The 42,856-nt window shown below is 57.9% G+C and carries 41 protein-coding genes and 2 pseudogenes (1 of these 43 running past the window's edge); 34 read left to right on the top strand and 9 right to left on the bottom strand.

Features of this window, described 5'->3' with window-relative positions; translation table 11 throughout:
* Nucleotides 1–598 precede the first annotated feature (598 nt).
* The 21 genes from rpmH to glmS all read left to right on the top strand — a co-directional run bounded on the left by rpmH (nucleotide 599) and on the right by glmS (nucleotide 20,871).
* On the top strand, nucleotides 599–733 hold the full coding sequence (gene rpmH / locus AC5O5I_RS28050; protein ID WP_003253163.1) for a 50S ribosomal protein L34: 135 nt from the start codon (nucleotides 599–601) through the stop codon (nucleotides 731–733).
* Between the two features lie 13 nt (nucleotides 734–746).
* Nucleotides 747–1,151, top strand: a complete 405-nt coding sequence (gene rnpA, locus AC5O5I_RS28045; protein WP_172225124.1) for a ribonuclease P protein component — start codon at nucleotides 747–749, stop codon at nucleotides 1,149–1,151.
* The gene (yidD, locus tag AC5O5I_RS28040) at nucleotides 1,144–1,389 is read left to right on the top strand and encodes a membrane protein insertion efficiency factor YidD (protein WP_172225094.1); all 246 of its coding nucleotides are present in this window, start codon (nucleotides 1,144–1,146) and stop codon (nucleotides 1,387–1,389) included. Before rnpA ends, yidD begins: the two co-directional genes overlap by 8 nt.
* Nucleotides 1,390–1,391: 2 nt before the next feature.
* Complete coding sequence (gene yidC / locus AC5O5I_RS28035; protein WP_172225097.1) at nucleotides 1,392–3,074, top strand: membrane protein insertase YidC; 1,683 nt, start codon at nucleotides 1,392–1,394, stop codon at nucleotides 3,072–3,074.
* Between the two features lie 88 nt (nucleotides 3,075–3,162).
* On the top strand, nucleotides 3,163–4,533 hold the full coding sequence (gene mnmE / locus AC5O5I_RS28030) for a tRNA uridine-5-carboxymethylaminomethyl(34) synthesis GTPase MnmE (protein WP_172225100.1): 1,371 nt from the start codon (nucleotides 3,163–3,165) through the stop codon (nucleotides 4,531–4,533).
* 566 nt (nucleotides 4,534–5,099) lie between these two features.
* Nucleotides 5,100–6,992 (top strand): tRNA uridine-5-carboxymethylaminomethyl(34) synthesis enzyme MnmG, encoded by a 1,893-nt coding sequence (gene mnmG / locus AC5O5I_RS28025; RefSeq protein WP_494511884.1) that lies wholly within the window; start codon nucleotides 5,100–5,102, stop codon nucleotides 6,990–6,992.
* Complete coding sequence (gene rsmG / locus AC5O5I_RS28020) at nucleotides 6,989–7,639, top strand: 16S rRNA (guanine(527)-N(7))-methyltransferase RsmG (RefSeq protein WP_494511883.1); 651 nt, start codon at nucleotides 6,989–6,991, stop codon at nucleotides 7,637–7,639. The genes mnmG and rsmG overlap by 4 nt, the downstream gene beginning before the upstream one ends.
* Before the next feature lie 18 nt (nucleotides 7,640–7,657).
* The gene (locus AC5O5I_RS28015; protein ID WP_012274913.1) at nucleotides 7,658–8,449 is read left to right on the top strand and encodes a ParA family protein; all 792 of its coding nucleotides are present in this window, start codon (nucleotides 7,658–7,660) and stop codon (nucleotides 8,447–8,449) included.
* 9 nt (nucleotides 8,450–8,458) lie between these two features.
* Nucleotides 8,459–9,331, top strand: coding sequence for a ParB/RepB/Spo0J family partition protein (locus tag AC5O5I_RS28010; protein WP_172225109.1), 873 nt, complete (start codon nucleotides 8,459–8,461; stop codon nucleotides 9,329–9,331).
* A 148-nt stretch (nucleotides 9,332–9,479) separates the two neighbouring features.
* Nucleotides 9,480–9,887, top strand: a complete 408-nt coding sequence (locus AC5O5I_RS28005) for a F0F1 ATP synthase subunit I (protein ID WP_172225112.1) — start codon at nucleotides 9,480–9,482, stop codon at nucleotides 9,885–9,887.
* A 16-nt stretch (nucleotides 9,888–9,903) separates the two neighbouring features.
* On the top strand, nucleotides 9,904–10,773 hold the full coding sequence (gene atpB / locus AC5O5I_RS28000) for a F0F1 ATP synthase subunit A (RefSeq protein ID WP_172225115.1): 870 nt from the start codon (nucleotides 9,904–9,906) through the stop codon (nucleotides 10,771–10,773).
* A 144-nt stretch (nucleotides 10,774–10,917) separates the two neighbouring features.
* Nucleotides 10,918–11,175, top strand: coding sequence for a F0F1 ATP synthase subunit C (gene atpE, locus AC5O5I_RS27995; protein ID WP_003097235.1), 258 nt, complete (start codon nucleotides 10,918–10,920; stop codon nucleotides 11,173–11,175).
* A gap of 57 nt (nucleotides 11,176–11,232) precedes the next feature.
* On the top strand, nucleotides 11,233–11,703 hold the full coding sequence (locus AC5O5I_RS27990) for a F0F1 ATP synthase subunit B (protein WP_172225118.1): 471 nt from the start codon (nucleotides 11,233–11,235) through the stop codon (nucleotides 11,701–11,703).
* A gap of 12 nt (nucleotides 11,704–11,715) precedes the next feature.
* On the top strand, nucleotides 11,716–12,252 hold the full coding sequence (locus AC5O5I_RS27985; protein WP_003253191.1) for a F0F1 ATP synthase subunit delta: 537 nt from the start codon (nucleotides 11,716–11,718) through the stop codon (nucleotides 12,250–12,252).
* 21 nt (nucleotides 12,253–12,273) lie between these two features.
* Nucleotides 12,274–13,818 (top strand): F0F1 ATP synthase subunit alpha, encoded by a 1,545-nt coding sequence (atpA, locus tag AC5O5I_RS27980; RefSeq protein ID WP_012274911.1) that lies wholly within the window; start codon nucleotides 12,274–12,276, stop codon nucleotides 13,816–13,818.
* Nucleotides 13,819–13,866: 48 nt separating this feature from the next.
* A complete protein-coding gene (gene atpG / locus AC5O5I_RS27975) occupies nucleotides 13,867–14,727 on the top strand; it encodes a F0F1 ATP synthase subunit gamma (RefSeq protein WP_172287441.1) in 861 nt (286 codons plus the stop codon).
* A gap of 27 nt (nucleotides 14,728–14,754) precedes the next feature.
* A complete protein-coding gene (gene atpD / locus AC5O5I_RS27970) occupies nucleotides 14,755–16,131 on the top strand; it encodes a F0F1 ATP synthase subunit beta (RefSeq protein ID WP_043199911.1) in 1,377 nt (458 codons plus the stop codon).
* Nucleotides 16,132–16,174: 43 nt separating this feature from the next.
* Nucleotides 16,175–16,594 carry a F0F1 ATP synthase subunit epsilon gene (locus AC5O5I_RS27965; RefSeq protein ID WP_041167946.1) on the top strand — a complete coding sequence of 140 codons (420 nt, stop codon included), beginning with the start codon at nucleotides 16,175–16,177 and terminating at the stop codon, nucleotides 16,592–16,594.
* A gap of 119 nt (nucleotides 16,595–16,713) precedes the next feature.
* Complete coding sequence (glmU, locus tag AC5O5I_RS27960) at nucleotides 16,714–18,081, top strand: bifunctional UDP-N-acetylglucosamine diphosphorylase/glucosamine-1-phosphate N-acetyltransferase GlmU (RefSeq protein WP_494511882.1); 1,368 nt, start codon at nucleotides 16,714–16,716, stop codon at nucleotides 18,079–18,081.
* A 175-nt stretch (nucleotides 18,082–18,256) separates the two neighbouring features.
* Nucleotides 18,257–19,033, top strand: coding sequence for a DeoR/GlpR family DNA-binding transcription regulator (locus AC5O5I_RS27955; protein WP_494511881.1), 777 nt, complete (start codon nucleotides 18,257–18,259; stop codon nucleotides 19,031–19,033).
* Nucleotides 19,034–19,035: 2 nt separating this feature from the next.
* A complete protein-coding gene (gene glmS, locus AC5O5I_RS27950; protein WP_172227318.1) occupies nucleotides 19,036–20,871 on the top strand; it encodes a glutamine--fructose-6-phosphate transaminase (isomerizing) in 1,836 nt (611 codons plus the stop codon).
* A 121-nt stretch (nucleotides 20,872–20,992) separates the two neighbouring features.
* On the opposite strand, the gene AC5O5I_RS27945 is transcribed toward glmS, so the two are convergent.
* Nucleotides 20,993–21,877 (bottom strand): LysR substrate-binding domain-containing protein, encoded by an 885-nt coding sequence (locus AC5O5I_RS27945; RefSeq protein WP_172287443.1) that lies wholly within the window; start codon nucleotides 21,875–21,877, stop codon nucleotides 20,993–20,995.
* 149 nt (nucleotides 21,878–22,026) lie between these two features.
* On the opposite strand from AC5O5I_RS27945, the gene AC5O5I_RS27940 reads away from it, so the two are divergent.
* The 8 genes from AC5O5I_RS27940 (at nucleotide 22,027) to AC5O5I_RS27905 (ending at nucleotide 29,774) form a co-directional block, all read left to right on the top strand.
* A complete protein-coding gene (locus AC5O5I_RS27940; RefSeq protein ID WP_172287444.1) occupies nucleotides 22,027–22,884 on the top strand; it encodes a transketolase in 858 nt (285 codons plus the stop codon).
* Nucleotides 22,881–23,882 (top strand): transketolase family protein, encoded by a 1,002-nt coding sequence (locus AC5O5I_RS27935; RefSeq protein ID WP_494511880.1) that lies wholly within the window; start codon nucleotides 22,881–22,883, stop codon nucleotides 23,880–23,882. The genes AC5O5I_RS27940 and AC5O5I_RS27935 overlap by 4 nt, the downstream gene beginning before the upstream one ends.
* 131 nt (nucleotides 23,883–24,013) lie before the next feature.
* Complete coding sequence (locus AC5O5I_RS27930; protein ID WP_172288316.1) at nucleotides 24,014–25,315, top strand: MFS transporter; 1,302 nt, start codon at nucleotides 24,014–24,016, stop codon at nucleotides 25,313–25,315.
* A gap of 30 nt (nucleotides 25,316–25,345) precedes the next feature.
* A complete protein-coding gene (locus AC5O5I_RS27925; protein WP_172288318.1) occupies nucleotides 25,346–25,744 on the top strand; it encodes a glucose dehydrogenase in 399 nt (132 codons plus the stop codon).
* 11 nt (nucleotides 25,745–25,755) lie between these two features.
* Nucleotides 25,756–27,786 carry a pyrroloquinoline quinone-dependent dehydrogenase gene (locus tag AC5O5I_RS27920; RefSeq protein WP_172288320.1) on the top strand — a complete coding sequence of 677 codons (2,031 nt, stop codon included), beginning with the start codon at nucleotides 25,756–25,758 and terminating at the stop codon, nucleotides 27,784–27,786.
* 59 nt (nucleotides 27,787–27,845) lie between these two features.
* Nucleotides 27,846–28,598, top strand: a complete 753-nt coding sequence (locus AC5O5I_RS27915) for an SDR family NAD(P)-dependent oxidoreductase (RefSeq protein ID WP_172288322.1) — start codon at nucleotides 27,846–27,848, stop codon at nucleotides 28,596–28,598.
* Nucleotides 28,599–28,637: 39 nt separating this feature from the next.
* The gene (gene grxB / locus AC5O5I_RS27910) at nucleotides 28,638–29,270 is read left to right on the top strand and encodes a glutaredoxin 2 (RefSeq protein WP_494511879.1); all 633 of its coding nucleotides are present in this window, start codon (nucleotides 28,638–28,640) and stop codon (nucleotides 29,268–29,270) included.
* Between the two features lie 123 nt (nucleotides 29,271–29,393).
* On the top strand, nucleotides 29,394–29,774 hold the full coding sequence (locus tag AC5O5I_RS27905) for a winged helix-turn-helix domain-containing protein (protein ID WP_172286569.1): 381 nt from the start codon (nucleotides 29,394–29,396) through the stop codon (nucleotides 29,772–29,774).
* 504 nt (nucleotides 29,775–30,278) lie between these two features.
* Here AC5O5I_RS27905 and AC5O5I_RS27900 read toward each other — a convergent pair.
* On the bottom strand, nucleotides 30,279–31,598 hold the full coding sequence (locus tag AC5O5I_RS27900; protein ID WP_494511878.1) for a 2-hydroxycarboxylate transporter family protein: 1,320 nt from the start codon (nucleotides 31,596–31,598) through the stop codon (nucleotides 30,279–30,281).
* Between the two features lie 121 nt (nucleotides 31,599–31,719).
* Here AC5O5I_RS27900 and AC5O5I_RS27895 point away from each other — a divergent pair, with 121 nt between their 5' ends.
* Complete coding sequence (locus AC5O5I_RS27895; protein WP_494512794.1) at nucleotides 31,720–32,637, top strand: LysR substrate-binding domain-containing protein; 918 nt, start codon at nucleotides 31,720–31,722, stop codon at nucleotides 32,635–32,637.
* 15 nt (nucleotides 32,638–32,652) lie between these two features.
* Here the strand turns inward: AC5O5I_RS27895 and AC5O5I_RS27890 are convergent, their stop codons facing one another.
* From AC5O5I_RS27890 to AC5O5I_RS27870, 5 genes and pseudogenes are all read right to left on the bottom strand, one after another.
* Entirely contained in the window at nucleotides 32,653–33,348 is a 696-nt protein-coding gene (locus AC5O5I_RS27890) for an RraA family protein (RefSeq protein ID WP_172286571.1), read from the bottom strand.
* A gap of 49 nt (nucleotides 33,349–33,397) precedes the next feature.
* A complete protein-coding gene (leuD, locus tag AC5O5I_RS27885) occupies nucleotides 33,398–34,006 on the bottom strand; it encodes a 3-isopropylmalate dehydratase small subunit (RefSeq protein ID WP_172286572.1) in 609 nt (202 codons plus the stop codon).
* A 1-nt stretch (nucleotide 34,007) separates the two neighbouring features.
* On the bottom strand, nucleotides 34,008–35,429 hold the full coding sequence (leuC, locus tag AC5O5I_RS27880) for a 3-isopropylmalate dehydratase large subunit (protein ID WP_172286573.1): 1,422 nt from the start codon (nucleotides 35,427–35,429) through the stop codon (nucleotides 34,008–34,010).
* Nucleotides 35,430–35,577: 148 nt separating this feature from the next.
* Nucleotides 35,578–36,006 (bottom strand): annotated as a pseudogene (locus tag AC5O5I_RS27875) (TSUP family transporter).
* Nucleotides 36,007–36,269: 263 nt separating this feature from the next.
* Nucleotides 36,270–37,145 carry a LysR family transcriptional regulator gene (locus tag AC5O5I_RS27870; RefSeq protein WP_172286575.1) on the bottom strand — a complete coding sequence of 292 codons (876 nt, stop codon included), beginning with the start codon at nucleotides 37,143–37,145 and terminating at the stop codon, nucleotides 36,270–36,272.
* A gap of 98 nt (nucleotides 37,146–37,243) precedes the next feature.
* Between AC5O5I_RS27870 and AC5O5I_RS27865 the strand changes: the two genes are divergently transcribed.
* From AC5O5I_RS27865 to AC5O5I_RS27855, 3 genes and pseudogenes are all read left to right on the top strand, one after another.
* On the top strand, nucleotides 37,244–38,413 hold the full coding sequence (locus tag AC5O5I_RS27865) for a mandelate racemase/muconate lactonizing enzyme family protein (protein WP_172286576.1): 1,170 nt from the start codon (nucleotides 37,244–37,246) through the stop codon (nucleotides 38,411–38,413).
* Between the two features lie 103 nt (nucleotides 38,414–38,516).
* Nucleotides 38,517–39,824, top strand: a complete 1,308-nt coding sequence (gene dctA / locus AC5O5I_RS27860; protein WP_172286577.1) for a C4-dicarboxylate transporter DctA — start codon at nucleotides 38,517–38,519, stop codon at nucleotides 39,822–39,824.
* A gap of 118 nt (nucleotides 39,825–39,942) precedes the next feature.
* Nucleotides 39,943–40,816, top strand: a pseudogene (locus AC5O5I_RS27855) (isocitrate lyase/PEP mutase family protein).
* Between the two features lie 191 nt (nucleotides 40,817–41,007).
* Here AC5O5I_RS27855 and AC5O5I_RS27850 read toward each other — a convergent pair.
* Nucleotides 41,008–41,619 carry a LysE family translocator gene (locus tag AC5O5I_RS27850; RefSeq protein ID WP_172286578.1) on the bottom strand — a complete coding sequence of 204 codons (612 nt, stop codon included), beginning with the start codon at nucleotides 41,617–41,619 and terminating at the stop codon, nucleotides 41,008–41,010.
* A 175-nt stretch (nucleotides 41,620–41,794) separates the two neighbouring features.
* Here AC5O5I_RS27850 and AC5O5I_RS27845 point away from each other — a divergent pair, with 175 nt between their 5' ends.
* Nucleotides 41,795–42,691 (top strand): LysR substrate-binding domain-containing protein, encoded by an 897-nt coding sequence (locus tag AC5O5I_RS27845; RefSeq protein ID WP_494511877.1) that lies wholly within the window; start codon nucleotides 41,795–41,797, stop codon nucleotides 42,689–42,691.
* On the opposite strand, the gene AC5O5I_RS27840 is transcribed toward AC5O5I_RS27845, so the two are convergent.
* A protein-coding gene (locus tag AC5O5I_RS27840) for an MBL fold metallo-hydrolase (RefSeq protein ID WP_494511876.1) crosses the window boundary here: on the bottom strand, nucleotides 42,685–42,856 show its end. 737 nt of this gene lie beyond the right edge of the window; only the last 172 of its 909 coding nucleotides appear in the window; the start codon falls outside the window, past its right edge; its stop codon occupies nucleotides 42,685–42,687. The two genes, AC5O5I_RS27845 and AC5O5I_RS27840, sit on opposite strands and share 7 nt — an antisense overlap.

Genomic DNA, 42,856 nt, shown 5'->3' with positions numbered 1-42,856 from the left:
GGATATCCCCTGAGTTTGAAAGCCGGATGAGGCAAAAACAAACCGCCATTGTACCGGTCGAGCCGTCAGTTATCCACATGTGGACACGTTAGCAGTCATGACAAAACAGCCATTTATCGACGAAAACGGCTTATCGGCATTGTGCATAAGCTCTGTGGATAACCACCCATGAGGGCTATGCACAACCCTGAGCTGAGCTCTGTGGATAAAACCGCTGTGGATAAAGCCAGTTTTAATCCACAGGTTGCGCCCATGAACGGAACAGGCGCAGCACCGGATGGCCACACAGTTGTAAAACTCTGTACACCACGTAAACCGTGACCTGAAAGAGGTTATCCACAGAAGGTTATCCACCTAAGATTTATAAGTTATTCAGAAAAGCTTTTTATATCTCTCTTCTTTTTTTCTCATGTTGTCCCTGATTCGCGTGTCCGATCAAGCACCCTGGGCAATGACCGAAAAAAAGCACCGTCCATCACACGCCCTATAGGGAAAGGCTGGTTGGAAATTGACCTACGGGCTTGCTTTCTCTAGAATCGCCGGTCTCTTAAAAAGGGGGCCATCCCGGCCCGTCGTCGACAAACCCAGGTAACACGCCATGAAACGTACTTTCCAACCAAGCACCATCAAGCGCGCTCGCACCCACGGCTTCCGTGCCCGTATGGCTACCAAGAACGGCCGTGCTGTTCTGTCGCGTCGTCGTGCCAAAGGCCGTAAGCGTCTGGCCATTTGATTTTTCGGCACAGGTGGTGAGTCAGGACTTCAGTCGGGAAAAGCGACTGCTTACACCCCGACATTTCAAAGCGGTCTTCGACTCCCCAACCGGCAAGGTTCCAGGGAAAAACCTGCTGATCCTTGCTCGCGAGAACGGCCTCGATCATCCACGCCTCGGCCTGGTAATCGGCAAGAAGAGCGTCAAGCTCGCCGTTCAACGCAATCGCCTCAAGCGCTTGATGCGCGATTCCTTTCGCCTGAACCAGCACCTGCTTGCCGGTTTGGACATTGTGATCGTCGCGCGCAAGGGATTGGGTGAGGTAGAAAACCCGGAATTGCACCAACATTTTGGCAAGCTCTGGAAACGCCTGGCGCGCAGCCGGCCAACACCAGCAGTCACCGCCAATTCCGCAGGGGTAGACAGCCAAGATGCGTAAACTGGCACTCGTTCCGATCCAGTTTTACCGTTATGCCATTAGTCCTCTGATGGCCAGTCACTGTCGTTTCTTCCCCAGTTGCTCCTGTTACGCTTACGAAGCCATCGAAAACCATGGCCTCTGGCGTGGTGGGTGGCTGGCCGTTCGTCGCCTGGGGCGTTGTCATCCGTGGAATCACGGCGGTTTCGACCCCGTTCCACCCGCTCCTTCCTCCCGAACTTCTTCGATAGCCGAGTAATCATGGATATTAAACGCACGATCCTGATCGCCGCGCTGGCAGTCGTGTCCTACGTCATGGTCCTGAAGTGGAACGATGACTACGGCCAGGCTGCCCTGCCGACTCAGAATACTGCTGCCAGCACTGTTGCTCCGGGCTTGCCCGATGGCGTGCCGGCCGGTAACAACGGTGCCAGCGCCGATGTACCGAGCGCCAACGCCGAATCGAGCCCTGCCGAACTGGCACCGGTAGCACTCAGCAAGGACCTGATCCGAGTCAAGACCGACGTTCTGGAACTGGCTATCGATCCAGTCGGTGGTGACATCGTCCAGTTGAACCTGCCGAAATACCCACGTCGTCAAGACCACCCGAACATTCCATTCCAGTTGTTCGACAACGGTGGTGAGCGTGTCTACCTGGCACAAAGCGGCCTGACCGGCGCCAACGGCCCGGATGCCCGCGCCAGCGGCCGCCCGCTGTATGCGGCCGAACAGAAGAGCTACCAGCTGGCCGACGGCCAGGAACAACTGGTGGTCGACCTGAAGTTCAGTGACAACGGCGTAAACTACATCAAGCGCTTCAGCTTCAAGCGCGGTGAATACGACCTGAATGTCAGCTACCTGATCGACAACCAGAGCAACCAGGCCTGGAGCGGCAACATGTTTGCCCAGCTCAAGCGTGACGCCAGCGGCGACCCGTCCTCGAGCACTGCCACCGGTACCGCAACCTACCTGGGCGCAGCCCTGTGGACAGCTTCCGAGCCTTACAAAAAGGTCTCGATGAAGGACATCGACAAAGGTAGTTTGAAAGAAAATGTGTCCGGCGGCTGGGTAGCATGGCTGCAACACTACTTCGTGACCGCCTGGATTCCGGAAAAGTCGGACAACAACGTTGTCCAGACCCGCAAGGACAGCCAGGGTAACTACATCATCGGCTACACCGGCCCCGCCCTCAGCGTGCCTGCAGGTGGCAAGGTCGAGACCAGCGCCATGCTGTATGCCGGTCCGAAGATCCAGTCCAAGCTCAAAGAGTTGTCCCCAGGCCTGGAACTGACCGTCGACTACGGCTTCCTGTGGTTTATTGCCCAGCCGATCTTCTGGTTGCTGCAACATATCCACAGCCTGCTGGGTAACTGGGGCTGGTCGATCATCGTGCTGACCATGCTGATCAAAGGCCTGTTCTTCCCGCTGTCGGCTGCCAGCTACCGTTCGATGGCGCGCATGCGTGCCGTGGCACCTAAGCTTGCCGCGCTGAAAGAACGCTTCGGTGACGATCGCCAGAAGATGTCCCAGGCGATGATGGAGCTGTACAAGAAAGAGAAGATCAACCCGCTGGGCGGCTGCCTGCCGATCCTGGTGCAGATGCCGGTGTTCCTGGCCCTGTACTGGGTACTGCTGGAAAGCGTCGAGATGCGCCAGGCCCCATGGATGCTGTGGATCACCGACCTGTCGATCAAGGATCCGTTCTTCATCCTGCCGATCATCATGGGCGCCACCATGTTCATCCAGCAGCGCCTGAACCCGACGCCGCCGGATCCGATGCAAGCCAAGGTGATGAAAATGATGCCTATCATCTTCACCTTCTTCTTCCTGTGGTTCCCGGCTGGTCTGGTGCTGTACTGGGTTGTGAACAACTGCCTGTCGATTTCGCAGCAGTGGTACATCACTCGCCGTATCGAAGCAGCTACCAAAAAAGCTGCTGCCTGACGGGCTAGTGCGCTAGCCTGTGAATAAAAAACGCCCCCTAGTGGGGCGTTTTTGCTATCTGTCGTTTTTGTCGTAGAGGCTTTCGAGCATGAACACTGTGCGTGAAACCATCGCTGCCATCGCAACCGCTCAGGGCCGCGGCGGGGTGGGTATAGTCAGGTTGTCCGGCCCTCTGGCTGCCAGCGCGGGCCAGTTGATCACCGGCCGTACGCTTACCCCGCGCCATGCCCATTACGGCCCGTTCCGCGACGAGCAAGGGCTTGTGCTGGACGAGGGCATTGCGCTGTTCTTCCCCGGGCCTAACTCGTTCACCGGCGAAGATGTGCTGGAACTGCAGGGCCACGGCGGCCCGGTAGTAATGGATATGCTGCTGCAGCGCTGTGTACAAGTTGGCTGCCGGCTGGCGCGCCCAGGCGAATTCAGCGAACGCGCGTTCCTCAATGACAAGCTCGACCTCGCCCAGGCCGAAGCCATTGCCGACCTGATCGAGGCCAGCTCCAGCCAGGCGGCGCGCAATGCGCTGCGCTCGCTGCAGGGGGAATTCTCGAAACGTGTGCACAGCCTGACCGAGGCGTTGATTGCCCTGCGCATCTACGTCGAGGCTGCGATCGACTTTCCCGAGGAAGAGATCGACTTCCTTGCCGATGGCCATGTGCTGTCGATGCTCGATGCGGTGCGCGGCGAGTTGTCCACCGTCCAGCGCGAGGCCGGGCAGGGCGCCTTGTTGCGCGATGGCATGACTGTGGTTATCGCCGGCCGGCCGAATGCGGGCAAGTCCAGTCTCTTGAACCAGTTGGCCGGGCGCGAAGCGGCCATTGTGACCGATATCGCCGGCACCACCCGGGACATCCTGCGCGAACATATCCACATCGACGGCATGCCGCTGCATGTGGTCGATACTGCCGGTTTGCGCGATACCGATGACCATGTGGAAAAGATCGGCGTGGAACGCGCCTTGAAGGCCATTGGCGAGGCAGACCGCGTGCTGTTGGTGGTCGACTCGACCGCACCGGAGGCCAGCGACCCGTTTGCCCTGTGGCCCGAGTTTCTCGACCTGCGGCCAGACCCGGCCAAGGTCACGCTGATCCGCAACAAGGCTGACCTCAGTGGCGAGCAGGTAGCGCTGGAACTCTGCGATGACGGCCACGTGACGATTACCCTCAGCGCCAAAGGGGACGACGCAGGGCTGCAGCTACTGCGTGATCACCTCAAGGCCTGCATGGGCTACGAACAGACTGCAGAGAGTGGATTCAGCGCCCGCAGGCGCCATCTGGACGCCTTGCGCCAGGCCAGTGGGCACCTGGAGCATGGCCGTGCACAACTGACCCTGGCGGGCGCTGGCGAGCTGCTGGCCGAGGACCTGCGCCAGGCACAACATGCCTTGGGTGAAATTACCGGGGCATTCAGCTCCGACGACCTGCTGGGGCGGATTTTCTCAAGTTTTTGTATCGGTAAGTAATCCACAACCCCGCAAAACCATCAGCCGCTCCCGGAGGAGCGGCTTTTTTTTGCCTGAAATTTATCCATTTTCCGTCCTGGCCGATCGGCGCCGGGTCACTCGAGCTGTCTTCGAGCGTGATTATGACCTTGGACAGGACGCTATACGGGCACGTTTTTTATTCACAAGCCGGAATTTTAGCGCGGGAGCCCTGTGGAAAACCTTACCTCAGCCCCGTTGATAAGCGGGCTTTTTTTCTGAGGGTAAAACGGCCTGTGCATAAATAGCCATTTAATCCACAGGCTAAATCCGCTTATCCAGAGCCCTCAGGGTACTCCAACCACAGGGTTTAATTTCTCTCTACATGGCGAGAATAAAGGGATACAGGACTTTATCCACAGATATGCATGTGTATAAGAATAAACATAAAAACAAAGCTTTTATAAATCTGTTCTGTTGATTTCTGTTGTGCGCCACTCATCCACAGCCTGGTCAAAATTTGCTCAGACGGTTTCTTTAAAGGGGCTGAAGTCCCTATACTTGTCGGCTTACCTTCTCTATTCGCAAAAACAGGCACGAGGTGCGTGGTGGATTTCCCTTCCCGTTTTGAAGTGATCGTCATCGGCGGCGGCCATGCCGGTACCGAGGCTGCGCTTGCGTCTGCACGCATGGGTGTTAAAACCCTGCTGCTGACCCATAACGTGGAAACCCTCGGTCACATGAGCTGCAACCCCGCCATCGGCGGTATTGGCAAAAGCCATCTGGTCAAAGAGATCGATGCCCTCGGTGGTGCCATGGCGTTGGCCACCGACAAGAGCGGCATCCAGTTCCGCGTTCTGAACAACCGCAAGGGCCCGGCGGTACGCGCCACCCGAGCACAGGCCGACCGCGCCATCTACAAGGCAGTGGTGCGCGAGATCCTGGAAAACCAGCCGAACCTGTGGATATTCCAGCAGTCCTGCGACGACCTGATCGTCGAGCAGGACCAGGTCAAGGGCGTGGTCACCCAGATGGGCCTGCGTTTCTTCGCCGACTCGGTGGTCCTCACCACCGGTACTTTCCTCGGCGGCCTTATCCACATTGGTCTGCAAAACCACTCAGGCGGCCGCGCCGGCGATCCGCCTTCGATCGCCCTTGCCCACCGCATGCGTGAACTGCCGCTGCGCGTCGGCCGCCTGAAAACCGGTACCCCGCCACGCATCGATGGCCGTTCGGTGGACTTCTCGGTAATGACCGAGCAGCCCGGCGATACGCCGATCCCGGTGATGTCGTTCATGGGCAATGCCGAAATGCACCCGCGGCAGGTGAGTTGCTGGATTACCCACACCAACGCCCGCACCCACGAGATCATTGCCTCGAACCTCGACCGTTCGCCGATGTACTCCGGTGTGATCGAAGGGGTCGGGCCACGCTATTGCCCGTCGATCGAAGACAAGATCCACCGCTTCGCCGACAAGGAAAGCCACCAGGTGTTCATCGAGCCGGAAGGCCTGACCACCCATGAGCTGTACCCGAACGGTATCTCCACTTCGCTGCCGTTCGACGTGCAGCTGGAGCTGGTGCGTTCGATCCGCGGCATGGAAAACGCCCACATCGTGCGCCCGGGCTATGCGATCGAGTACGACTATTTCGACCCGCGTGACCTCAAGTACAGCCTCGAGACCAAGGTCATCGGCGGCCTGTTCTTCGCCGGCCAGATCAACGGCACTACCGGTTACGAAGAGGCCGGGGCCCAAGGCCTGCTGGCCGGGACCAACGCTGCGTTGCGTGCCCAGGGCCGCGAAAGCTGGTGCCCACGCCGCGACGAGGCGTACATCGGGGTGCTGGTCGACGACCTGATCACACTGGGTACCCAGGAGCCGTACCGCATGTTCACCTCGCGAGCCGAGTACCGGCTGATCCTGCGCGAAGACAACGCCGACCTGCGCCTGACCGAAAAGGGCCGTGAACTGGGCCTGATCGACGACCAGCGCTGGGCTGCCTTCTGCGCCAAGCGCGACGGCATCGAGCGTGAGGAACAGCGCTTGAAAACTACCTGGGTGCGGCCCAACACCGAGCAAGGCCAGGCCATTGTGGATAAGTTCGGCACGCCGCTGAGCCACGAGTACAGCCTGCTCAACCTGCTGGCCCGTCCGGAAATCGACTACGCCGGGTTGATGCAAGCGACCGGCCGGGAACCGATTGATCCACAGGTTGCCGAACAGGTCGAGATCAAGACCAAGTACGCCGGCTACATCGACCGTCAGCAGGACGAGATCGCCCGTCTACGCGCCAGTGAAGACACCCGCTTGCCTGTGGATATCGACTACACGACGATTTCCGGCCTGTCCAAGGAAATCCAGGGCAAGCTCGGCCAGACCCGCCCAGAGACGCTGGGCCAGGCATCGCGTATCCCGGGCGTCACGCCGGCGGCGATTTCCCTGTTGCTGATTCACTTGAAAAAACGCGGCGCTGGCCGCGAATTGGAGCAAAGCGCTTGAGTTCCCTGGTCACCCCGCAACACGCCGAAGAATTGTCCACAGGTGCGAACCAACTCGGTATCGACCTGAGCGAGGCGAATCACCAGCAGCTGCTTGGCTACCTGGCCCTGTTGATCAAATGGAACCAGGCCTACAACCTGACCGCCGTGCGCGACCCGGACGAGATGGTCTCGCGCCATCTGCTCGACAGCCTCAGTGTCATGCCGTTTATCCACAGCGAGCGCGACAACTGGCTGGATGTCGGCAGCGGCGGTGGCATGCCCGGTATTCCGTTGGCTATCCTGCACCCGCACAAGCGCGTGACAGTGCTGGACTCCATCGGCAAGAAAACCCGCTTCCTGACCCAGGTGAAAATGGAGCTCAAGCTGGACAACCTGACGGTTATCCACAGCCGGGTCGAAGCGTTCAAACCGACGCAACCGTTCGACGGAATCATTTCCCGTGCCTTCAGCAGCATGGAGAACTTCACCAACTGGACACGCCATCTGGGCGACACCGGGACGCAATGGCTTGCAATGAAGGGGCTGCATCCTGCCGATGAACTGGTAGCATTGCCCGCAGACTTCACAGTGGAAAGCGAACAGGCCCTGACCGTTCCGGGTTGCCAGGGCCAGCGCCATCTGCTGATACTGCGCCGCAAGGCATGACTGGGAACACGCGCATCAATGGCTAAGGTATTCGCAATCGCGAACCAGAAAGGTGGTGTGGGCAAGACCACCACCTGTATCAATCTCGCTGCTTCGCTGGCCGCGACCAAACGTCGTGTGCTGCTGATCGACCTCGATCCGCAAGGCAACGCCACCATGGGCAGCGGTGTGGACAAGCACGAGCTCGAGCACTCGGTCTACGACCTGCTGATCGGGGAATGCGACCTGGCTCAGGCCATGCATTACTCCGAACACGGTGGTTTCCAGTTGCTGCCGGCCAACCGTGACCTGACCGCCGCCGAAGTGGTGTTGCTGGAAATGCAGGTCAAGGAAAGCCGTCTGCGCAATGCGCTGGCGCCAATCCGCGAGAACTACGACTACATCCTCATCGACTGCCCGCCGTCGCTGTCGATGCTCACCCTCAACGCCCTGGTCGCTTCCGATGGCGTGATCATCCCGATGCAGTGCGAGTACTACGCGCTGGAAGGGCTCAGCGACCTTGTGGATAACATCAAGCGCATCGCCGCCCGGTTGAACCCGGAGCTGAAGATCGAGGGCTTGTTACGGACGATGTACGATCCGCGCCTGAGCCTGAACAACGATGTCTCGGCGCAGCTCAAGGAGCACTTCGGTCCGCAGCTGTACGACACGGTGATCCCGCGCAACATCCGCCTGGCCGAGGCCCCCAGCTTCGGCATGCCGGCCCTGGCCTACGACAAGCAGTCGCGTGGCGCGCTGGCGTATCTGGCCTTGGCTGGGGAACTGGTCCGCCGTCAACGTCGTCAATCCCGCACTGCACAAACAACTTAAGGAATCCGTATGGCCGTCAAGAAACGGGGTCTCGGACGTGGGTTGGATGCACTGCTCAGTGGTCCTTCCGTCAGCGCGCTCGAAGAGCAGGCTGTGAAGATCGACCAGAAAGAACTGCAACACCTGCCGGTCGAGCTGATCCAGCGTGGCAAGTACCAGCCACGACGGGACATGGACCCGCAGGCGCTGGAAGAGCTGGCGCACTCGATTCGCAGCCACGGCGTGATGCAGCCGATTGTGGTGCGCCCCATCGGCGACAACCGCTACGAGATCATCGCCGGTGAGCGCCGCTGGCGCGCTACCCAGCAGGCCGGCCTGGACACGATCCCGGCCATGGTCCGCGAAGTGCCCGACGAGGCTGCCATCGCCATGGCGCTGATCGAGAATATCCAGCGCGAAGACCTCAACCCGCTGGAAGAGGCCATGGCGCTGCAGCGCCTGCAGCAGGAGTTCGAGCTCACCCAGCAGCAGGTGGCCGACGCCGTGGGCAAGTCACGGGTAACCGTGGCCAACTTGCTGCGCCTGATCACCCTGCCGGAAGCGATCAAGACCATGCTCGCCCACGGTGATCTGGAGATGGGCCACGCACGTGCATTGCTCGGCCTGGACGAAAGCCGTCAGGAGGAGGGGGCGCGTCATGTTGTCGCACGTGGCCTCACCGTGCGCCAGACCGAGGCACTGGTGCGCCAGTGGCTCAGCGACAAACCTGATCCGGTCGAACCAAGCAAACCTGATCCGGATATCGCACGCCTTGAACAGCGGCTCGCAGAGCGCCTGGGCTCGGCCGTGCAGATCCGTCATGGCAACAAGGGTAAAGGCCAGTTGGTTATCCGTTACAACTCGCTTGACGAGTTGCAAGGCGTGCTTGCTCACATCCGCTGAAACAATTCCTGTTGTAGCGCGCAGTCGGAAATCACTACCGAAGAGTTGAATAGGGGTTAATCCACCCCTATACTCTGCGCGCATTTTGTCGGCACAAATTATGCCAAGTCATAACTGACTTGTTGGTCGACTTCCGAGGAGCAGGTTGATGGAAATCCGCACGCCAAACCGCCTGCCTTTCCATCGCTGGGCGGTTTTTCCGGTACTGCTGGCTCAATTTGTCGTACTGCTGCTGGCAACATTGGTGTTGTGGCAGTGGAAAGGGGTGGTCAGTGGATATTCAGGCCTTTGCGGAGGTTTGATTGCCTGGCTGCCCAATGTGTATTTCGCCTGGAAGGCTTTTCGCTTCAGCGGGGCACGGGCGGCACAAGCTATCGTCAAGTCGTTTTACGCTGGCGAGGCAGGCAAGATGATTTTGACGGCAGTGCTTTTTGCACTGACCTTCGCAGGAGTGAAGCCACTGGCGCCGCTAGCAGTATTCGGCGTCTTCGTGTTGACCCTTTGGGTCAGCTGGTTCGCGCCCCTGCTGATGAATAAAAGACTTTCGAGACCTTAGGGCGTTTGAGGCAACCATGGCAGAAGAAACCGCTTCGGGTTATATCCAGCACCACTTGCAGAACCTGACCTATGGTCAATTACCAGACGGCAGCTGGGGCTTTGCCCATTCGGCTGCAGAAGCCAAGGCAATGGGCTTCTGGGCGTTCCACGTGGACACCCTGGGTTGGTCCGTCGCGCTGGGTCTGATCTTCCTGTTCATCTTCCGCATGGCGGCCAAGAAGGCGACTTCCGGCCAACCCGGCGGCCTGCAGAACTTCGTTGAAGTGATGGTCGACTTCGTCCATGGCAGCGTGAAGGACTCCTTCCACGGCCGCAGCCCGGTGATTGCACCCCTGGCACTGACGATTTTCGTCTGGGTATTCCTGATGAACGCCGTCGACCTGATACCGGTCGACTGGATTCCTCAGCTGGCCATCCTGATTTCCGGTGACCCGCACATTCCGTTCCGCGCCGTGTCGACCACCGACCCGAACGCGACCCTGGCAATGGCCTTCTGCGTGTTCGCCCTGATCATTTTCTACAGCATCAAGGTCAAGGGCCTGGGCGGTTTCCTCGGTGAGCTGACCCTGCACCCGTTCGGCAGCAAGAACATCTTCCTGCAGATCCTGCTGATTCCGGTCAACTTCCTGCTGGAATTCGTCACCCTGATCGCCAAGCCGATCTCGCTGGCACTGCGTCTGTTCGGCAACATGTACGCCGGCGAGCTGGTGTTCATCCTGATCGCGGTGATGTTCGGCTCCGGCCTGCTCTGGCTCAGCGGCCTGGGCGTGGTGCTGCAGTGGGCGTGGGCTGTGTTCCACATCCTGATCATCACCCTGCAAGCTTTCATCTTCATGATGCTTACCATCGTCTACCTGTCGATGGCTCACGAAGATAACCATTAAGACCGCCTGGCGTGTCTGATAGCCTTCCCCGCCGGTTTGGGGGGAGGGCTTAAAAAGTCCGCAAGGGCATGCTGTACCTAACGATTTGTTTTACCGCTTCAAACTAAAAACCTAACCAATACGACGTAAAAGTCGGGAGGAAAGATGGAAACTGTAGTTGGTCTGACCGCTATCGCTGTTGCTCTGCTGATCGGCCTGGGTGCTCTGGGTACCGCCATTGGTTTCGGCCTGCTGGGCGGCAAATTCCTGGAAGGCGCTGCTCGCCAGCCAGAAATGGTTCCAATGCTGCAGGTCAAAATGTTCATCGTTGCCGGTCTGCTCGACGCCGTAACCATGATCGGTGTTGGTATCGCTCTGTTCTTCACCTTCGCGAATCCGTTCGTTGGTCAGATCGCCGGCTAATCACTCGTAACCACGAGTTGATGGCTGTGATGAATTAAGACCGAGCGAGGTGTTGGCGTGAACATTAATGCAACCCTGATTGGCCAATCCGTTGCCTTCCTGATTTTTGTACTCTTCTGCATGAAGTATGTATGGCCTCCGGTCATCACTGCTCTGCAAGAGCGCCAAAAGAAGATTGCCGACGGTTTGGACGCTGCCAACCGCGCAGCTCGCGACCTGGAGCTGGCCCAAGAGAAAGCGGGCCAGCAACTGCGTGAAGCTAAAGCACAGGCAGCCGAAATCATTGAGCAAAGCAAGAAACGCGCTGCTCAGCTTGTCGAGGAAGCCCGTGAACAGGCCCGCGTCGAAGCTGACCGTGTGAAAGCTCAGGCTCTGGCCGAGATCGAACAGGAACTGAACGGTGCCAAAGACGCCCTGCGTGCCCAAGTGGGTGCTCTGGCTGTTGGCGGTGCTGAAAAGATCCTTGGCGCCACAATCGATCAAAACGCGCATGCGGAGCTGGTTAACAAACTGGCCGCTGAAATTTAAGCGAGGGCGATCATGGCAGAACTGACCACGTTGGCCCGACCTTACGCTAAGGCTGCCTTTGAGCATGCCCAGGCCCATCAGCAACTGGCCAATTGGTCAGCCATGCTCGGCCTGGCTGCTGCGGTGTCGCAAGACGACACCATGCAGCGCCTGCTCAAGGCCCCGCGACTGACGAGCGCAGAAAAGGCCGCCACGTTCATTGACGTGTGCGGTGACAAGTTCAATGCACAGGCACAGAATTTCATTCATGTTGCCGCGGAAAACGACCGTCTCCTGCTTCTGCCGGAGATTGCCGCTCTGTTCGACCTGTACAAGGCCGAGCAAGAGAAGTCCGTGGACGTGGAAGTCACCAGTGCCTTCGCGTTGAACCAAGAACAGCAAGACAAACTCGCCAAGGTTCTCAGTGCACGGCTAGGCCAGGAAGTGCGCCTGCACGCGTCGGAGGATGCCAGCCTGATTGGCGGCGTCGTCATCCGCGCTGGTGACCTGGTAATCGATGGCTCTGTTCGCGGCAAAATCGCGAAACTGGCCGAAGCATTGAAATCTTGAGTTTGAAGGGGCAGCAGAGCAATGCAGCAACTCAATCCTTCCGAAATTAGTGAAATCATCAAGGGCCGCATCGACAACCTCGATGTGAGCTCCCAAGCCCGTAACGAAGGTACCGTTGTTTCGGTATCCGACGGTATCGTGCGGATCCACGGTCTGGCCGACGTCATGTACGGCGAAATGATCGAGTTCCCTGGCGGCGTCTACGGCATGGCCCTGAACCTGGAGCAAGACTCCGTAGGTGCAGTGATCCTGGGTGCCTATGACACCCTCGCCGAAGGCATGAGCGCCAAGTGCACCGGCCGCATCCTGGAAGTTCCGGTTGGTAAGGAACTGCTGGGCCGCGTTGTCGACGCACTGGGTAACCCGATCGACGGCAAAGGTCCTCTGGGCAACACCCAGACCGACGCGGTCGAGAAAGTGGCTCCAGGCGTGATCTGGCGTAAGTCGGTAGACCAGCCTGTACAGACTGGCTACAAATCCGTCGACGCCATGATCCCTGTCGGCCGTGGCCAGCGCGAGCTGATCATTGGCGACCGTCAGATCGGCAAGACCGCCATGGCCATCGACGCCATCATCAACCAGAAAGATTCCGGTATTTTCTGCGTTTATGTTGCTGTCGGCCAGAAGCGTTCCACCGTTGCCAACATCGTTCGCAAGCTGGAAGAAAACGGCGCCCTGGCCAACACCATCGTGGTTGTTGCCAGTGCCTCGGAATCCGCTGCACTGCAATTCCTGGCGCCATACGCCGGTTGCACCATGGGCGAGTTCTTCCGTGACCGCGGTGAAGACGCGCTGATCGTTTACGATGACCTGTCCAAGCAGGCCGTTGCGTACCGTCAGATCTCCCTGCTGCTGCGCCGTCCACCAGGACGTGAAGCGTACCCAGGCGACGTGTTCTATCTCCACTCCCGTCTGCTGGAGCGTGCATCGCGCGTTTCGGAAGAGTACGTCGAGAAGTTCACCAACGGTGCTGTCACTGGCAAAACCGGTTCCCTGACCGCTCTGCCGATCATCGAAACCCAGGCTGGCGACGTTTCCGCGTTCGTTCCGACCAACGTGATTTCCATCACCGACGGTCAGATCTTCCTGGAATCGGCCATGTTCAACTCGGGCATCCGCCCTGCAGTGAACGCCGGTGTTTCGGTATCCCGCGTAGGTGGTGCCGCTCAGACCAAGATCATCAAGAAGCTGTCCGGTGGTATTCGTACCGCTCTGGCTCAGTACCGTGAGCTGGCTGCATTCGCCCAGTTCGCTTCCGATCTGGACGAAGCGACCCGCAAGCAGCTGGAGCATGGTCAGCGCGTTACCGAGCTGATGAAGCAGAAGCAGTACGCGCCGATGTCCATCGCGGACATGGCCCTGTCGCTGTACGCCGCTGAGCGTGGCTTCCTGACTGACGTAGAAGTCTCCAAGATCGGCAGCTTCGAGCAAGCACTGATCGCCTTCTTCAACCGTGATCACGCTGAACTGATGGCGAAGATCAACGTGAAGGGTGACTTCAACGACGAAATCGACGCAGGCCTGAAAGCCGGCATCGAGAAGTTCAAGGCCACCCAGACCTGGTAAGCCGCAGCGGGGGCCCTGGCCCCCGCTTGCTAACCTGATAGGTGATACATGGCAGGCGCAAAAGAGATTCGCAGTAAGATTGCGAGCATCAAAAGCACGCAAAAAATTACCAGCGCCATGGAGAAAGTGGCGGTCAGCAAGATGCGCAGGGCACAAATGCGCATGGCTGCTAGCCGTCCTTACGCGGAGCGTATCCGCCAGGTGATCGGTCATCTGGCCAACGCCAACCCGGAATACCGCCACCCATTCATGATCGAGCGCCCTGTAAAGCGCGCCGGTTATATCGTGGTGAGCAGTGACCGTGGTCTGTGCGGTGGCTTGAATACCAACCTGTTCAAGGCCTTGGTCAAGGACATGAGCGCAAACCGCGAACAGGGCGTTGAAATCGACCTGTGCGTGATCGGCAGCAAGGGTGCGACTTTCTTCCGCATCTTTGGCGGCAACGTCGTAGCCGCGATCAGCCACTTGGGCGAAGAGCCATCGATCAATGATCTGATCGGCTCCGTCAAAGTGATGCTGGACGCCTACCTCGATGGCCGTATCGATCGCCTCTCGGTGGTTTCGAACAAGTTCATCAACACCATGACCCAACAACCGACGGTCGAGCAATTGGTACCGTTGGTGGCAACCCCGGATCAGGAACTCAAGCACCACTGGGACTACCTGTACGAACCCGACGCAAAAGAGCTGCTGGACGGCTTGATGGTGCGTTACGTGGAGTCGCAGGTGTACCAGGCGGTGGTCGAGAACAACGCTGCTGAACAAGCGGCCCGGATGATCGCCATGAAAAACGCCACAGACAACGCCGGTGATTTGATCAAAGAGCTGCAATTGATCTACAACAAGGCGCGTCAGGCTGCGATCACCCAGGAGATCTCGGAAATCGTCGGCGGCGCTGCCGCGGTTTAACGGTTCACATATTCAGAGGATCCAGCTATGAGTAGCGGACGTATCGTTCAAATCATCGGCGCCGTCATCGACGTGGAATTCCCACGTGACGGCGTACCGAGTGTATACAACGCGCTGAAAGTACAAGGCGCGGAAACCACCCTCGAAGTTCAGCAGCAGCTGGGCGACGGCGTGGTTCGTACCATTGCCATGGGCTCGACCGAAGGCCTGAAGCGCGGTCTGGATGTCGTCGACACCGGTGCTGCCATTTCCGTTCCTGTTGGTAAGGCCACCCTGGGCCGTATCATGGACGTACTGGGCAACCCGATCGACGAAGCCGGCCCGATCGGTGAAGAAGAGCGTCGCGGTATCCACCAGCCAGCGCCTTCGTTCGCTGACCAGGCAGGCGGCAACGACCTGCTGGAAACCGGCATCAAGGTTATCGACCTGGTTTGCCCGTTCGCCAAGGGTGGTAAGGTTGGTCTGTTCGGTGGTGCCGGTGTCGGCAAGACCGTAAACATGATGGAACTGATCCGTAACATCGCCATGGAACACAGCGGTTACTCCGTGTTCGCTGGTGTGGGTGAGCGTACTCGTGAGGGTAACGACTTCTACCACGAGATGAAGGACTCCAACGTTCTCGACAAGGTAGCGCTGGTCTACGGTCAGATGAACGAGCCACCAGGAAACCGTCTGCGCGTAGCGCTGACCGGCCTGACCATGGCCGAGAAGTTCCGTGACGAAGGTAACGACGTTCTGCTGTTCGTCGACAACATCTATCGTTACACCCTGGCCGGTACCGAAGTATCCGCACTGCTGGGCCGTATGCCTTCGGCAGTAGGTTACCAGCCGACCCTGGCTGAAGAGATGGGCGTTCTGCAAGAGCGCATCACCTCCACCAAGGAAGGTTCGATCACCTCCGTTCAGGCCGTATACGTTCCTGCGGACGACTTGACCGACCCGTCGCCAGCGACCACCTTCGCCCACTTGGACGCCACCGTCGTTCTGTCTCGTGACATCGCCTCCCTGGGTATCTACCCAGCGGTCGATCCACTGGACTCGACTTCGCGCCAGCTGGACCCGAACGTGATCGGCAATGAGCACTACGACACCGCTCGTGGCGTTCAGTATGTTCTGCAGCGCTATAAAGAGCTGAAGGACATCATTGCGATCCTGGGTATGGACGAACTGTCCGAGACCGACAAGCAACTGGTAGCCCGCGCTCGTAAGATCCAGCGCTTCCTGTCGCAGCCGTTCTTCGTGGCCGAAGTCTTCACCGGTTCGCCAGGCAAGTACGTTTCCCTGAAAGACACCATCGCTGGCTTCAGCGGCATCCTCAAAGGTGACTACGACCACCTGCCAGAACAAGCGTTCTACATGGTCGGCAGCATCGACGAAGCGATCGAGAAAGCCAAGAAACTGTAATTCCTGCGCCCCGCAAGGGGCGCTATCAGGTTGAGGCAAGCAGATGGCTATGACAGTCCATTGCGATATCGTCAGCGCGGAAGGAGAAATTTTCTCCGGTCTGGTCGAGATGGTGGTTGCGCACGGTAACCTGGGTGATCTTGGTATCGCTCCAGGCCACGCGCCGCTGATCACCAATCTGAAGCCAGGTCCGATCACGCTGACCAAGCAGGGTGGCGCCCAAGAGGTGTTCTACATCTCTGGTGGTTTCCTCGAGGTTCAGCCGAACATGGTCAAGGTGCTTGCCGATACCGTGCAACGTGCTGCAGACCTGGATGAAGCGCAGGCTCAGGAAGCCCTCAAGGCTGCCGAGAACGCCCTGAATCTGAAAGGTGCGGACTTCGACTACAGCGCCGCCGCCGCACGTCTGGCCGAGGCCGCAGCCCAGCTGCGTACTGTCCAGCAAATGCGCAAAGGCAAGTAATCGGCCCAGGGCTGATGACTGCTGTTGTGATTGAGTAAAAGGGTAGCCTCGGCTACCCTTTTTCTTTTTCCGTTTTCCCCCCGGTCATTTCACTGACCGCCCAGGATTGGTAGCCAGTAATGTCACTCGATATCGTTATTCTCGCCGCCGGCCAAGGCACTCGCATGCGTTCGGCGCTGCCCAAAGTGCTGCATCCGGTAGCCGGCAACTCGATGCTTGGCCATGTTATCCACAGCGCGCGCCAACTGCAGCCGCAAGGTATTCATGTGGTGATTGGCCACGGTGCCGAGCTGGTTCGCGAGCGCCTGACTGCTGACGACCTGAATTTCGTCATGCAGGACAAGCAGCTGGGCACCGGCCACGCAGTTGCCCAGGCGCTGCCGGCAATCTCCGCGGACACCGTGCTGGTACTGTACGGCGATGTGCCGTTGATTGAAGTGGAAACACTGCAGCGTCTGCTGGCCAAGGCCAACGACAAGCAGCTGGGCCTGCTCACGGTGACCCTCGATGACCCGACCGGTTATGGCCGTATCGTCCGTGACGAGCAAGGCATGGTGACTGCAATCGTCGAGCACAAGGACGCCACCGACGCGCAGAAAGCCATCAAGGAAGGCAACACCGGTATTCTCGCCCTCCCGGCCGCACGCCTTGCCGATTGGATGAGTCGCCTGTCGAACAACAATGCCCAGGGCGAGTATTACCTGACTGACATCATTGCCATGGCTGTAGCCGATGGCCTGGTGGTTGCCACCGAGCAGCCACATGATGCGATGGAAGTGCAGGGCGCCAATGACCGGCGCCAGCTTTCCGAGCTGGAGCGCCATTACCAGCTGCGCGAAGGCCGTCGACTGATGGCGCAAGGTGTCACCCTGCGCGATCCTGCACGCTTCGATGTGCGCGGTGAAGTCATCGTTGGTCGCGATGTGCTGATCGACATCAACGTTATCCTCGAAGGCAAAGTGGTCATCGAGGACGGTGTCCAGATCGGCCCTAACTGCGTGATCAAGAACACCACCCTGCGCAAAGGGGCGGTGGTCAAGGCCAACAGCCACCTCGAAGGCGCGGTGATGGGCGAGGGCAGCGATGCGGGGCCGTTCGCCCGCTTGCGCCCGGGCAGCGTGCTGGACGCCAAGGCCCATGTGGGTAACTTTGTCGAACTGAAGAATGCGCACCTGGGTGAGGGGGCCAAGGCTGGTCACCTGAGCTATCTGGGCGATGCAGAAATCGGTGCGCGCACCAATATCGGTGCCGGCACCATCACCTGCAATTACGATGGTGCCAACAAGTTCAAGACCGTGATGGGCGAAGATGTGTTCATCGGCTCGAATAATTCCCTGGTGGCGCCTGTGGATATCCAGGCGGGGGCGACTACCGCTGCCGGTTCGACCATCACCCAGACAGTGAAAGCCGGGGAGTTGGCTGTAGGTCGTGCGCGCCAGCGCAATATCGAAGGCTGGAAGCGGCCGGAGAAGCTCAAGAAGAGCTGAGTTATACACAGCTGTTTCTACTCAAAGCCGACCTATGAGAATAGGTCGGCTTTTTTGTGGGTAGAGATTCCTGGTGTAATTCCGAGCAGCTGAAAGATTTATCCACAGCTTGACGAAACGCTCATCTTAGGTTTTGATTGCAACCATTATCTTTCGAAACGAAACTTAAGCGCTCATGTCGAAACGAAACACCCCACAACGACGGCACAACATTCTGGCTTTGCTCAGCGAGCAGGGCGAGGTGAGCGTGGACGCGTTGGCCAAGCGTTTCGAAACGTCGGAAGTGACCATCCGCAAAGACCTCGCCGCCCTGGAAACCAACGGCCTGCTGCTGAGGCGCTATGGTGGTGCGGTGCCTGTCCCGCAAGAGCTGCTCGGTGAGCCCGCTCAGCCTGTCTCTTCCTATAAAAAGGCCATCGCCCGGGCAGCTGTCGGGCGCATCCGCGAACATGCACGGATCATCATCGACAGCGGCAGTACCACGGCGGCCATGATCCCGGAGCTGGGGCGCCAGCCCGGCCTGGTGGTGATGACCAATTCGCTTAACGTGGCCCAGGCCATCTGCGACCTGGAACACGAACCGGTGCTGCTGATGACCGGCGGTACCTGGGACCCGCATTCCGAGTCGTTCCAGGGCCAGGTGGCCGAGCAGGTATTACGCTCTTACGATTTCGACCAGCTGTTCATCGGTGCCGATGGCATCGACCTCGGCCGCGGTACCACCACCTTCAACGAGCTGCTTGGGCTCAGTCGGGTCATGGCCGAGGTAGCCCGTGAAGTGATCGTGATGGTGGAGTCCGACAAGGTAGGGCGCAAGATCCCCAACCTCGAGCTGCCATGGAGCAGCGTGCACACTCTGATTACAGACGAACGCCTGCCCGCAGCGGCACGCGAACAAATTCAAGCCCGTGGCGTCAACCTGATCTGCGCCGCGATCAGCCAGGAGCAATAAACATGTGTGGAATCGTTGGCGCCGTCGCCGAGCGTAATATCACAGCCATCCTGATCGAAGGCCTCAAGCGTCTCGAGTACCGCGGGTACGACAGCGCTGGCCTGGCAGTGCTCACCCAGAACGGTGAACTGCAGCGCCGCCGCCGCATCGGCAAGGTCAGCGAGCTGGAAGCAGCTGTTGCAGCAGACCCGTTGGCAGGCCAGCTGGGCATCGCCCACACCCGTTGGGCTACCCACGGTGCGCCAACCGAAGGCAATGCACACCCGCACTTCTCGGCGAGTGAAGTGGCCGTTGTGCACAATGGCATCATCGAGAACCACGAGGAGCTGCGCGAAGAGCTGAAGGCGCTGGGCTACGCCTTCACCTCGCAGACCGATACCGAAGTGATCGTCCACCTGATTCACCACACCCTGAAAACCATCCCTGACCTGACCGATGCCCTGAAGGCTGCGGTCAAGCGCCTGCATGGTGCCTACGGCCTGGCGCTGATCAGCGCCAAGCAGCCTGACCGCCTTGTTGCAGCCCGCAGCGGCAGCCCGCTGGTCATCGGCCTGGGCCTGGGCGAGAACTTCCTGGCCTCCGACCAACTGGCCCTGCGCCAGGTCACCGACCGCTTCATGTACCTGGAAGAAGGCGACATCGCCGAAATCCGCCGTGACCAGGTTTCCATCTGGGACGTGCAGGGCGACAAGGTTCAGCGCGAAACCGTGCAGTACCACGAAGGTGCCGAAGCTGCTGACAAGGGCACTTACCGTCACTTCATGCTCAAGGAAATCCATGAGCAGCCAAGCGTGGTGCAGCGCACCCTGGAAGGCCGTCTGGGCACTGACCACGTCTTGGTCCAGGCCTTCGGACCGCAGGCCGCCGAGCTGTTTGGCAAGGTACGGAATGTACAGATCGTTGCGTGCGGCACCAGCTACCACGCGGGCATGGTAGCTCGCTACTGGCTGGAAAGCCTGGCGGGTATCCCATGCCAGGTCGAGGTAGCCAGCGAGTTCCGCTACCGCAAGGTGGTGGTGCAGCCGGACACCCTGTTCGTCTCCATCTCGCAGTCCGGCGAAACCGCCGACACCCTGGCCGCTTTGCGTAACGCCAAGGAGCTGGGTTTCCTGGGCAGCCTGGCAATCTGCAACGTGGGCATCAGCTCGTTGGTACGTGAGTCGGACCTGACCCTGCTGACCCTGGCCGGCCCGGAAATCGGCGTGGCTTCCACCAAAGCCTTCACCACCCAGCTGGTTTCGCTGATGCTGCTGACGCTGGCCCTTGGCCGGGTGCGCGGTACCCTGGATGCCGGCGTCGAAGCCGAGCTGGTGGAAGAACTGCGCCGCCTGCCGACCCGTCTGGGCGAAGCCCTGGCCATGGACGCCACCGTCGAGAAAATTGCCGAGCTGTTTGCCGACAAGCACCACACCCTGTTCCTTGGCCGTGGTGCGCAGTACCCGGTCGCGATGGAGGGTGCGCTCAAGCTCAAGGAAATCTCCTACATCCACGCCGAAGCCTACCCGGCAGGCGAGCTGAAGCATGGCCCGCTGGCACTGGTGGATAACGACATGCCGGTGGTTACCGTGGCCCCGAACAACGAACTGCTGGAAAAGCTGAAATCCAACCTGCAGGAAGTACGTGCCCGTGGTGGCGAGTTGGTAGTGTTTGCCGACGAGCACGCTGGTATGACCAATGGTGAAGGTACGCACGTGATCAAGGTGCCGCACATCGCCGATGCCCTGGCGCCGATCCTGTACACCATTCCGTTGCAGCTGCTGTCTTACTACGTCGCTGTGCTGAAAGGCACCGACGTGGATCAGCCGCGTAACCTGGCCAAGTCGGTTACTGTCGAGTAAGGCGAGAGCCGGGGGCGTTTTGGTGGTGGATGCTGTACTTTTTGCAGTCACTTTCTGCTCTACAAGCACCAGGTGATTACTGAGGTCGCAGGTGTAGCGCATAGGGGGTATGACCCAGCGATCAGATCACAGCCAGCTCCTTGAACAGCCATTGCTTGAATTGAGTGACGGCGTGAGGCTGCGTGGGCCGACGGGGATGTACCAGGTAATGGCCCACGTACCGGACGCTGTGGCTCACATCCCGCAGTGGACGGACCAAGCGACCGCTCGCCAGCTCTTGCTCGGCTACTAAATCCGATTCAAGGACTACTCCCAGACCACCTGCCGCCGCAGCGATACCCATTGAACTCCGGTCGAACGCCAGACCATAAGATTGCGGCGGTTGCATCGCGTTTGCCGCAAACCAGCCTTTCCATTGCACCGACTGCCCATCGCTCTGTATCAGAAACTGAGAGTACAGATCCTGTGGCGAGCGTAGAGACCTTGCGACTTCAGGGCTGCACAGTGGCGTCAGCTCTTCGATGCGCAACGGCGTCTTTTCATGCGAGGACGGCCGGGGCTCGCCATACACGATATCCAGGTCGAAGTCGTCATTGTCGAACAGTGCGTAATCCGTGCTAGCGGAGATACGCAAGTCGATGCCAGGGTGGTCTCTCAAGAACCCGGCCAGGCGCGGGACCAGCCACTGACTGGCAAAGGTCGGCGCGGTATGCAAGCGCAGGGGGAGCGCCGTCTCGTTGGTCGCGATCGCTAAACCCCGACTCATCTCTTCGAAGCCGCGTTGTACGTGATCGAGCAGCATGGCTCCTTCAGCCGTCAACGCCGTGTGCCTGGTGTTGCGGACGAACAGCGAAATTTCGGCAGCGGCTTCCAGTTTTCGGATTGCATGGCTCACCGCACTGGGCGAGAGATCAAGCTCTTTTGCTGCTTCCACGAACGAGCACGTTCGGCCTGCCGCCTCGAAAACCCTGAGCGCTGGCAGAGGCAACCGTTTCAACACCTTCATTGATGAATCCAGTTCATTGGTTGGCGAATTTAAACCTTTTGTCGGCTCTGTATTTTTACATGAACATCAACTGGTTACTCAATTCGATGCTTACCGATGAATCTTCTACATCAGTGACACCGGATCGCTGGTCACCAATGGAGAACAATATGACCGAGAGTCGCAATGAGCACTTTGCCCGGATGTCGGCGCACGCTTGGCGCATCCGTCGCTTCGCGCTGCGCATGGGTGAGGTCCAAGGCCAGGGCTACGTAGGCCAGGCGTTGGGCTGGGCCGATGTGCTAGCTGTTGCCTACTGCCACGCCATGAATATTCGCCCTGATCAACCCGACTGGGAAGGGCGGGATCGCTTTCTGCTGTCCCATGGACACTATGCCATAGCCTTGTACGCCGCTTTGCTGGAGGCGGGAGTGCTGCCGGAAGAAGAGCTGGAAACCTATGGCTCTGACGATAGTCGGCTGCCGATGTCTGGCATGGCTACCTACACACCCGGCATGGAAATCTCGGGTGGCTCGTTGGGCCAAGGGCTGGCCATCGCGGTGGGTCAGGCGCTGGGGCTGCGCCTCAAGGGCAACGGGGCGTTCGTGTACAACTCCATGTCTGACGGCGAGTTGGATGAAGGCGCGGTATGGGAGGCTGCCATGTCGGCCGCACACCACCGGTTGGGCAACCTCATCAACCTGGTGGACATCAACCGCCAACAGGCCGACGGCCCATCGCACGACATCCTTCAGTTCGAGCCTCTCGTCGATAAGTGGGCCGCGTTTGGGTGGCATGTGCAACGCGTCGACGGCAACAACCTGCAGGCTGTGATCGATGCCTTCGATACCGCGCGGGCGCTCCCTGGCGATAAGCCCCGGGTGATCCTCTTCGATACCTTGATGGGTAAAGGCGTGCCGTTCCTGGAACAGCGTGACAAGAACCACTTCATCCGGGTCGAGCCCCAGGAGTGGCAGCAAGCACTTGCAGACCTCGATGAGATCCACGCGCCAAGGAGCCACCAATGACTGCCGCCTCTCCAGCAAAGCCGAAGCTCACCACGTCGTCCATGATCGCTTCCATTGCCAGTGAAGGGCAACGCACCACCTCTGCACCATTTGGCCACGCTTTGGTTAAGGCTGGTCAGAAGGATCCCCGCATCGTTGGCATGACTGCAGACCTGGCCAAGTACACCGACCTGCACATCTTCGCCCAACGCTACCCGGAGCGATTCCTGCAGATGGGCATGGCGGAACAACTGCTCATGGCGGCAGCCGGGGGTATGGCGAAGGAAGGCTTCGTGGCGTTCGCCACTACCTATGCAGTGTTCGCCACGCGACGCGCCTATGACTTCATTCACCAGGTGATTGCCGAGGAAAACCTCAACGTGAAGATTTGCGCAGCGCTGCCAGGTTTGACCACTGGCTACGGTCCGAGTCACCAGGCGACCGAAGACCTCGCGATGATGCGCGCGATCCCTCAGATGATGGTCATCGACCCCTGCGATGCACTGGAAACCGAGCAGTGTGTGGCTGCAATCGCCGAGCACAACGGCCCCGTGTACATGCGCCTCCCGCGCGGACGGGTTCCGCTAATTCTGGACGAGTACGACTACAAGTTTGAACTGGGCAAGGCCAAGTTGCTGCGCGATGGCAAGGACGTGCTGATCATTGCCTCGGGCCTGATGACCATGCGAGCTCTGGAAGTGGCTGATGAACTGAGTCAGAGCACGATCGACACCGCCGTCTTGCACGTTCCGACTATCAAGCCGCTGGACGTGCAGACCATCGTCGAGCAGTGCCGCCGCGAAGGCCGGCTGGTGGTGATCGCAGAGAACCACACCCAGATTGGCGGTTTGGGTGAAGCCATTGCCATGGCGTTGCTGCAAGCCCGCGTGCAGCCCGAAGTGCGCCACGTGGCACTGCCTGACCAGTTCCTCGACGCAGGCGCACTGCCGACCCTCCACGACCGCTACGGCATCTCCAAGGAAGTCATGGTCTCGAATATCCAGCGTTGGCTGGGTTAACCGAACGCTCAGCAAATGCGCAATGGCTGCTGACGATCAAGTGCCTGCTGCCCGGGCATCGTGAGTAGCCTCTTTGCCGAGACGCCGAGTTCTCGTCCCTGGATCGTCCCAATAAATACAAGGTGATGGCGATGCATAAAGACACCAACCTGTTGAAAAAGAAGCGCGTCTGGATCTACGCGTTTCTCTTCACCCTGACGTTGATCAACTACGTCGACCGAGTATCTCTTTCGGTGGCGTCCAAGGTGCTCCAGGAAGAGTTCGATATCTCACCTGTTGCGATGGGCTACCTATTCTCATCGTTCGTGTGGCTCTACTTCCTGGCCCTAATTCCCATGGGGTACCTGGTGGGGCGTTTTGGCCCGAAAAAGGTCAACGGCTATGGCATCGGCGTCTGGTCGGTAGCAACCGCCTGCACGGCCTTGTCGACAGGGTTCATCTCGTTGCTCAGCTGCCGGCTCATCATGGGCATGGGCGAATCCACCACGTATCCCGCCGGTGCAAGGGTCATTCGGGAATGGATGCCGCTCAAGGAGCGCGGCATGGCCACCGCCGTATTCCATAGCGGCAGTCTTGTCGGCCCCGCCATCGGCGCCATTGGGTTTGGCTGGCTGATCAGCGCGTTTGGCTGGCGAATCGCATTCGTGGTGGCTGGCGCTCTGGGCTTTATCTGGTTGGCCGCCTGGTTGAAGTGGTACAACCACCCCGCTAAGGCACCTTGGCTGGACGATGCCGAGCGCGCAGAGATCGCCCATGGCAGCGTCACTTCCGGCTGCAGCGAAGCGCAGCCTGTTTCCCTCGGGCTCAAAGGCCTGGCCCGCTCCAGCAGCATGTGGGCAATTTCTCTGTCGCACGGCTGCGCGGTGTATGCCACCTATTTTTTCCTCACCTGGCTCCCGAGCTACCTGCAGGCCGAGAAGGGCCTAACGGTGATGTCGAGTGGCTTCTACACCGCCATTCCCTATCTGGGTGCGGCCGTGCTCGCCATCGTCATCGGTCGCCTCAGCGACAAGGCGATGCGCCCCGGTGCAGCTGAAACAGGCCAGCGCCGCATGGTAGTCGCCAGCGTGCTACTGGCGTCCTCGGTGATCTTCTTGGTGCCCGCGATCGACAGCACCTGGGCGATTCTCTTCGTGATTACCCTGTCGCTAGCCACCTGCGCTTCGGCGATCTCCCTGAACCTCTCGCTGGTCAACGACCTGGTGCGCTCTGAGGACGATGTCGGTACCGCGGCAGGTTTCATCACCGCGATCGGCAACCTGTTCGGTCTGTTGGCGCCAATCGTGACCGGCTACGTGGTGGCTGGCTCCGGCAGTTTTGCTTTGGCCTTTGTCGTGGTCGGTGCCCTGTTGGTGATCGGCGCGATGCTCTCGATGTTTTGTACCCGTCGACCGATCGGCTTTGCCGCTCCAGGCAACCAGGCGGTGGCTTGAATTACTTGTGATGAAGGAAGCTGTAGCGTCATGAATCAACGTAGTGGTGTGTCCTGCAACAACGACCAGGCGCAGCCTGGTCTCAGCGGGAAGTGGCGGTTGGCAACAGTCGTCCTGGCCTTGACTCTTAGCCTATTTGGCATGGCTCTGTTCGGCGGTGGCGTGTGGCTGGTGGTCTTGGGCGGTAGCTGGTACTACGGCCTGGCAGGTGCTGGTTGTGTGCTAACCGCCGCCCTGCTTTGGCGGCAGCGACGCAGTGCCATCCACCTGTTTGCAGTGATCTGGGGGCTGACAGTGATCTGGGCCCTGTGGGAAGTCGGCCTCAATTGGTGGGGGCTAGTGCCTCGGCTGGTGGCCATGACTGTGATCCTGCTTTTGATCCTGACTCTGTCGCCGGCGCTGCGCCGCGCCGCCCGCACTGCTGTGTAACGAGGTTCGTCATGTTTACTACCGTCAAACGTGGGGGCGCGCTTGCTCTCGCCATTTCTTGCGCCGTGCAGGTGCAATTCGCTCAGGCTGAAGGTGTGCCGCAAGTTGGCAGTGACTGGCCATTCTACGGTGGCGATCACAACGCCCAGCGCTTCAGCCCCCTTAAGCAGATCACGCCAGCAAACGTCGAGCGCCTTGAGCGTGCTTTCGTCTACCACACCCGAGATCTGCCAAACCCTGGCAGCCGCTATTCACCAGAAACCACGCCAATCAAGGTAGGCAACGATCTACTGATGTGTTCGGCCAAGAACATCATGATCTCGATCGATGCTGCGACCGGTAAAGAAAACTGGCGTCATGACCCGGGAGTAGCGGACCAGGCCATTCCCCATGCCGCCGCTTGCCGTGGAGTGGCGGTCTACACCGCTCCACAAATACCGGAAACTGCCCAGTGCCGCAGCCGTGTGGTGGAAGCCACGCTGGATGCAAGGCTGATCGCCGTCGACCTGCACACCGGGGAACCATGCAAGGACTTCGGTCAGAACGGTTCAGTCGACCTCTGGGAAGGCTTGGGCAAGAAGGTCCCTGGCTGGTATGCCGTCACAGCGCCGCCCGCGATCGTCAATGGCATTGTCGTGACTGGCGCGCAGATCCGCGACGGCCAGGACGAAGATGCCCCATCAGGGGTGATTCGCGGCTACCACGCTGTCACCGGAAAAATGGCGTGGGCTTGGGATCTAGGTAACCAGGACAATGTCCATGGACCTGCCGAGGGCAGCACCTACACTCGCGGCACACCGAACATGTGGACAGCAGCGGTGGGTGACGAAAAGCTCGGCTACGTCTATCTGCCGATCAGCAACTCGTCTATCGACTATTACGGCTCTAACCGCAGCGAAGCGGAGAACAAATACTCCGACTCGTTGGTCGCGGTCGACGTCAAGACGGGCAAGGATGTTTGGCACTTCCAGACCATTCGCCACGACGTCTGGGATTACGACCTGGGCAGCCAGCCGACCATGCTCGACTTCCCAGGGAAGGACGGAAAGCCGGTGCCGGCGGTGCTGTTGCCGACCAAGCAGGGTGACATCTACATCCTCGACCGCGCTACGGGCGAACCTTTGACTCCGATAGGCGAGGTCAAGGCCCCCAAGGGCGGTTCGGTCGAGCCTAAATACCTTGCCGACACCCAGCCTACCTCCGAGTGGCACACCCTGCGCAAGGCGCCCAAGACCGAAGCTGACATGTGGGGCTTCTCGCCTCTGGACCAGCTGATGTGCCGCATCCAGTTTCGTCAGGCTAACTACGAGGGCTACCTGACACCGCCTTCGGTAGATCGTCCTTGGATTCAGTACCCGGGCTACAACGGTGGCTCGGACTGGGGCTCGGTTGCCATTGACCCGGTGCGCCGTCTGATCATCGCCAACTACAACGACATCCCCAATCTCAATCAGCTGATTCCGCGGGATCAGGCCAATCAGATGGGGCTCAAGCCGATCTACGCGCCGAAGGTCGATGAGACAGCGTTGAACAAGGCCGGCAGCAAGTCGGGCAAGGGTGAAGGCGGAGCCTCCGTCTACCCCCAAATCAACGCGCCCTATGCGATCAGCGTGAACGCCGGCTGGCGGAACTGGGGTACTGGCGTGCCGTGCTCGGCCCCTCCCTACGGTGGAATTCGAGCTGTAAGCCTGGATACCGGCAAGACAGTTTGGGATGAGCCGCTGGGTACTGCACGCCGCAATGGCCCGTTCGGCATTCCTTCGCACCTGCCGCTCAACATCGGGCTGCCCAATAACGGCGGCACAGTCGTCACTGCAGGCGGTCTGACCTTCGTCGGCGCGGCCACCGACAACCTGTTCCGTGCGATCGATACCGCCACTGGTGAGGTCCTGTGGGAAGACGTGCTGAACGTCGGTGCACAGGCCAACCCGATCTCCTACGAGGTGAACGGCGAACAGTACGTGCTCGTGTCGGCCTCCGGCCATGCCTTCATGGAAACCGGAACAAGCGACGAAATCATTGCGTACAAGCTGCGCAAGTAATCCGGGCGACGGGGCGCTCCATGCCCCTTCGCAGCAATAATCGCTAGAGGAGATGAACCATGGATCTGGGTTTGAAGGAAAAACGCGTGCTGGTCAGTGGAGCATCGCGAGGCATTGGACGCGCGATTGCTGAGCTTTTTCTTCAGGAAGGTGCGCAAGTCGCATTCTGCGCGCGTGGTACTGCGGGCGTTGAACGTGCTGCCGCTGAATTCGGCTCGCGTGCGTTCGGTACGGCCGTGGATGTCACCCAGCCCGGGCAAGTGGAGGCATGGGTTACCTCGGCTGCCGAGCAGATGGGCGGGCTGGATATCGTGGTGCCCAACGTCAGTGCATTGGCCGGCGGCGATGATCTTGCCACCTGGCGTCGGGCATTCGACACTGACCTGCTCGGCAGTGCCGCAATGGTCAAGGCCGCGCTGCCGGCACTGCGCCAATCGGCGGCTGCCTCGGTGGTGCTGATCTCCAGCGTATCCGGGCGCGAAGTCGATATGTTCGCCGAACCCTACGGCATCCTGAAGGCTGCCTTGCTGCACTACGGCAAAACCTTGTCGGCACGGCATGCCTGCGAAGGGATCCGGGTCAATTCTGTTTCCCCTGGAAATGTGTACTTCGCAGATGGCGTGTGGTGCGACATCGAGCGTGATCAGCCGGAAACCTTTGCAAAGTGCCTGGCCGAAAATCCGATGGGACGCATGGCTACGCCAGAAGAGGTGGCGAAGGCAGTCGTATTTCTCGCCAGTCCAGCCGCCAGCTTTACAACCGGTACGAACCTGCTGGTAGACGGTGGTCTCACGCGGTCGGTGCAATTCTGAGGCACACGGCCTCGATGCCATTCAAGGTGGAGAAACGTGATGAAACTCTACATCTATGAACATTGCCCGTTCTGCACGAGGGCGCGGATGATCTTTGGCCTCAAAGGCCTTGCCGTTGATCTACAGGTGATCATGGAGGGTGACGTCGAGACACCCACCCGTTTGATCGGTAAGAAGGCGGTACCTATCCTGGAAAAGCAGGACGGTACTTTTATGGGGGAGAGCTTGGATATCGTGCGGTATGTCGACGCGATTGGCACGCCGATACTCGTCGCTCCCCAAAGCGAGGGGTTGGATGCTTGGGTTAAGGAAATTTGGCCGACCGCGCTCAAACTCTTCATTCCACGTTTCGTAGAGGGAGACTTTGCGGAAGTCGCCACGCCGGCCGCGCGAGAAGCCTACCGGCTGCGTGAGGAGCATGCCTTCGGAAATCTGGATGAATTGCGTAACACCACTCCAACATTGGTGGGGCAAATCGAGCCCATGCTGGAGGCTTTGGTGCCGCTGCTCGCCATCAGGAAGGCCATCGGGATTAACGACATCACGCTGTGGCCATTGCTTCGTTCGCTGTCCATCGTTCGGGCCGTCATTTTCCCAGAGGCGGTACGTTCCTACATGGAACACCTAAGTCAGAAGTGCGGTGTGCCATTGCTGTTCGAGCAGAGCCGCTGATCGAATCAATCCCGCGGTTTTATAGCTGGTACAGCGTGCTGACGCGCTGATGGTACATACCTGCGCGTCGGGTTTCGCTCACGCGGCCGCGGCGATTCTCACTGTTGAGGGTGTCTCCCCACCATGTCTCATAGCCAGAGCGCTGCGACCAATACCTTCGAGCAATTGGAGTTGACTGCCAGCTGCGGGACAGTGATGTCCTTGTGCATTCAGCAAAACGTGGTGCGCCTTCATGATCACCATTTTCAGCTGAAGCCCACGCCATCCCGGCTCCTGGCGCTTCTGATTCGCCACGGGGAACAGGTGGTGAATCGCCAAACCGTACTGACGGAGGTCTGGGGATACGATTTTGACCCCGGTACCAAGATCATTGACGTTCAGATCTGCTACTTACGAAAAGCCCTTGCGGCCGTGCATGCACCGTTTGAAATCAAGACGCATCGTGGCAGGGGGATTAGTCTACGTTCGCTGGGCAACGTCAACGTCGGTAACAGGTCTCGGTAGTTGCGCTGGTCTCTGACCACTGCGTTCGTGGGGCGCGCAGCCCATTGAATAGCATCATCGATATGGCACTCGCTCAACGGCGCTCAACGCCGCGCCGTTGTTGGCTGCGTCAGATTCAATTCTATACACCATTAGCTTGAAATCGCTTTTTGAGCATTTGTGACAGCTTTGCAATTTCTCCAATCAAGGCCGCAAGGCCCGGAATTTGGCCTGCCGTTGCGATAGTTTTAATTCTCTAAATACAAAATGGTTTCGTTGAATTAAACCTGTTTTCGAACAATTAAAACTGTCGCCGGTAGAGGGAAGCGCTCGCTTCCCTTCATCGGGCGGTTCACCATTCCCCCCGCGTCACCCCTTCCTGCCTAAGTCTGGCGTTCTCTGATGCCCGTTCCAATACAGGTCGAATCGCCCCTGGTTTCCTGGACACTCTCCAAGCTCAGAAATGCTGCGTGGCCTGGTGGCGATGGCATGAACGTAAAGACTTACGCAGGCAGCCAAGATTACTCAGCTGAAGATGCCCAACAGAACGGTGGCCCCGATCACGGTAGCTGCACCGCCAATACGAGTCGAGATCTGGGCGAAAGGCATAAGTTGCATCCGGTTGCATGCGGACAGGATAGCCACGTCGCCAGTGCCACCCAAGCCGCTGTGGCAGCAGGTAACGATAGCTGACTCAACGGGGAACATTTTCAATAGATTGCCAATGAGGAAGCCCGCCGCAGTCATTGCGATGACTACCGAAGCGCATACCATCACGTAACCCACAGAGAATACGCTTGCAACGCTATCGAGAGGAACGTAGAGCATTCCAAGCCCGATCATTACTGGCCAGATGAAAGCAGTGGAGATGAGCTTGTAGAATTTTTTGCTGCCTTTCTCCAGCTTCTCAGGCAACACGCGAACATATTTGAAAATAACTGCTGCCAAAATCATCATCACTGGGCCTGGGATATGCACGATTTTCTCGAGCAGACCACCCAAGACAAAAAAGGCGCAGATGAGCAGAACCCCTGCTCCCATGTAGCGGAAGTCGATGGCGCTATCATCCTCAGCTTCTTCTTTGAACGCGTCATTCTCTTCCCGCGCGCGAATCAGTTGGCCGTCACCATTCAGGTTAGGCTTACGAGCTGCCCAACGAGCCAAAGTACCAGCACAGATGATTGCAACGATGTTGCCTACGACTGCGGCAGGAACTAGCTGGGCAACGTATTGCTCCGGAGTTCCGCCAAGGATGTGTGAATACGCAAGCGAGAGGGGAAGGATGCCCTCACCAATCCCACCGCCGATGATTGGAACAATGATGTAGAAGAATGTGTGATGTACGGTATATCCGAAGCTAACGCCGACAGCCAAACCTACCGCCACTGCCGCCAGGGTGCCGATTACAAGTGGAACGAACATCCGGATCATGCCTTGGACAAGAATTGTCCGGTTCATCCCCAAGATGCTACCTACCACCAGGCTTGCGATTACAAAATAAAGGAAGTTGGCGTCCTTCATCAGCATTTTGGTGGCATCAATCGTGGTGCTACCGAAGAAGCCGTAGTAGACCAGAACAGAGGGGAGCAAAAGGCACAAAATAGCTCCGCCGCCAATGTCGCGGAGCAGAGGCAGTCGTTGACCCACCTGGCCGAGGAGCATGCCCATGGTCATGATGACCGCTAGGCCACCAATCATAGTCTTGGGCAGATAGCCCAAATGAGCTGACAGGAAAACGATCAGGGCGATACCGAGAAAATACGGCAGCGGGATTACACCAATTTCGTATTCCATAAGCGCGCTGAACCGGCGCCGGGCCGGCAGTGCTTGGGTTGCGAGGGTCATTTTGAATTCCTCTGTTTATTTTTGTGTGAGGAGGCTTGATGCCAGGGATCACGAGATTTTCCTTTCTGATAAAATGCTATCCTTCGCAGAATCGTAAAGAAACGGGCGTTCTATGCACGCTATGAACACGAATCATGAAGTAAGGCCGCTACCAGATGACCTTCGGGTCTTTCTCACAGTGATTCGTGTGGGTAGCTTCTCAGGTGCGGCTCTTGAGCTGGACCAGTCGCCTGCATACGTGACCAAGCGCATCAAAATCCTCGAAGAAACACTTGGAACACGGCTACTCCATCGAAGCCCTCGCAAGATCGCCCTCACGGATTCCGGCGTTAGAGCTCAGCAATGGGCTGTGCGGATTTTGGATAACCTTGACGAGTTCATGGGCGAGCTGAGCCAAGTGCGCAAAGCCCCGAGGGGCTTATTGCACATCTGTAGCAGCTTCGGCTTCGGTCGTAATTATGTAGCTCCTGCAGTTGCAGAACTTTCGAGTGCATACCCTGACTTGGAGGTTAAGCTTGATGTTTTTGATAGGGTTGTTGACATCGTCGCTGAAGGATTTGATTTGGAAATAAGAGTCGGCGATGATATTCCCGAAAATCATATAAGTCGACTGCTCGTTGCCAACAAGCGAGTGATCTGCGCCACGCCTGAATATCTTGAGCAGCGAGGGACGCCAGATAAGCTTAGCGATCTGGTAGATCATGATTGTCTGGTACTCAAGGAAAGAAACAACCCTTACGGAGTATGGCGGCTGCTTAATTCGCAGAAAGAAGAGACCGTGAGGGTCAACGGCCGGCTTTCATCGAATAATGGCGAAATCGTTCTTCAGTGGGCGCTAAACCATCGTGGTTTGTTGCTGAGGTCGATGTGGGATGTTAAGCCACTTTTAGAACAAGGCCGCTTAGTACAAGTACTTCACAAATATAGCCAGAGTGCTAACGTTTGGGCTGTTTACCCCACACGCTTGGCGGACTCCGCCAAGCTACGGGTATGCGTGGAGTTCCTTGAATCGAGGTTCAGCCGTTTGGGAGCAGATTAAGAGCGCGTCAGCCCTTTAGATAGGGCAGCCCTTACCGCGAAGCTGCTCATCAAAACGTTCGGGGTCGAGAGTACCTGCTGCGATGGACTTGAGGATGTTTGCTTCTCGATCAAGCAGTTCCGTGCACCTTGAGTAGACCTTCGGCAGTTCATCTGCACGCACTGCCACCACTCCGTCGGCATCGCCAATGATAAGATCTCCAGGACTCACCAGCATTCCAGCGCAGGCAACCTGAACGTTGATTTCTCCGCCGCCGTCCGTGCTTGGCCCTCGGTGCACATAGCCTAACGCGAACACGGGCAGCTCACCTCCCAGCCATTCTTCCCTGTCTCGGATGGCGCCGTTGACAACCACCCCGGCAATGCCGGCTTTGATAGCCATGGCACGCATGATGCCGCCAATCACCGCACGGCTAAGATCTCCACTGCCATCAACGACCAGGACATCACCGGGCCGCGCCATTTGAATGGCTTTGAGCAACAACAGATTGTCCCCTGGTCGAATCCTGACAGTCAGGGCGCTTCCGCAGAGGTGTCGGAATCCATGATATGGCTTAAGTCCCAAGCCGCCGGTATTTCTTCCCAAACAGTCGCTGACAATGGCTGAAGGCATTCCTTCAAATGCTTCTCGCCATTTATCCTCGAGGGGTGGAGCGGAGGGATTGATACGGTACCCAGTAGGCCATTCCCCATCGTTTGTTACGTCGAGCATTCGAGAATCTCCTGATGCCGACCCCTCAGGGTCGGGTGACGGCTACGGGTCAGGCCAACCACGGGTTCGCTTGCAGATGACGTTCCTCAAAGCTACGGATCTGCTCACTTCGAACGAGTGTGCTGCCGATTGCGTCAAGGCCCAGGAGAAGAGCATCTTTCCGAAGCGCGTCGATCTTGAATTCGATGCGGCGACCATCAGACAGGAGGATAAACTGCGCCTCCAAATCTACAGCGATCTTCGCAGTCTCAGGCTGACTCACCATGGCACCCAGCTCTTTGAGCTCTGCCGGGGACAACTGGATGGTAAGTACACCATTGCGCTGGCAGTTGTCGTAGAAGATGCCTGCGAAGCTGGTACCGATCAGCGCTCGAATCCCTAACTGTTTCATCCCCCAAACTGCATGTTCGCGGCTTGATCCACAACCGAAGTTTGGGCCGACGACCAGGAATTTGCTATCGTTCCAAGGCGTTTGGTTCAGTACAAACTCAGGGTTTGGAGTGCCATCGTCCAAGAAGCGCAAATCGAAGAACGCTCCGCGGTCAAGGCCATTACGGTCAATGCCTTTCAAAAACTGCTTGGGCATGATTACGTCGGTGTCGACATTCGCTGCCAGGATCGGCGCCGCAACACCTTCTACTTTGTTAAACGGCTGCATATCAGGCCTCCAGAACTAACGAACGTACATCAACCAAGTGTCCAGTTACCGCAGCTGCAGCGACCATCGCTGGGCTCATGAGGTGGGTGCGAGCCCCCTGACCTTGCCGCCCTTCAAAATTGCGGTTGGTGCTCGATGCGCAGCGATCCCCTGGGTTCAGCACATCGTCATTCATGGCAAGGCACATCGAGCACCCTGACTGTCGCCATTCGAAGCCAGCGTCGCGGAAGATCTGGGCGATCCCCTCTGCTTCTGCATTGTCACGTACCATAGTGGAGCCTGGCACAATCATGGCCCGTACACCTTCGGCCACTTTCCGCCCTTTAACTATACGAGCGGCATCGCGAAGGTCTTCGATCCGAGCATTGGTGCATGAACCAATGAACGCATGGCTGATTTTGATGCTGCTAAGTGGGGTTCCTGGTTGCAGATCCATGTAGCGCAGTGCCCGCTCCAGGTCACGGCGCAAGATCAGGTCGGGCTGTTCCATTGGATCGGGGACTGTGTCAGAAATCGCAGCCGCTTGATCAGGGCTAGTACCCCAGGTCACCATCGGTTGCAGGTCTGCTACATCCATGCGGACTTCCAAGTCGAATATGGCCCCTGGGTCGGTGTACAGCGACTTCCAGCTTTCGACTGCCTGATCCCATACGGCCCCTTCAGGTGCGCGCGGCTTATCAGCGAGGTACGCAAATACCTTCTCATCCGGTGCCATGAATGCGCCGCGAGCCCCGGCTTCAACTGCCATGTTGCAGATGGTCATTCGTGCTTCGACGCTCAGAGCGCTGATAGCAGGCCCGGTGAACTCGATGGCATAGCCAGTCGCACCCGAAGCGCCGATCTGGCGAATCAGTTCCATGATGATGTCCTTGGAAACCAAACCGGGCCCAGGGATGCCATCGACAGTCACTCGCATGCTTTTCAGGCGCTTGTACACCAGCGTTTGGGTCGCCAGAAGGTGCTCGATTTCGGAGGTGCCGATACCGAAGCCAAATGCACCCAGTGCACCGTATGTCGTGGTGTGACTGTCACCGGCCGCCACCACCATGCCAGGGAGGATGAAGCCTTGCTCTGGCGCGACCACGTGTTCGATGCCTTGACGCTTGTCCAAGACGTCGAACAGTTCAATACCGAAATCGCGGCAATTCTCTTCGAAGTAGTTGACCTGCAAGGCTCCACCAGCATCTGGCATGTCGGAGATGCGATCAGGTGCGGTCGGGTTGACGTGGTCGACTACACAGAGGGTTGCCGAAGGGCGCCAAACCTCCCGACCCGCTTCCCGCAAGCCGCTGAAAGCTTGAGGGCTGGTGTATTCGTTCGCAACCTGGCGATCAATGTAAAGCAGCACGTGCCCTTGATCATCCAGCTCACAAACGGTGTGGGAGTCGATGTGTTTCTGGTAAAGCGTCTTTGGGGTATTCATAGCGAATTTGCACCCGATATTGTTATTGATACAGCCCGCAGGCATCACGATCACTGGCGAGCAGTGGTGGTACCAGCTTATCGAGTCAAATTTCTAAATAAAGATGCCAAGTAAATACGTTTGATGCACATTTCGTGAATTAACTGCTTCAGCCTTTGATGAATAGCATGGTCGCCGAGGCCACCAGAAAAACGGCGAACAAGATTTGGAGGTGACGCTCGTGCACCCGGTAGGCCCATTTCACTCCACAGCCAACGCTTAACAGTCCTCCTAACGCCATGGCCAGGCCCATAGGTCAATCCACATGGCCATTCCAGCAGTAGGTCGCCAACGTAATCACGGTGCTTGGAAGCGCGAGCGTCAGGGCCATGCCCTGCGCAGCCTGCTGATACCTCCAGAGTGCAAGGGCGACGTTCGGAACCATCATGACCAAAGCAGTGCCCTGAGCCAGCGTTTGGCTTAAACCCAAGATTAGGGTCATGAGCGGAATGGCAACGAGGCCGCCCCCAATTCCGAAGAAGCCACCCAGTGCGCCCATGAGAACGCCAAAAACGAAGTCAAATAGGAAGTTGATCATGTCGCCAGCCGTGTGAGTCAGTTGGCAAGTGGGAGTCCGCCGGTCAAAGAAACGCAGGAGGCCGTGATCAAACTAAGTGAGGAAAATCTTCTCTATGAATAGGACTTCCACGGTATGTGAATTGAGGGGGAGTAGAGCTCCGTTACATGCGCGATTGGGGGCGGCAGCGCTGTTGTAAGCATTGCTACACTTGCGGATCAAGGCGCCTTATCAAAATGTCCAGCCCTTGCGACAGCGCGTCGGCGGACATTGCAGGCGACTGATCAAATCTCCGCCTTGGCCCAGAATGTTTCTGCAGACTGACTGAGTGTTGCTTTGGGCCGTGTCAGATGAATTTCCAAAGGAATGTCCCAGCTTTCATCGAGCGCCCGGACCAGACGCCCGTCCAGTATCTCCTGCTCCGTAAGGCTCTTGGGTAACCACGCCACGCCCTTGCTTTCCAACGCCATGGACATCAGCACCGCTGCAAGGTGACTGGTGAAAAGGGACTTCAGGTGAAGATAATCTTCTTTGCCCCTAAGTCTGTGCGCGACGATACGGCCCAGCCCGGATTCATGGGTGTAGGCGAGGTAAGGCAATGCCGCAGGCGAAGTACCGAAGTCAGCGTGCGCACTGGCAAGCGGAACGAGAGTGTCTTCGCCCACCTTTTTGCTGATGAAGTGTTCGGGTGGCAATAGCGGCGGAACGTCGGGGTGGCGGTGGCATAGTAAAAACTGAACCTGGCCATGAATCAGCATTTGTTCACAAACGGCCATGCTATCTGAGTGCAGTTGCACTGCTTCGATTGGTGCACCGCTTTCAGCACTCCGGAGCCACTTCGGGAAAAAGGTAAAAGAGAGGGAGTGGGTCGCCGCAAATTGTAATGACCTGGCTGCCACCCCTGCGACCTCTTGAGCTTCGCTGCGTATCCGGTACAGGGATCGGGCCGCTTCCTGAGCACTGGGCAAGATATGCCTTCCAGCCTCGGTGAGCGTGGCTCCGTGTGGTGAGCGCACGAACAGCTCAACGCCCATCCAATTCTCCAGAGAGCGAACTCTGCGGCTGAAAGCCGGTTGGGTTACATGACGCGCTTCGGCCGCCCGCACAAAGCTCCCGTACTCCGCGAGCGCTGAAAGATCTTCAAGCCAAACCAGTTCCAAGGGCCATGCCTCCTGTGCATAGGGTCCGGCATTAATAGCATTGGGCGAGCGCTACCTCAACGCATAACGTGGGGTCACATACAACAAGAGGAACTGTCATGCGCATCGTCGACATCCGTGAAAAAACCGTTTCCATTGCCTCGCCAATTGCCAACGCGTACATCGATTTTTCCAAGATGACCTGCTCGGTCGTCGCTGTGGTCACGGATGTGATTCGCGACGGTAAGCCGGTCATCGGTTATGGCTTCAACTCCAACGGTCGCTATGGCCAAGGCGCATTGATGCGCGACCGCTTCCTGGCTCGTATCACTGAAGCAGACCCAGACACTCTCATTGACCATGAAAACAACAACTTGGACCCGTTCGCCATCTGGAAAACCCTGATGACCAACGAGAAACCAGGGGGGCACGGTGAGCGCTCTGTCGCCGTGGGCACAATCGATATGGCTGTCTGGGATGCCGTAGCAAAAATCGAAGGCAAACCGCTGTACCGCTTGCTCGCTGACCGTTACCGCAATGGTGTTGCCGACGACAAAGTCTGGGTGTACGCAGCCGGCGGCTACTACTACCCTGGCAAAGACCAATCGAAGCTCAAGGCCGAGATGCAGAGCTATCTCGACCGCGGCTACGATGTCGTCAAAATGAAGATCGGTGCGGTCCCGCTGGACGAGGATATCCGCCGTATCGAAGCCGTGCTTGAAGTGGTTGGCGACGGCCGCCGCCTGGCCGTCGATGCCAATGGGCGGTTCGATCTGCGGACCGGCATCGCCTACGCCGAAGCCATCAAGAAGTACAACCTGTTCTGGTACGAAGAGGTCGGTGATCCCCTCGACTATGCGCTGCAGGCTGAGCTGGCAAATCACTATGAACTGCCTATGGCCACTGGCGAAAACCTGTTCTCTCATCAGGACGCCCGCAACCTGCTGCGCCACGGCGGCATGCGGCCTGATCGTGACTATCTGCAGTTCGACTGCGCGCTGTCTTATGGCCTTGTCGAATACATGCGCACCCTCAAGGTGATGGAAGAAATGGGCTGGTCTTCCCGCCGCGTTGTACCCCACGGTGGCCACCAGATGTCGCTCAACATTGCCGCCGGCCTGCATCTTGGTGGTAACGAATCGTACCCGGATGTGTTCCAGCCGTTCGGCGGCTTTGCGGACGGCATCCAGGTTGAAAACGGCTACGTCGGCCTGCCCGACATCCCAGGCGTGGGCTTTGAAGCCAAATCCGCCCTGTACGCCGTAATGCGTGAACTGGGGGAGGGCTGATCATCTTCGGTATGCGGTCTCTGTAGACGAGGCCGCAGTACCAGGCGGCGCAGCAGCGCCGCCAAGCCACATGCCCATCACAAAAATAAAATGAGGTGCTTCCGTGGATCTTTCCAAATCCCGCTGGTACAGCCAGCTGTATGTGCAAGTGTTGATCGGCATCGTGATCGGTGCGGCAATCGGTTACTTCGTACCCGACATCGGCGCCAAGCTCCAACCCTTCGCCGACGGCTTCATCAAACTGATCAAGATGCTGTTGGCACCGATCATCTTCGGTACTGTTGTTGTTGGTATCGCCAAGATGGGCAGCATCAAAGAGGTTGGCCGTATTGGTGTTAAGGCGCTTATCTATTTCGAGATCCTGTCGACCATTGCGTTGGTCGTCGGCCTCATTGTGGTCAATATTGTTAAACCTGGCGAAGGTATGAACATCAACGCCAGCACCCTCGATGGCAGTGCCATCAGCAAATACAGCCAGGCCGCGAGTGAACAAGGCGGCACGATCGAATTCTTCCTCAATATCATCCCGCATACCTTCGTCGGCGCTTTCTCCAACGGCGTCATGCTGCAGGTGATCCTGCTTTCTGTCTTGATGGGCGTCGCACTTGTGCAGATGGGTGAAACCAGCAAACCGCTGATCAACACCATCGACTTGTTCCTGCAAGGCCTGTTCAAAATCGTCGCAATGGTCATGCGCCTGGCTCCGATCGGTGCCGGTGCGGGCATGGCATTCACCATTGGCAAATACGGTATCGGTACGTTGCTGTCACTCGGCCAACTGCTGGTCGCACTGTATATAACTACTCTCATATTCATCGTGGTCGTGCTCGGTGCCGTCGCCAGATGGTCTGGAATGCCACTGATGCAGTTCCTTCGCTATTTCAAAGATGAAATTCTTATCACCCTCGGCACCTGCTCAACCGAAGCCGTGCTACCGAGAATGATGGTGAAATTGGAGAAGCTCGGCTGCAGGAAATCGGTGGTCGGCATGGTGCTCCCTACGGGCTACACCTTTAATGCGGACGGCACCTGCATCTACCTCACAATGGCTGCCATCTTCATCGCCCAAGCGACTAATACGTCGCTGACGTTCATGGATCAAATGATTCTGCTGGCTGTATTCCTGCTGACCTCCAAAGGCTCGGCTGGCGTTGCGGGTGCAGGGTTTGTAACGCTGGCTGCAACGCTCACAACTATCCATTCCATTCCATTGGTGGGCCTTGTGCTGCTCCTGGGCATCGATCGGTTCCTCAACGAAGCGCGGGCGGTGACCAACCTGATCGGCAATGGCATCGGCACCATCGCGATTGCCAAGTGGGACAATTCGTTTGATGTCGAAGCTTGTGAACGAGAAATCGCAGCCATGAAACAGGAAAAGGCGGAAAGGAAGGCCTTGCTGGCGCATAAGTGAAATCGCCCTTACTTCCGGTCATCGCGCTTGAAGGTCGGCGATGATCGGTCGTGATCTGGTTTCTTAAGCCTCGCCTAGCATGCTTTGCACCAGCTGAATGAATGTAATGGAGCCAAATATGATCAAGCGATCGCATCATGAATTGCGCAAAGCGTTTGGTGATCTGCTTCAAGGACATGTCTGTAAATTTGCGGCTTCTGTATTCGATCCTATCTCGGTGCGTATGGCATCCGACCTCGGCTTCGAGGTGGGCATACAGGGAGGCTCTGTCGCTTCGCTTCAAGTGCTTGTGGCACCGGACATTGCACTGCTGACGCTTGATGAATATGTCGAGCAGGTCACCAGAGTTGGGCGTGCGAGCCAAATCCCTGTCATCGCAGACGCCGACCATGGGTTTGGGAATGCGCTGAATGTCATGCGCACAGTCAGTGCGTTGCAGAAAGCCGGCGTTGCTGCGTTAACATTGGAAGACACTCATCTGCCGGCCAAATATGAAGAGCAATCGCCGGTGCTGATCGGAGGGGAAGAGGCCGCAGCCAAGATCTACGCTGCTCGATTTGCCCGCTCGGATGATACCCTCAGCATCATCGCCAGCACGAATGTGGCCGCTACCACGCTAGAAGACGCTATCGCGCGTACTACGGCCTATGAGAAAGCGGGTGCAGATGCTATTTGCCTGGTTGGGGTTAAAGACTTCCCTCACTTGGCGGCACTCACGGAACACCTCAACACGCCGATCATGCTTGTAAACTACGGTAATCCGGCGCTCAGCGATGTTGAGAAACTTAGCGCTGCCAATGTGCGCATCGTGGTCAATGGGCATGCCCCTTACTTTTCTGCGATCAAGTCGATCTACCAAGCGCTGCGTGAGCAAAGCGGTTCTCAGGGGGGAGCTCTCCCTCCCTGAGCTGATTTCTAAATTCACGTGTGTGGAGAGTTATCGAGAGTGGACAAAGACGTACCTGAAGGTGGGGCACGACTCGCCGCCCTGAGTAGCCCCAGCAAAATCATTAGACCAGTTCAACTACCCGCCCTGTGATCAAGACCGCCGAAGTCCGAAGGCTCGCTGCAGCTCTCGGCTGGCCAGGATGCTATCGCTTCATTCGGCTTTTTCACAATCACACACGGAACGCGGCGTTCCACGTTAAGAATATTTTTCAGGCTGAAGCAGCTAGGCGTTTCGCTACTGTGAAACTGCCATCCAGCCGGCACAAGCCGTCATGACAGTTGCGCCGGTGCGGTTCAACCGCTTCATGGCCTTAGTCGACCGAACCGCCCGCGCGATTTTCGACGCCGTAAGTACGTAACCCAACTGAACGGTTAAGTCGATAGTGATGCCTAGCAAGCTTATGTACACGACCTCAGCGATAGTAAGGGACGTGAGATCGAAGGCGTGGGGCAGGACAGCCCCGAAGAACACCACAGCTTTAGGGTTACTCAGGGTCAATATCGTGCCCCCGAGAAGGCCCCGACCTGCCGATCGATTGAACTGCAGGGTTGGGTTTTCCACATCCTTCGTCCAGAGATTCCACGCGATGAAGAGGATGAAGGCTACACCCAGCCATTTCACGGTGACGAACACTTCCTCGTATTGCAGGGCCATTGCAGCAAGCCCAAGCGTTGCCACAAGCAACCAAACCGTATTCCCCAATACCATACCGGCGACGTAGGACAGCGATGAGCGAGCTCCATAGGCAACAACCTGACCCATCAGGCCAACCTGGGCGGGACCTGGGATTGCAGCGGCTATTGCAAATGGGACTGCAAAAAACCAGATTGAAGATGTACTGCTCACGATGAAGCCTCGCCATTACAATGAGGGTGCCTCGGCGATACTCGCGCAATACTTGCCATCACGCAATGAATAACCCCGCGTTGACCTGGATAGCTACAGATGTCCATCAAGCTCGGACGAGTTGCGAGATCAAGGACGATCTCCGTAACAACAGGCAGTAGATAATGGAGTTGAGATGGCGCTTCCCCCGTTACACAGCTTTAAAGTATTTGAGAGCGTTGCCCGGTTAGGAAGCCTTGCCGGCGCAGCGGTTGAATTACATGTCACCACCGGTGCGGTCAGCCAACAGCTCAAGGTCTTGCAGTCGAGCCTGGGCGTGGAGCTGTTCACCAAGCAGGGCCGCAGATTGGTCCTGACGGCTAGAGGCCGCTATTTGCACAAGCGCATCGCTAGTGCCATGCGCGATATCAGCGATGCCATAGGTGAGCTACGGATTGGCAACGAGCAGGAACAGCCGCTCGTTGAGATAAAGTTGTCCATCCCACCGGCCGAAGGCACCGAGTGGTTGGTCTCCCCTTTACTCCGTTTCATGGTCGACTCGCAGCTGGTAAAGGTAAGCGTGATTACGGCGCCGAATATGGCGCAGGTGGATTGGCGCCGGGCCGACGTCGCAGTGGTTTATGGCACACCTCCTTGGCCGGGATATTGGTGGCGCCTTCTGCATGGTATTCGAATGATTCCAGTATGTAGTCCTCAATATGCGCGAGGTCCATTGGCTATTCACGAAGTTGAAGACCTAATGAAACATCGGCTATTACATGAGGACGCCGGTAGTCAGTGGCAGCAATGGCTGGCCGAGGCGGGGTATGTGCGTGGCGGCTTTGAAAATATCCATTTCGAAGATTTCGGTATGGTGCTACAGGCCGCACGAGAAGGATTTGGCGTTGCGCTGAGCGATGAGACCGTTTCTGCCCGGGATCTGGATGAAGGCCGACTGATATGCCCCTTGCCGCTCTCCGTGCCCGCACTGCATAACTACTACGTCGTTTGCACTGAGCGCACGCGTGAACGACAAGAGGTACGGGCGTTTATCGATTGGTTATTGGATACAATCGGGCAGCCGGGTCAATAACCAAACCCACGACCATCAGTGAAGCGAATGTTCGTCAGGATGCTGATGTCTTTATGGACCTTATAGAGCTCGGAGCTTTTGATGAGCTCTGGATCGCTGAACGATTCTCCCTGAGCCCGACCCGCTTGTATCTGAAGCATCTTGTCCCGGATGGCCACTACATCG

This window comes from Pseudomonas sp. 9_2_1 (assembly GCF_059295275.1).
This window is presented reverse-complemented; position numbering and strand designations above follow the sequence as displayed.

Coding starts and splice junctions, on each gene's coding strand:
- AC5O5I_RS27930 (WP_172288316.1), top strand. CDS start 24,014: ATGCATAAAGACACCAACCTGTTGAAAAAGAAGCGCGTCTGGATCTAC.
- AC5O5I_RS27915 (WP_172288322.1), top strand. CDS start 27,846: ATGGATCTGGGTTTGAAGGAAAAACGCGTGCTGGTCAGTGGAGCATCG.
- AC5O5I_RS27945 (WP_172287443.1), bottom strand. CDS start 21,877: ATGAAGGTGTTGAAACGGTTGCCTCTGCCAGCGCTCAGGGTTTTCGAG.
- leuD (WP_172286572.1), bottom strand. CDS start 34,006: ATGCAGCCGTTTAACAAAGTAGAAGGTGTTGCGGCGCCGATCCTGGCA.
- mnmE (WP_172225100.1), top strand. CDS start 3,163: ATGAACACTGTGCGTGAAACCATCGCTGCCATCGCAACCGCTCAGGGC.
- atpD (WP_043199911.1), top strand. CDS start 14,755: ATGAGTAGCGGACGTATCGTTCAAATCATCGGCGCCGTCATCGACGTG.
- atpG (WP_172287441.1), top strand. CDS start 13,867: ATGGCAGGCGCAAAAGAGATTCGCAGTAAGATTGCGAGCATCAAAAGC.
- AC5O5I_RS27845 (WP_494511877.1), top strand. CDS start 41,795: ATGGCGCTTCCCCCGTTACACAGCTTTAAAGTATTTGAGAGCGTTGCC.
- AC5O5I_RS27920 (WP_172288320.1), top strand. CDS start 25,756: ATGTTTACTACCGTCAAACGTGGGGGCGCGCTTGCTCTCGCCATTTCT.
- atpB (WP_172225115.1), top strand. CDS start 9,904: ATGGCAGAAGAAACCGCTTCGGGTTATATCCAGCACCACTTGCAGAAC.
- glmS (WP_172227318.1), top strand. CDS start 19,036: ATGTGTGGAATCGTTGGCGCCGTCGCCGAGCGTAATATCACAGCCATC.
- yidC (WP_172225097.1), top strand. CDS start 1,392: ATGGATATTAAACGCACGATCCTGATCGCCGCGCTGGCAGTCGTGTCC.
- AC5O5I_RS27900 (WP_494511878.1), bottom strand. CDS start 31,598: ATGACCCTCGCAACCCAAGCACTGCCGGCCCGGCGCCGGTTCAGCGCG.
- AC5O5I_RS27935 (WP_494511880.1), top strand. CDS start 22,881: ATGACTGCCGCCTCTCCAGCAAAGCCGAAGCTCACCACGTCGTCCATG.
- AC5O5I_RS27865 (WP_172286576.1), top strand. CDS start 37,244: ATGCGCATCGTCGACATCCGTGAAAAAACCGTTTCCATTGCCTCGCCA.
- AC5O5I_RS27955 (WP_494511881.1), top strand. CDS start 18,257: ATGTCGAAACGAAACACCCCACAACGACGGCACAACATTCTGGCTTTG.
- AC5O5I_RS27890 (WP_172286571.1), bottom strand. CDS start 33,348: ATGCTCGACGTAACAAACGATGGGGAATGGCCTACTGGGTACCGTATC.
- leuC (WP_172286573.1), bottom strand. CDS start 35,429: ATGAATACCCCAAAGACGCTTTACCAGAAACACATCGACTCCCACACC.
- rpmH (WP_003253163.1), top strand. CDS start 599: ATGAAACGTACTTTCCAACCAAGCACCATCAAGCGCGCTCGCACCCAC.
- AC5O5I_RS28015 (WP_012274913.1), top strand. CDS start 7,658: ATGGCTAAGGTATTCGCAATCGCGAACCAGAAAGGTGGTGTGGGCAAG.
- AC5O5I_RS28010 (WP_172225109.1), top strand. CDS start 8,459: ATGGCCGTCAAGAAACGGGGTCTCGGACGTGGGTTGGATGCACTGCTC.
- AC5O5I_RS27895 (WP_494512794.1), top strand. CDS start 31,720: ATGAACACGAATCATGAAGTAAGGCCGCTACCAGATGACCTTCGGGTC.
- glmU (WP_494511882.1), top strand. CDS start 16,714: ATGTCACTCGATATCGTTATTCTCGCCGCCGGCCAAGGCACTCGCATG.
- AC5O5I_RS28005 (WP_172225112.1), top strand. CDS start 9,480: ATGGAAATCCGCACGCCAAACCGCCTGCCTTTCCATCGCTGGGCGGTT.
- grxB (WP_494511879.1), top strand. CDS start 28,638: ATGAAACTCTACATCTATGAACATTGCCCGTTCTGCACGAGGGCGCGG.
- AC5O5I_RS27965 (WP_041167946.1), top strand. CDS start 16,175: ATGGCTATGACAGTCCATTGCGATATCGTCAGCGCGGAAGGAGAAATT.
- atpE (WP_003097235.1), top strand. CDS start 10,918: ATGGAAACTGTAGTTGGTCTGACCGCTATCGCTGTTGCTCTGCTGATC.
- AC5O5I_RS27905 (WP_172286569.1), top strand. CDS start 29,394: ATGTCTCATAGCCAGAGCGCTGCGACCAATACCTTCGAGCAATTGGAG.
- atpA (WP_012274911.1), top strand. CDS start 12,274: ATGCAGCAACTCAATCCTTCCGAAATTAGTGAAATCATCAAGGGCCGC.
- AC5O5I_RS27925 (WP_172288318.1), top strand. CDS start 25,346: ATGAATCAACGTAGTGGTGTGTCCTGCAACAACGACCAGGCGCAGCCT.
- AC5O5I_RS27985 (WP_003253191.1), top strand. CDS start 11,716: ATGGCAGAACTGACCACGTTGGCCCGACCTTACGCTAAGGCTGCCTTT.
- yidD (WP_172225094.1), top strand. CDS start 1,144: ATGCGTAAACTGGCACTCGTTCCGATCCAGTTTTACCGTTATGCCATT.
- AC5O5I_RS27940 (WP_172287444.1), top strand. CDS start 22,027: ATGACCGAGAGTCGCAATGAGCACTTTGCCCGGATGTCGGCGCACGCT.